Below are 56791 nucleotides of genomic sequence, written 5' to 3'. Positions count from 1 at the left end.
TACTACGATTCACCGCGGACTGCATCACAGGACGATATCGCCGCTGAACTCGAGATTACGCGACAGGCAGTTGCATCCAGATTGCAACGCGGAACGCGGAACTTGATTGCAAGTACACTCATTGGCGCGACGGACTGAGGGGGTATCGTCGCCTCCCAGCGCCCTTGAAACCGGGCCTTCAGCGCTGTCTCTTGGTTTGTCAGCGAGAAACAATACACTCCGACGATACCCCCGATGACGTATAGTGAGGTTACGTATGCAAAAGTCAGCCATAGATGTTCGACGTGATTAGAGAGAGTGTGCGCGACATCGAGCACTCGAGAGACGTTCTCACTCTGTCCGACAGTAAACCGGAGCCATATGCGCATCGACTCCTCGAGCCTACAGTGACGGCCATCGAGAGCACAGACGAAACAGCGAGGTCGACTGCGAATGGATGAGACAACCGATCTCCCCAGTTCCGGCGCGGATACCGTCGTTGAACGGGGGGAAACGTACGACCACGACCAGTACGGAACAGTCGAGGTCTCAGCAATCTGGAAAGGTGTCAACGGCGTCGATACGACGCGCGAAGCTGTCGAGACGGACACGTATATCGTCCGCTACTCGGCCGACGATGATGGCGATCCTGTCGATGAATTGACCGATACGTTGGACGAATTTCTCGAGGCTATCGAGTAACTGCTCGAGCAGTCACAGTTCGATTCTTCTGTCTGCCTACGCCGTGGGAACGAGAGCGGGCTTTAACTCACTTCGAAGTGACGTCTCAGATGATGGGACGGCTAGCTACACTCTTCGATCCCGAGACTGTCGGCGTGGTCGGTGCAACCGACCGTGACGGCGCAGTTGGCCGGGCGATCCTCGAGAATCTACAGTCGGATTTCGACGGTGAGATCGTCCCGGTAAACCCCTCTCGCGAGGAGGTTCTTGGGCTCGAGTGCTATGAAGACGTGTCGAGTGCGCCGCCGATAGAGCTGGGTGTCGTCGTCGTTCCCCCGCCAATCGTTCTCGAGGCGGTTCGGGAACTCGGCGAGACGGGGACGGAAAACGTCGTCGTCATCACAGCCGGCTTTGCGGAGACCGGCGGCGACGGGGCCACGCGCGAGCGACGGCTCCGAGAAATCGCCACTGAATACGATCTGAACGTTGTCGGCCCGAATAGCCTCGGCGTTATGTCGACGCCGAGTGGCATGAACGCCACGTTCGGCCCCGAAAACGCCCGCGAAGGCTCGATTTCGTTTATGAGCCAGTCGGGTGCGTTCATCACCGCTGTACTCGACTGGGCGAACGAACAGCGAATCGGATTCAAAGACGTCGTCTCACTGGGCAACAAGTCCGTCCTCGACGAAACGGACTTCATCGAGGAGTGGGGCGAAGACCCTGAGACGGACGTGATCATCGGCTATCTCGAGGATATCGATGATGGCCAGCGATTCATCGAGACAGCCCGTGAGGTGACTAACGACACGCCAATCGTCCTCGTGAAATCAGGGCGAACTGACGCGGGGGCACAGGCTGCGTCCTCACATACGGGTGCAATTGCGGGCAGTGAACGCGCCTATCAGGCCGGCTTAGAGCAGGCAGGCGTAATTCGCGCCGAGTCCGTCCAGGAACTGTTCGACTACGCGCGGGCACTGTCAGGACTGCCCGAACCCGACGCCGACGGCGTCGCCGTCGTGACTAACGCCGGTGGCCCCGGCGTCCTGACAACCGATGCCGTCGGTGACTCGACGCTCGACATGGCGAACTTCACCGACGAAACCATCGACCGACTCGGCGCGGCGATGCCCGACGAGGCGAACATCTACAACCCAATCGATGCCATCGGCGACGCCGACACCGAGCGCTTTGGCGAGGCCTTAGAGATCGCACTCGAGGACCCGAACGTCGGCAGTGCCGTCGTCGTCGCCGCGCCAACGGCCGTCCTCACCTACGACAACCTCGCCGAGACGGTGATCGAAAAACGCGAGGCCTACGACAAACCGGTCGTCACCTGCCTGATGGGCGGGAGCCGCGCTCGAGCGGCCGACGAAGTGCTCCGGGAGTTTGGCATCCCGAACTACTTCGATCCCTCGCGGGCGATTGCGGGTCTTGACGGACTGACGCGTTATCGTGACGTTCGCGCGCAGGTTCGAGACGACCCCATCGCGTTCGATGTCGACCGCGAGCGTGCCCGCGAGATCATCGCGCGAGCAACGGATCGTGAGGACAACCGACTCGGCGTCGAGTCGATGGACCTCCTCGAGGCGTACGGGATTCCCACACCGACGGGCGAAATCGTCGACGACCCGGCGCGGGCACACGAGGTCGCCGAGTCAATCGAGGGCGACGTCGTGATGAAGATTGTTAGCCCGGATATCTCACACAAGTCCGACATCGGCGGCGTGAAAGTCGGCGTGAGCGACGACAACGTCTACGACGCCTACGAGGATGTCGTCTCACGGGCGCGTAACTATCAGCCCGACGCGACCATCATCGGCGTGCAGGTCCAGGAGATGCTCGATCTCGAGGCCTCGACCGAAACCATCGTCGGGATGAACCGTGACCCGCAGTTCGGCCCGCTGTTGTTGTTCGGCCTCGGCGGGATCTTCGTCGAAATTCTCGAGGATACGTCGGTCAGAGTCGCCCCAATCGGTGAGGACGAAGCCCGCGCGATGGTCGACGAGATTCAGGCTGCGCCGCTGTTGCGCGGCGCGCGTGGCCGCGAACCGGCGGACGTCAACGCGGTTGTCGAGACGATCCAGCGACTCTCACAGCTCGTGACGGACTTCCCGTCGATCCTCGAGTTGGACGTGAACCCGCTCGTGGCCGGCCCCGAAGGCGTACAGGCGATTGACCTGCGACTGACTGTCGATACGGAGGCGTTCACCGATGACTGACACAGATACCGATACTGACACCGACACCGATCAACAGACCGAACCGACACGCAGCCCCGACTCGAGCGCCGGCGAGACCGAGACAATCCTCGTCAGTTCGCTCGCCGAAAGCGTCGGCAAGACTGCGATCACGCTTGCGCTGGCCGAACTCGCCCACGAAGACGGCGACAGCGTCGGCTACATGAAGCCAAAGGGCACGCGCCTGCAGAGTAACGTCGGCAAGACCGTCGACGAAGACCCGATGCTCGCACGCGAACTGCTCGGTCTCGAGGCCGAGATGCACGACTTAGAGCCCGTGGTCTACTCGCCGACGTTCATCGAGCAGGCGATCCGCGGGCGCGAAGACCCAGCAAAACTGCGCGAACGCATTACGGAGGCGTTCGACGACCTCGCTGCAGGCCACGACCGAATGTTCGTCGAAGGCGGCGGCGAGTACGCCGTTGGTGGCATCGTCGACCTTACTGATGTTGACGTCGCGGAACTGCTCGAGGCTCGCGTCGTACTGGTCGCGCCCTATCAACAGCCCGGCGACGTCGACGACGTCCTCGCCGCGGCCGACGCCTTCGGTGACCACTTTGCTGGCGTCATCTTCAACAACGTGCCCGACGCGGCCTACGACCAACTCGAGACCGACGTGGTTCCCTTCCTCGAGGGCCGAGACGTGTCGGTTTACGGCGTGCTTCCGAGCGAACAGACGCTCGCAGGTGTCACCGTCGCCGAACTCGCGGACGAACTCGGCGCGTCGGTGCTCGTCGACGAGGGCGAAGACAGCTATGTCGAACGCTTCGCCGTCGGCGCAATGGGTGCCGACAGCGCACTCCGGCACTTCCGCCGGACGAAAGACGCGGCCGTCATCACCGGTGGCGACCGCGCCGAGATTCACACCGCCGCGCTCGAGGCCCCCGGAATCCGCTGTTTAATTCTCACTGGTGGCCACCGACCATCCGGTGCGATACTGGGCCAGGCCGCTGAGAAGGGCGTTCCCGTCCTTTCGGTCCAGACGGATACCGTGACGACCGTCGAGCGCGCAGAAGATGTCGTCCGAAGCGGACGCACTCGAGACGCCGACACCGTCGCACAGATGCAGGCGTTACTGTCGGACCACGCCGCACTCGAGGACGTTCTCGGACTCGAGAGGTAGTCGCCGGAACCATCGCGGGGCTGTCGTGGGACGAAACGGTGGCTATGGCTCGATTTCAGCCCGTTTCTGTATTTTTGGTCCGTCCATCGGTGGGTGAGGTGACTGCACTGTCTGACCAACAATTAAGAGTCCGCCGCGCATGAGCCAAGACATGGGAGACATGGACGACACCCCGCAGGAAATCACCTCAATCGTCGGCCGCGAGGTTTACTCGAACAGCGGCGTTTTCGTCGGCGAAATCGAGGACCTCCAGTTGAATATCGACGGCCAGGTCGTCACTGGCCTCGCACTCGGCAATCTGAATCGCGAACTGTTTTCACAGGAAGCCCAGTCCGGCCAGGGCGTCATCGTCCCATACCGGTGGGTTCGCTCCGTTGGCGACGTGGTTCTGGTCAACGAAGTTGTCGAACGCGTTCGCGACCCCGACGACGAAGAAGACGAAATTCTCGCCTGATACGGATTGCGGTACCGATTTGCCGGCGGTGAGTCGAACCGTGTGAGACGAGTCTCGGTGGGGGAGTGCAGCGAGTCCACCGCTGTAACCGCCACCGAATCGCGGTTACGACGGAAATGACGGACAGTAACCCGTATGAATCTGCGCGCTGTTCTCGAGGCACTTTGAAACAGGGGAGCGATGCCTACTGTGACCAAGTCATTGATTTCTTCGGGCTGGGGCGAGACGATCTGAGACTGCAGAATCGACACGCGAGACACGCACGTCTTCGCGCTGGATGTGAGCATTAGGACCCGTTCGAACCTTCCGTGCCGTCGACGCCCATCGTATCGAACAGCGTCCGCGTGACTGCCTCTTCGGTCAACTCGAGGAGCGTATTCCGGTTGTCGTCGGATATTTCGATGCCGGTGAAGATGCCGAGCGGGATCTCTGCGCTGGCCTGCGTGGAGTGGCCGGCGGTTTCGCCCATCTCGCCGTAGGCGTCATCGAGCACTTTGCCGATGTTGATACGGATATCCTTCGACCGGCCGGCGAGGAAGATGGTCTCGTCGGCGATTCCGAAGACCGCAGTCGTGGTGACACCCTCGAGATCGAGGAGGTGACTCGCGGCCTGCGTGAGTGCCTCGCGGTCGCGGACGAACCCGGCGTTCGAGACGAGATGGCTGCCTTGGACGTCGCGGTTGGTGATCGCTTCGGCGAGCACGTCGAGCGTTTCCGGCGACATCGACGGTGATTCGACCTGCTCTAGGGTATCGTGGTTCGCGAACGGATAGAGATACGCCGCAGCGGTGAGGTCTGCGGGGGTTGTGTCGCGTTTGAAATCCAGCGTCTCCGCGCGGATTCCGTACAGAAGCGCAGTCGCGACTTCCTCCGAGACGTTCATGTCGAATTCCTGAATGTACTTCGTGATGATCGTCGACGTCGAGGACATGTTCGGCCGAATATCGACGAATTCAGGTTCGTAATCGGCCTCGAGTTCGTGATGGTCGATCACCGCATCAACCGAGAGGTCCATTTCCGCGCTGGTCGCGTGATCGACCAGTGCAACGGTGTCATAGACCGACCGATCCTCGAGTTCGTCCCACTGGAGGAGTTCGATTCCTAGAAGATTGACGAACGCACGATTTTCCTGGTGACCCATATCGCCTAAATAGACGATATCCGAGTCGATGCCGAGATGGTCCGCAATCGCCTGGAGTGCGGCCGCAGACGCAATCGAATCCGGATCGGGACTGTCCTGCGTGATGATCGCCAGTCGAGAGGACGTCTCCTCGAGTAAGTCCGCAAGCTTGCTGGCGTTGTACTCGAGTTCACCCGACTCGAGCGCTCGCAGTGCGGATTCGGCGATGACTGAGGAGGGGTTGATAACGACGTCAGCGCCCAACTCCTCGAGTTCGTCGCCCGAGACTGGATCGCTCGCGCGCGCGACGATGAATTGGCCGTCGTTTTGGTCGCGGATGTGTTTGACTGCCTCTTTGTTCGATTCGACATCGGACGCGAGGATGAGGACAACGCCGCGTTCGCTGACGAGATCGGCAACCTCGGGTTCGCTGATGTCGGCGGTGCGAGCGTCTAGGTCCTGGTCGCGCAGCGATTCGACGCGGCTCTCATCGCGGTCGATGATGAGGACGTCTTTGCCCTGCTGGACCAATTCTTCAGCGACGGCGTAGCCCACGCTGCCACAGCCCAAGATCGCGTAGTCAGAGATCGACGAAATCGTAACCCCCGTACTCATTGCACGTGTGGTCGGACCGGCCACACTTAACGGTCCCGAAGATTGTTACGTTTCGATAGTGTCATCGGATCCAGTACTCGATACCTCTCGAGGACGCCTCCGTGCGTGTCCCGGTCTGTCACGACAGTCTTCAAGGGAAACGTATTTGAACGACCGCCGGAAACTCGAGGGTATAGGGCCGGTAGCTCAGTTCGGCAGAGCGTCTGACTCTTAATCAGACGGTCGCGTGTTCAAATCGCGCCCGGCCCGTATTCTCGCCGCGAACAAACTCGTGAGCGGCGAGCATCGGAACCGGCGTGATTTGAAGTAGACGAGTCGCAGCCAGCGAGGGATCTTCGATCCCTCGAGCAGTCGGCGCTCTGCGCCGACGACCGCGCAACGAAGTGAGCAGGAACGTCTCGGCGTAGTTCATAATCGCGCCCGGCCCCACACCGTTTACAACCGCATTTCGTTCGCACAGTTCATACTCGAGGCTGGGGATGACGCGGACGTCCAGACTGACGGCGAATACTCTGATCATTTTTCTTCGAGTGCATCTTGTATCTGGGGTCCGAATGCGATCCATGACTTCACACTCCCCGTTCCGTGTCGTTTGCCTTGCTGGTCCGAGTGATTCGGGCAAGACGACGCTCGTCGAGGAACTCATCCCGCGGCTCATAGACGACGACACCAGCGTTGGGACCGTCAAATCGATTCATCACGATATCGAGATCGATACGCCCGGGACAGACACCCACCGCCATCGCACGGCCGGTGCCGAAACCGTCGTCGGGATTACGCCCGAACTCACGTTCGACATCTCGAGCCAGGGCAAACGGAATCCGCCGGAGCCACCTGCATCGTTCGCGTCGCTGCTCGAGGATGACCCTGAACAACAAGCACTCGCTGCCACGCTTGCACGCCTCGAGCGCCGCGGCTACGATATCGTTCTCGTTGAGGGCTTTACCGAGGCTCCGCTGCCGACGATTCTCGTCGGAGATCGGTCGCCGGACGCCGTCGGCGGGCCGGTGATCGGCCGACGTGAGGACGGACTCGAGGCGCTGATCACGAGCGTTCAGGCACTCGAGGATGTTCGTGACACCAGCTGAAATCGCAAGGAATGCCGTTTTACTGTTGTGGCACTGCCATGATGCTATAGCGCAGTAGTCACTCGTACGACAGCACTACCGGTGGTGCTATACATCAATTTTCATTAGTGTGTGTTTGGCCATGAATGAAGCGATAGGAGATGATGAAAGTCGGTTTGAGCGCGTCTAATTGCTTTGGAAGTGAGACTATTGCAGTCCCGGTTGTACTGAGAGACGAACTTATGACATCGATCGCAGACATCGAAATTCCGGCCGCAGGTACCGGACTGGGCGACCTCTTCGAGGACGTTCCCTCGCTGAGTTGTGAGATGGAACGCGTCATCGCCTCGAGCGGGCACTGCCTGTGGCTTTCGGGGGCGACACAGGACGAAATCGAACGGGCGCTTGCGACCTCGAGCGAAATCGAAGCGTATGCGCTGGTCAGTGAGGATACCGATCGCTGGCTCTACGACATCGAATTCGACCCCGAAACGGTCGACCCGTTCACGGTCGTCCTCGAGGAAGGTGGGACAGTGCTGTCCGCGTCGGCCTCGAATAACACGTGGCTACTCAGCGTTCGCGTTGTCGACCGCGAGAACGTGAGCACGCTGTACGACCGCCTCGTCGACAACGACGTCGGACCGACGATTGTCCGACTGTTCGACATGGCCGAGGAGACGCATTCGCAGTGTGGGCTAACCTCTCGACAGTACGAAACGCTGGTCGCAGCAATCGATCACGGCTACTTCGAGATTCCGCGTGAAGTCTCGATGCAGGAACTCTCGGACGAACTCGGCATCTCCCATCAGGCCCTGTCGGAGCGTCTGCGCCGAGCCTACCGCGCGCTTGTCACCTCAGAACTCAACGTCGCCGAAGAGGAGACGACTGCGCCGCCGATGCCCTCTGACTAAGACGGACTACTGTACCTGTGATCGATTCGGCGAAACAGCGGCACCACTCCATTCCTCGCTGTTTCTGCTCGCAGTATTAAGGGCCTCGAGACGCAGCGTTAGGTATGCACGTCGAGTCTACCGATGGCATTCTCGAGTTGACGTTCGACCGACCTGGCGTCCGAAACGCGATTTCGAAAGCCGTCGCCGAACAACTCGTCGAGCAGGTGACCAACGCCACGCCCGAGGAGTACGACGCAATTGTCCTCACCGGCGAGGGCGAGGCGTTCAGCGCCGGCGGTGACCTCGAGGCGATGACTGCGGGGCCTGATGAGCCACGCGCCGAGTACGAGGCGATCACCGAGAGCTTCGGCCGGGTCGTCGAAGCACTGCTCGAGTGTCCGGTCCCAATCGTCGCGAAGATCAACGGCGATGCCGTCGGCGCGGGGCTGGCGATTGCCGCCCTCTCGGATATCGCGTACGCATCGACAGATGCCACGTTCTCCTGTGCGTTCGTCCGCGTTGGCCTGATTCCGGACACCGGTGGGACGGTCATGCTTCCGCGACTCGTCGGCTTGCGGACGGCGAAGAAACTCGCGTTCACCGGCGAATTTTTCGACGCCGAGTACGCCGCCGAGATCGACCTGATCAACGAGGCAGTGCCACCAGCTGACCTCGAGGATCGGGTCACGGAAACCGTCGAGCGACTTGCCCGCCGACCAACCGACGTTCTCGGCATGACGAAACAGGCACTCCACGAGAACATGGGCCGGCCCTGGGACGACGCCCTCGAGTACGAAACCCTGTTGCAGGTCCAAGCACGCCACACTGACGCTCACGAGGAAGGCGTTACTGCGTTTCTCGAGGGTCGTCAGCCGGAGTTCGATGTCTAGGCTCGAGATACAGGTGGGTCACTTGTCATTCGCTCGCAAGCTACCGCAAGCACCACCATCATGGACGACTCCGTTGACACTCACATCGTAATGAGTCCAGAGTTTACCGACGACGACATCGGCAAGACGGTTATCAATGCAAATGGCGAGGACGTCGGCATCGTTGCAGATGTCGACCACGGGACCGCACACGTCGAACCGGACCCCGGCATTACGGATACGATCAAGGCCAAACTCGGCTGGGGTGGCACCGATGACGACGCGTATCCGCTGCAGCACGAAGCCGTTTCGCAGGTGACCGACGACGAAGTTCACCTCGAGAGTGACCTGCAGGGAAGTGGGAGTGATGCTGGGGCAAGTGCTGGTGCCGGCGCTGGTGCGGGTGCTGGCTCAATGGGTGACGAAACGGCGGACACAGGGATGGGAGCGACTGATTCGGCGATGGATACCGATACGGACACGGATACCGACATGAGCCGCGAAAGCGGGGCCGAAACCACCGGTGCAGGTGCAGGCGCTGGAACGGATACGGGCCGTGGAGCCGGGATCGCGGACGACGATGACGATCTGATGGGCGACGATGATAGCGAGATGCGCCGCGATGACGATACAGGGATGATGGACGATGATGACGACGATGGATTGCTTGGTGACGACGATGACGATGATGGCCTGATCGGTGATGATGACGACGGTGGGATGATGGACGACGATGGCGACGATGATGGATTGCTTGGTGACGACGATGACGATGGCGGGCTAATGGACGACGACGATAACCGTGGGACGCGACACGATGACGATGATGGCCTGATCGGAGACGATGACGACAGCGGGCTGATGGACGACGACGATAACCGTGGGACGCGACACGATGACGATGATGGCCTGATCGGAGACGATGACGACAGCGGGCTGATGGACGACGACGATGATGACGATGAGTTACTCGGTGATGATGACGACGATGATGACGACCTCATCGGCGACGATACCCGATAACCACCGCTTGCCATCGTACACACTCGTCGAAGAGATTTTCAGCTCTCAGTTTCTTCAGAATTTCCGGTCCGCGGCGACACGATTGAGCCTTTTGTGAGACCACTCGAGTTGCTACTTAGCTCCCTGCTCCCGAACCCGGCTCACCGAACGACTCGCCGTCGCGGTCGTCAGCCCGGCGTCGACGCAACGCCGCCCGCGCGTTCGAGGCGTCGTAGCCGAAGAACACATCGTTTCCGTACGCGTCTGCCACCTCGAGTGCGTGGAGCAGATTTTCGATGTCGACGTTGACCGCGTACAGTTCGATACTAAACGGCGTCTCGAGGGCACTCTCGAAGCCCTTGGCAATCGTCTCGAGCCAGTAGGTCGTCTCGTAGGCCGTATCGTACAGCGGGACGACGAACTCATCGACGAAGGGTTCGAGTGCCTCGAGGTCGATACCGGCGCGTTCGTAGAGGTGGCCGGGATACGGATCGGGATAAAGCGTCATGTACACCCGGCCGGGGATATGCTCGACGGCCTCCTCGAGAAAATCAGTGATAACGGCTGCACGCCACTCGAGGCGGTCGTCGTACTCGCTCTTCGCAAAGCGCTGTTCGCAGACTCCACAGCGGCAGTACTCCGCTCGAGGGAAGCCGATGTCGTCGAGGCGAACGTCTCCATTTTCGGCGGCGCAGTCGTCGATAATCTCGAGCAGACCCTCGCGGTAGTCTTCGCGACTCGGACAGATGTAGGCCCAGTCGAAATAGGGCTGTTCTCTGTCTGCGGGTCGACCCATGTCGTCGACGGGGACGAGCGATGGGTCTGCGTCGGCAGCGGCATTATCGCCGAAACACGACACCATATTTACTGCGTTCTCGAGTGGTTCGGCGGACCGGCCGGTCACGTCTTTGACCTCGTAGAATCCGCGGTCGAACTCCGGCCAGTCGACTTCCTCGGCGTTTCGGGTGACGACGCCGTACATAGTGGAGGGTACGACGCCGACCCCGTAAGCCGTTCGGTTCGGGATGTTCCGTGTTATTCTGCTGGTTCGAATTCGACGTCGTCGACCTCGATATCTTCGGAGCCGCCGGCGAAGACTTTCCAGAGGACAGCGATGACGAACAGGGCGACCACAATCTTGAGTGTGCGCGACATGTACACGTCATACTTCGGTCGTCACACACTTAGATATTCTGGATGGTCTGCTAGAAATGAAGAACGGTCACAAATACAGATCGGTACCACAATCCGTCTCAGGCAGTGTCGATCAACGCGGCAATTTCCTCGCGAACAATCGTCTCACAGTATGAACACCGAACTGCACCCTCGAGCACATCGAAGCGAGACGTGACAGGTTCGTTGCCGGTCGTGATACAGCCGTCGTTCGGACAAGAGAGCACGCCCACGACGACGTCCGGCCGTTCGACGCGGTGTTTTTCGACGACTTCGTAATCGCGAACGATGTTGATCGTTGCGTCGGGTGCGATCAGCGTGAGGACGTCGACTTCGTCCTGACTCAACTCTCGGCCCTCGACCTTGACGATGTCTTTGCGCGCAAAGCGATCCGAGGGGACGTTCATCCCGACGGAGACCTCCTCGCCCTTGCTGCCATCGATTCCCAGAATTGCGAGGACGTTCAGCGCCTGTCCGCCGCGAACGTGGTCGATGACAGTGCCGTCCCGAATCTTGCTAACGCGAAGTTCGTGGTCTGTGTTCCCGTCGTGATGTTCGTGGTCGTCACTCATCGGCGCCACCTCCGTTCTTGCTCAAGAGGAGATCCAGCAGCGCCATCCGCACCGGGACGCCGTTGTGTGCCTGCTCGAAGTACGCCGCGTGTTCAGTCTCGTCTATTTCGGGCGCGATTTCGTCGACTCGAGGAAGCGGGTGCATGATCGTCAAGTCGTCGCGTGCGGCCTCGAGTATTCTCTTATCGATCTGATACTCGCCGGCGACTTTCTGGTACTCGTCTTTGTCCGGGAAGCGCTCTTGCTGGATTCGCGTCACGTAGAGCACGTCGAGCGAGGGGAGAATGTCCTCGAGCGTCTCGTGTTCGCGGACCTGTGCGTCCTGTGCTTGATGCAGGTCGTAGATAACCTCTCGCGGAAGTTGCAGACTCTCAGGGCTGATGAAGTGTTGGCGTGTGTCGAAGTTTGTCAGTGCGTGTGCCAGTGAGTGGACTGTGCGACCGTACTTTAGGTCGCCCATGATACCAATTGTGAGGTCATCCAGCCCCGCGTTCTCCCGGATCGTATAGAGATCAAGCATCGTCTGTGTCGGATGGTGGCCGGCCCCGTCGCCGGCGTTCAACAGCGGCACGTCGACGTACTCGCTTGCCATCTTCGCTGCCCCCTGTTTGGGATGGCGCAGTACGAGCGCGTCGGCGTAGCCCTCGATGACGCGGACGGTATCCGCGAGCGTCTCGCCCTTTTTGACGCTCGAGGATTCGACAGAGCCCATGTCGACGACGTCGCCGCCGAGGCGTTTCATTGCGGTTTCGAAGCTCATCTTCGTTCGCGTACTCGGTTCGAAAAAGAGCAAGCCGAGTAGCGATCCCGCGTGGCGGTCGGCGACGGCAGCGCGGTCAGCGTCGATTTCGGCCGCCCGGTCGAGGATGGCCTCGATATCCGCCCGCGAGAGTTGTTTACTCGTGATGAGGTGATCGTGACGCATTCGTTCGTGTACGCTCTCGGAACCCCCTTGAATCCCTCCATTCGACATCGCCGCGACGGTCGATAGCCCTGATCGCGTGACCTACCGACGAAGGCAAAGAATTATACAGACTCTGTGGCAACACGCCCTCGTATGGAGAGTCGGCTGGAAACCGGAATCGACGTCCTCGACCGGAAACTCGACGGTGGCTTGCCACCGGGCTGTGTTATCTCGTATACGGCGATACCGGCCAGTCAATCCGAACTGCTGTTGTACGAACTCACCGCCGCGCGCGGGACGCTGTACATCACAACCGAACGCTCCAAGCCAGCCGTCAAACGAGCCCTCGAGAATTCACCGTCCTCCATCGGCACCCCAACGATTCGTCACATCAGCGGTGAGGACCCACTTGAGGAGGCACGCCAACTCGTCGAGGCACTCCCCGAGGGTGCAAACCTGATTATCGACACGGTAGACGTCTTAGAGCGTGCGCCGATGGACGAGTACATCTCCTTTCTGAATGATCTCAAAACGCGAATGATCGAAACCGGCTCGGTTGCCGTCCTCCACTGTCTCGAGAGCGAGTCTCAACCCGAGAACCGGGCGCGGACCCACCACGCCGCTGACGCCGTCTTCGCCCTCGAAACCACAGTCACCGGCACCGAACTCGAGAACCGCCTGACGATTCCGAAGTTCCGCAACGGCGGCCAGCCAACCGAATCGATCAAACTCGAGTTGACGGAAGAAGTCCAGATCGACACGAGTCGAGATATCGCCTGACTCGAGGCTTCTCGCTCGTTCAGATTGATCACGTGTAAACTCACGTCTAGCACTGCTTGTTTTTTCGCTGGCAGCGCTCTCGAGTGTGTAAGAGATGGTCCGATAGACGGACCGAAAATCGTCGTTGTGCGTTCGGTTGTGGTCGGTTTCGAGCGAGTCGAGTGTCTTACTCGTCTGCGCCTTCGAGTTCTTCGACGATCTCGTCAGCATCGACGTCGGCGTCCTCGAGGGCTTCCTCGATGTCCTCGCCGCCCATACCGCCCATGCCGCCCATCATACCGCCCATGCCCATGCCACCCATGCCGTCGATGACTTCCTGGACGATGACGCGGTCGACATCGACTTTCTCCATAATCTGCTGGGCGATCTGCTGTTTGCCCATCATCCACTGCTGGTTCATCGTCATCTGGGGCGTGGCCTCGAGATAGAGCGTCTCTTTCTCGACGAGTTCGGTTTCGAACTCGGGTTCGGCGTCCTCGTCGTCGTCTTCGTCGGGTTCGACTGGAACTTCCTCTTCGACCTCGTCCGTCTCGATCCAGAGGTCGGGTTCCATCCCGAGGAACATCTCGAACAGTCCGGCGGCTTTCTGCTCGCGGTCGTCAACTTCGCCGAGGATTTCGTACTCGTACTCGACGTCCTCACCGGCGAGTGGGTGGTTGAAGTCAACGCGTGCGCGACCGCCGATGATCGTGCTGATGTAGCCCTGCTCACCGTCGATCTGGATGTTTGCACCAGGGTAGCGGTCGTCTTCGTCGATCTTCTCGGCGCTGACGGTCTGGACGTTGTCAGCATCGTACTCGCCGAATGCGTCTTCGGCGGCAACCGTCACGGTGCCCTCGTCGCCGGCTTCGGAGCCGGTGATGGCTTCTTCGACGTCTTCGAAGATGTGGCCCTCTCCGAGAACGATTGTTCGGGGCTTGAACTCCTGGCCCTGATCGTCGACGCCTTCTTCCTCGGCGACGTCTGGGTCGGTCGTGTCGACCAACTGGTCGCCGTCGCTCGTGTACGCGGTGTACTCCAGTTCGACGAAATCGCCGTTCTGGAGTCCGTCTGCGTCTTCATCGACATCCTCTGCAACGTCATCGGCCTGTTCTGCAGGCTCGGCTTCCTGTTCCTCGGTCATACCTTGTACGTCCCGCCGTCCACATTTAAGTACGACGCTTTGGCCCGAGAACGACCGTTACTTACTCGCCCTCGCCGTCCACTCGAGTAGTCTATGTACGAGGTTGAAGTCAAGGTGCCAGCCGATCTCGAGGCCGTTCGCGAGCGTCTCGAGGCACTCGGTGCCGAACACGAGAATACAGTCGTACAGGCGGATACGTACTACGACGCGCCGCATCGATCCTTCCCCGACACCGACGAGGCGCTTCGCATTCGGCGGGAGTCGACGTCCGAAACGGACGAGTCCGAGAGCCGCGTGACGTACAAAGGGCCGCTACTCGACGACGAATCGAAGAGCCGCGAGGAGCACGAGACCGGCGTTGCGGACGGCGAGACGATGGACGCCGTCCTGACGAATCTGGGCTTCGAGCCGGCCGCAACGGTTCGAAAGGAACGCGAGCATTTTCACCTCACACTCGAGGCCCACGACTTCGCCTACACGATCACCCTCGACAGCGTCGACGACGTCGGCGAGTTCGTCGAGGTCGAAACCGATGTCGAACACGAGGGCGCACTCGAGCCCGCTCGCGAGGGCGCATATGCTGTCCTCGAGCGACTCGATCTCGAGCCGGACGACCAGCTTCGAACGTCATATCTGGGGCTCTTGCTCGAGTCCTGATCGGTTGGCCGACGAGTGAAATTACTGCGGCGCATTTTCAGAGCGGAATCTGTTTCCGCAAGTTATAGAACCACGGTCTGCCAAGACTCGATAATGAGCGAGCGGAACATTCGGGTCGAGCCAATCGACCGTCAGGCAGTCGAAGATCAAGAAGTCGAAATCGTTGAGCGAAAAGGAATCGGGCATCCCGACTCGATCTGTGACGGCGTCGCAGAGAGCGTCGCTAGCGCGCTGGCACGCGAGTATCTGGATCGGATCGGCAAGGTGCTTCACTTCAATACGGACGAAACGCAACTCGTCGCTGGCGAGGCCGCACCCGCCTTCGGCGGCGGCGAAGTCGTCGATCCCATCTATCTGCTGATCGTCGGCCGCGCCACCAAACGCTACGAGGGCGAGATGTTTCCTGCCGAGACCATCGCACTCCGGGCCGCCCGCGAATACCTCGAGGAGACGATCCCGCACCTGACCATCGGTGAGGACATCGTCGTCGACGTGAAACTTGGCGAGGGGAGTGGTGACCTGCAGGATGTCTTCGGCGAGGACGAAGTCACCGTTCCGATGGCAAACGACACGAGTTTCGGCGTCGGTCATGCGCCGCTGACGGAGACGGAGCAGATTGTCTCGGAAGCCGAGGCACGACTCAACGGCGAGTTCTCCGATGAGAACCCGTATCTCGGTCAGGACGTGAAACTGATGGGCAAACGCGAAGGTGACACGATTGACGTCACCGTCGCCGCAGCCATGGTCGATCAGCACATCGCCGATATCGACGAGTACGCTGACGCTGTCGAATCGGTTCGGGAGTTCGTCGCCGAGGTTGCCGCCGAACACACCGACCGCGAGGTCCACGTTCACGTCAACACCGCCGACGACTACGAGGAGGGATCGATCTACCTCACCGTCACCGGCACGTCCGCCGAGCAGGGCGACGACGGCTCCGTCGGTCGGGGGAACCGTGCAAACGGCCTCATCACCCCGAACCGCTCGATGTCGATGGAAGCCACGAGCGGCAAGAATCCGGTCAACCACATCGGGAAGATCTACAACCTGCTCTCGACCGAAATCGCCGAGGAAGTCGTCAGCGAGGTCGACGGCATCCGTGACCTTCGCGTGCGTCTCCTCTCTCAGATCGGTCGTCCAATCGACCAGCCCCACGTCGCTGACGTCCACCTCGTCACCGCAGACGGTGTTTCCCTCGAGGATGTCCAGAGCGACGTCGAAACAATCGTCGACGAGGAACTCGCCGACGTGACGGGCATTACGCGCCGCGTCATCGACGGCGAACTCTCGACGTTCTAATCCGATTTTCGCACTGTTTCTGATTTATACTGGCAGTCCCATAAGGTTCCAGTAGCGAAACACCCAGAGCAACACGGCGAGTGCGAGGACGACTGCCGTGTAGTGGATGCGACCGGCGACTCCCCAGTAGGACTCTCGCCACGCCTGAACGGCATACCATGCTGCGACAATTGTTGCAATCGCTGCGAGTATCGGGACTGTGAACGAAAGCGACAAGCCTGGTGGCGGAGCGTTGACCAGCGATCCCCAGCCAAGAACCGAAAGCACGACCTCGAGGGCAAACAGCGCGATCACGAACCCGACGAGCAGCGCGCCTGCGCCTCCGGCTGTGAGTCGAGCGCGGTGAGAGCCTCTCGAGCCGGTCGGTGACGCGCCCTCACCGCGAACCCGGCGAACTGCGGCGGCGAGCGGCCACCCGAGGACCCCAGAGAGGACGACGAGTGCGGAGCCCAGGCCGAGCCCGACCTGAGTATATAGGTCATCGTACCACGAGGTACGCGTGTACGTCCACACCGCGCTATCGGACGTGAAGTCCGTAATCTCGCCGTCGGTTTCGTGGAACACGAGTGTCGCTTGGCCGTCGACGCGACGGAACACCAGTGGTTCGAGTTCGACCCAGCGTGACTGGCTGCTCCCGTCTACAACTAGCGTGCCGTCATCGTCGATCCAGATGTCTACGCCCGGACTCGTTCCCGAGAACAGGGTCTTCTCGTATGTTGTGAGTTCGTGGGTCATAAACGCCCGATAGCTCCCCTCGAGGTCGTCGGCACGGTGGGGTCGCCCGTCGGGAGTCAATTCTGCATCAGTCGTCGGGACATACCGGTCGAGAAACTCGTCTTCGAACTCCGAGACGGCCGGTCCGGGCGTAGCGCCCTGAAACGAGACGAACAGTCCGAGATCGAGTTCAGGGATGAGGAGGAACTGGCTGTGATATCCCATTCCCCCGCCGCCGTGGTAGAGCAGGCGGATATCGTCGCGCGTTCGCACGAAGAGTCCGAACGCCATCCGCTCGAGTTCTTCGTGTGGGGTAAACCACTGTTCGTGCATCGCCGTCGTGGCGTCTTCGGAAAGCATTCGTCCAGTGTCGGTCGCGCCGCCCTCGAGGTGAGCGAGCAGGAACTGGGCCATATCGCTCCCGGTCGACCACATCCCCGATGCGGGCGGAACGTTCGAGTGAAACTGAAGGTCTCGTCGAATCCCTTCGCGAGTTTCATCATCGACGTGGTTTGGGATGACATCGAACGTCGTTCGGTCCATGCCGAGCGGGTCGAAAATCGCGTCATTGACGTAGTCGGCGAATCGCATGCCGGCAACGTCAGTGATCACCTGACCGGTCAGTGCTGGTGCATAGTTCGTATACCCCATCACTTCACCGGGTGGTCGAAGGCGACTCGGCTGATAGGTGCCAACCGATTCCGCGAGGGGCTGGCGGGCATCGGGATCCGCGACGGTGTCGTTTCGCATCCGCGGCTCGAAGCCGGCGGTGTGTGTCGCCAGATGCGTGAGCGTGATCGACTCGTCGAACGTCTCCGGCACTGACACCGACTCGAGGTACTGATTCACGTCCACGTCGGGATCAATCGCATCGTCATCGATGAGGCGCATCGCCGCGGTGTACGTGGCAGCCTTCGAGACCGACCCCGTGTGGACCGGTGTTTCGTCCGGGGTGACTGCTCGACCGTCGAACGACGTTTCGCCGTAGCCGCTCTCGAGCGCGACAGCACCGTCGTGGACGACGGAGACGACGGCACCCGACACGTTGTGCGCCTGGAGTGTCGAGTCGATGGCATCGTCGACGAACGACTCGAGGTCGTCCCCGTCAGGATCAGGCGGTTCGTCGGGGGTCGCCTGCGCGGCGGTCGGAACGCGACCGGCTGCGGCCGTCACGCCCACTGCGGTGGCTCCTGCAAGGACGCCCCGCCGTGAGTAGGAGGTGGGCATAGCACGTCGAACTACTTACTACGGAAACATATTCTGACTGAAACACCGATAACTGTCCGCTAGCCGAAATGATTTTGAGAGTCCAGCCGAAGTTCTAGCACACGGTTCAACTAACTGATCATTGCTACCACATGACAGAGGGTAGCAACTGTTCCATTTGGCTACCCCTGCCAATCAGCGACTCCTATGCCGATGGGATCGAACGAGTACCCTGATTGACCCGCTATAGTAACAACTGCAACTATGTACACACTGATCGCCGAGCCGTCTGTCGATCAGGTGTGTATTGACTTGCAGTGGCTACTATACAGTCACCGTTCGCGATGGTGATCTGAATACGAACACGGCAGGCTACGCCACACGGACTGCACCTCGAGCATCTCGAGGTGCCTTCGCACTGTTTCTCGAGGCCTAAACGAGCCAGTCGTACCCGTTAGCGACGGCTGTCTTCCCGTCGCTGTCGATGATCTCGCCGTGGCCGGGGATGACGCGGTCGAAGTCCCAGGCGAGGATATCCTGGATCGACCGCCTGAACGTCTCCTCGTTGACGATTGTCGCCCGGACCTCGAGTGGCGGGCTAATCCGCTTGTAAATTTGAAACGCGCGAGCGATCAACCGCGTTTTCAGCGGGCTGCTGTCGCCGATGTGGTAGCCCATATCGCCGAGGATGACCGTCCGACTCGGCCGGTGGAAAAAGGCGATTTCGGTGAGCCACCGGTGACCGGCGACGGCTACCTGATCGATGTCGGTTCCCCACCGCGGATCGGGCGCATCGCCCAGCAGGTGATCGAATCGGAGATCGGTCCGTCGCGCAGCGAGTCCGGGGGCAGCTAACAGTTCGGCGTTCGGATACGCCGCTCGGTACTGCTCCATGTACATGTGGCCGTGGAGTTTGCTCGTCGCTGCGACGAACCGGACCTCGCCGAGTTGGTCTAACTGCGCTTTCAGTTCGGGGGTCAACTCGGCTGGTGACTGGACGAACAGCCCGCCGCTCGAGAGTTTCATCACGGACATGATCCGGCCGATCTCGAGGCCGAAAAACCGGAGCGGTTCCTCGTAGGTCCAGCACCGCTCTCCGCGTTGTGTGAACATTGGTTCTTGTATTGACGAATGAGACTATATAGCTCACTCTCGACCCCGAGTAGAATCCTATCAGTTCCCACCGGACAGGAATATGGCTCTCCGTTCAAGGGTGTATCCGCCCTCGTTTGAAATAGAAGGAGTTGACTGACTATGTCCACAACAACCCGAAACCGACTCGAAAGCCGCTATGCAGGAATCTCACTCGAGGGCCAGCCACACGCCCTGTCAGCGTGGTTTGTCGTTGCGCTCCGATTCCTGCTGGGCGGAATGATACTGTTTGCCGGCCTTGGCAAATTGGCGATTGTCAGCGGCGAGGCATTCGATGCGAGTGGCTTCTTGGTCCACGGTGTCGACCCGGCAAGCCCCGTTAGCGGCCTCTTTGGGGCAATGGCGGGCAACGCTGCGTTGCTTGAGATCATCAACGTCGTCGTCCCGGCCACACAGATCCTGATCGGCATCGGGCTGATCGTCGGGGGTCTCCTACGCCTGGCTGCGCTGGGTGGGGCCATCCAAATGATGATGTTCTACCTCGGCGGCTGGGAGGGAGACATTCTGGCGCTGTTCGACTCGACGCTGATCTACGCCGTCCTGTTCCTGGCCCTGGCAGCCTTCGGGGCCGGACGGATCCTCGGTGCGGACCGCTACATCGAGACCATCCAGGTTGGAAGCCAGACACTGGTCGAGAAGTACCCGAAACTCCGATACATCCTCGGATAACCGCATAGTACTGGCTTTCGACTCGGATTCGGGCCGTTACCTCATTTTTACACTGTTTCCCGTTCCAGTGAGACGACCCGCCACCTCGTAACCCCCTTATAGCTACAGTCATCTATCCATGGCTATGCACCCGCCGGGAGCCGACACCGTCCTCGTTCGCCATGGCGACCTGAACACGAAGAGCAACAGGGTCAAGCGCCAGATGGAAGGACTCCTCATCGAGAATCTCGAGGCGCTGCTCGAGGACCGGTCGATCCCCGGCGAGGTCGAACGCCGCTGGAACCGGCCGTTGATTCACACGGACGAAGACGCCATTGACGCGGCGACCAAGGCTGCGGCGGACGCTTTTGGCGTCGTCTCGGTGAGTCCCTGCGTGACGACGAGTATCGAGAAAGCGCGGATTCTCGAGGCACTCGAGTCGATGGCCGAGGCGTGCTACGAGGGCGGCACGTTCGCGGTCGACGCCCGGCGAGCGGACAAGACGCTTCCCTACAGCAGCGAGGACCTGGCGCGTGAGGGCGGGACGGCCATCTGGGAGGCCGTCGAAGACGAGTTCGAGCCAGAAGTGGACCTCGACGATCCGGATCTCACGTTCGGGATCGAGGTTCGCGAGGACATCGCGTTTCTGTACCTCGAGACAGTCGACGGACCCGGTGGCCTTCCCCTTGGTGCGCAAGAACCCGTTATTTCGCTGATCAGCGGCGGGATCGACTCGCCGGTTGCAGCCTACGAGATGATGTGCCGTGGCAGCCCGATTGTCCCGGTGTACGTCGATCTCGGGGCCTACGGCGGCATCGATCACGAGGCACGCGCGATGGAGACGGTGGGTACGCTCTCGCGGTACGCACCGAATTTCGATATGCCGGTGTACAAGGTTCCCGGCGGCGAGATCGTCGACCTGCTCGTCACCGAGATGGAACAGGGGCGGATGCTCTCGCTGCGGCGATTCTTCTACCGCACTGCCGAGGTACTCGCCGGGCGCGTCGACGCCCCCGGCATCGTCACGGGCGAAGCCGTCGGCCAGAAATCGAGCCAGACGATGCAGAACCTCGCGGTGACCAGCCGCGCCACCACGCTTCCGATTCACCGGCCGCTGCTCACTCGAGACAAACAGGAAATCGTCGCACAGGCGCGCGAGATCGATACCTACACGCAGTCGACGATCAACGCTGGCTGTAATCGCGTCGCCCCCGATCAGGTCGAGACCAACGCCCGACTTGCACAGTTGCTCGAGCACGAACCCGATGACCTGCTCGAGCGCGCTGAAGCCGTCGCGGCCGATGCGGAACTCGTCGAACCGTAAGTCGACGGGCACCCGAATGTCCTTCACGATGCCGGGTGTAAGTAGGTATCATGGAGACGGCATTCGCCACTGCAGGTGCTGCGGACGGCGTCGGCGCTCGAGGACGGGCCACGGCGTCAGTACGTAATGACTTCGTAGCCGTCGGCGACGAGCGAGCGGATGCTCGGATGGCCCTCGTACTCGTCGAGTTGGTCGGCCGCACTGGCTTCGATTTCGTCGGCAACGTCGTAGGCGTTCGCACAGTAGTGACACGCCGACATGAGGTCGGTCAGCCCGTCGTAGAGGTCGTGATAGTCGTGGTCGTCGTCTTTGAGTTCGGGGACCCACTGCGTTCCCGCTCCGTCGAAGATTATTTCGACGTTGTCGCCTGCTTCGTCGAACTCCTGGGCGGTCTGGAGCGCGTTGACGACGCGGCCAAGTTCGGCAGGCGAGTCAGTACCGGCGAGCACGACGATAGCTGCGTCTGGCATACAACAGCCAGTTACGACGCCATCCGCCTCACTCTTGTGCGCTCGTGTGCCTGTTGTCTCAGACCGACTTACTCGAGCACCGCTGCTCCACGGCGAGCCATCCGGGGTGGCCGCCGATGACCGTCGTTCTCGACGGCGAAACGCTCACGCCGGAGGATGTCGCCGCAGTCGCTCGAGGCGACAAGCGCGTCGAAATCGCTGACGATGCGCGCGAGCGCGTTCGGACGTCCCGAAAGCGCGTCGAGGACGTTATCGAAAGCGACGAAGCCGTCTACGGGATCAACACCGGCTTTGGCGAACTGGTCGATGAGCGGATTCCGCCGGAAAAGCGCGAGCAACTGCAGGTCAACCTGTTGAGAAGCCACGCGGCCGGCGCGGGTCGAGAACTCGCCCGCGAGGAGGTCCGTGCGATGCTTGTCGCGCGGATTAACTCCCTCGTCACGGGTTATTCGGGGATCCGCGAACGCGTCGTCGATCACCTCCTCGAGTTGTGTAACGAGGGCGTTCACCCGGTCGTCTACGCTCGTGGTAGCCTCGGTGCCAGTGGCGACCTCGCGCCGCTTGCCCACCTCTCGCTAGTGCTCATCGGCGAGGGCGAAGCCGACCTCGATGCAGCCGACTCGGACACACCGCGGCGCATCTCCGGCGAACGGGCGCTCGAGGAGATCGGCCTCGAACCCCTGACGCTCGAGCCAAAGGAAGGGCTGGCGCTGATCAACGGGACGCAATTAACGACCGGGCTCGCGGCACTTGCGGTGGTCGACGCCGAGCGACTCGTCACCGCGGCTGATACAGCAGGTGCGCTGACGACGGAGACGACGCTCGGGACGACAGCAACGTCGGAGCCGGCGATTCACGAGGTTCGTCCACACACCGGCCAACAAGCGAGCGCGGCGAACGTCCGCGCGCTTACTGCAGGGAGCGAGGTCGTCGAGGCACATCGAAACTGCGACCGCGTGCAGGACGCCTACTCGCTGCGTTGTCTCCCGCAGGTTCACGGCGCGGTTCGCGACGCGATTTCGCACCTTCGAGCCGCCGTCGAAGTTGAACTCAACAGCGCGACTGACAACCCGCTCGTCTTTGCCGCCGACCGCGTCGACGACCGGGCATCGGGTACCGACCGCGCTGCCGTGCTCTCGGGCGGCAACTTCCACGGCACGCCGCTTGCCCTCCGCCTCGAGTACGTGCGACTCGCACTTGCGGATCTCGCAGCGATCAGTGAGCGCCGCATCGACCGACTTCTCAATCCGAATCTGCAGGAGCCACACCTCCCGCCGTTTCTTGCGGCCGACAGCGGCCTCGAGTCGGGCTACATGATCGCCCAGTACACGGCTGCGGCACAGTGTACCGACATTCGCTCGCTCGGGCCTACATCGACGGATACCGTGCCAGTCAGCGGCGGACAGGAAGATCACGTGAGCATGAGCGCGCACTCGGCACTCAATGTCCGACATGCTCTCGAGTCGGCACGCTGGGTCGTCGCCGCCGAACTGGTCTGTGCGACCGAGGCTGCCGACTATCTCGACGATGCGTTCGAGAGTGATGAGGCACTCTCGCTCGGCGCTGGCACGGCGGCCGCCCGCGAACTGGTTCGCGAGGTCGTCCCGCCGCTCGCAGCGACCGGTGATCGGCCAGTGCGGCCCGATATCGAGGCCGTCGTCGCACTCCTCGAGGATGGGATTGTGACTGCGGCGCTCGAGGAGGACGGTGCCATCTCTATTCAGTGAGAATCGACAGGCCGCGAAATTGGACGTGGATGCTTACTCAGTCGTGCCGCCGCCTTCCTCGAAGAACTCGCCGAGAATCGATTTGAGTCCCTTGCGGAGATGCTGGTGCATCGTCGGTGGTGAGACGTCCATCGCATCAGCGATGTCTTCGCCGGTACTTTCGCGGGGCCAATCGAAGAACCCGCCGTAGTACGCCAGTCGCAGCGTCGTCAACTGTCGATCCGTGAGTTCGTCGAGAATCCGATTTCGCCGCTCTGCGGCGGTTCGTACCGGGCGGTCGACTTCGCGGCGTGCAACGAGTTCCGTGTCCTCGTAGATCATCGCCAGCGCGTCGGCAACCTCTCGAATATCTGCATGTTGTGGCACGTCGACGAGACAGGTTCCGACGCCGTCTTCGACCGTAATATCGCGAATCGTTGCCCCGTGATTCGTCAGCGTCCTGACGCCTGATTCTGCGAGTCGCATCTCGACTGTACAGTGCTGAATGCCGTCGTGGATCAGCCGACACTCCTCGACGGAGTCGTGTTGTTGTGCCGCCTCGAGGACGGTCTCTCCCTCGAGTCCGTCGATGGTGACGTACTGGTACGTTCGGCCGCTTGCGGTCGCCCCGGCCCACTCGAGCGAACACGTACAGTCGTAGTTTCTCGAGAGATCGAACGAGAACGAGTCGCCGCCGTCGATCCGAAACTCGAGTTCGACGACGGTGTCGGCGAGCAGTAGCTGCCGGTTTTTGACGGCCATAATCGTAAAGCCAATCGTCTCACCGAGCAGCTCGAACTCGGCTGTTTCGCTGGTCGTAAACGCATCCTTTCGGCTCGCGAGCACGGTGAGAACGCCGTAGGTAACGTCCTCGTAGGTGATCGGCACCGCAATCGCAGCGCGGACATTGTTTTTTTGTGCGGCAGTCTGGAGGGGGTCGGGCAACGGCTCGGTCTCGAGAATGTGATTGACCATCTGCACCTCGCCGGTCCGTGCGGCCCGTTCGACGGGGCGCTCGTGGTCGACCTCAATGTTACGTGCACACTCGAGATACAACTGTGCATCGCCGGCTTCGATCCGGTGTGAGAGGCCGTCGTTGCCGGTTCGTTCGACGATCCAAGCGCCACTGTATAGTTCGGAGTCGACGAGTTGCTCACAGACCTCGCGCTCGATGGTCTCCCGTGCTGGCGCTTCGACGAGTGTTTCGATGATCTGACGAACGATTGCGTTGATCCGGTTGAGTGTCTCGAGTTCGGACTGGCGCGCCCGGAGTTGGCGCTCGCGTTGGGCGCGTTCTGTGATGTCTCGAGCGAGCCAGACGACTGCGCGGTGGCCATCGAGTCGCTCGTCGGTTGGAACGACTCGGGCTTCGAATCGCTGGCTGCCGTTGGTTGTCTCGCCATCGTACTCGACGGTTTGAATCTCGTCCGTCTGAATCGCCTCGTCGATACAGTGTTGGAGGTCCGTTGCAATGTCATCGGAGAAGACATCGGTGAGATGTGCCCCAATCAACTCTGTCGATCCCATTGAGTACTGTTCGGCGGATTCGGGTCTGAGTTGGGCCTCGAGATAGGTGCCATTCTCGCTGATGACGAACGCCTCATCCGGGAGTTCGTCGGCCAGAATCCGGTGGTAGTCGTGGTCGACCGCCGATTCGGTCGTGGATGGTGCACTCGAGGCTGTCTCGAGAATCCGCTCTATCGCCTCGTCGCTGTCGGCGGGGATGTACTCGTCAGCGTCCGTCCGAACTGCGATTGTCGCCAATGTTTCACTCCCCGATGGCGGTGCCACAACGGTTGGAATCGAGGATGTTCGCTCCTCGACTGCTCGCAACATCGCACGAAGTCGCTCGGGTGTAGTGAGTTCGAAGACGAGCGCTGCCGGCGACTGCGCAAGTGGGGTCAGGTCCGTGGCGCTGTTGGGCGTGAGAAACTGCCGGAGGCCGTCGTTGGATTCCACTGTTGATTGCGTCTCGATACCACTCGTGTCGTGGCCTGCACCGCCGGTCGTGGCATCGAAGTCGGTCTCCCGGTGCTGTGGCCCGTCGGAATTGACGTCGTCCTCGAGGTCGAGTGCAGTGAGTGGAATCGAGTGAACCGTCCGGTCGGTTGCACGCTCGAGTGATTCGCCCAGACGACTCTCACGGTCGTGTGACCTCGTGACGAGCACGATTGGTCCGCTGTTAGGTTTTGTTGTCATACCCACCGGTGGTCCTCACCCACACCTGTTCGTGACGCCACTCCCCTTTCTGCTCAAGACACCGCGTTGGAATAAAAAGGTAGTGGTTCACTACCTGACTCAGTGACCGTGGTTCGATCCCGCGTGATCGTACTCCAGTCGAGACGCTCCAGTGGGCTCGTGTTCGCGGGCGGACCTTAGAGTTCGTTCTGATCTTTCAGGTCCTGTATAATGTCGTCGACGAGTGGCTCCGGTTCATCGTACGGGAAGTCCCCGCCGGATGTCTTCGTGTTCAGCTCCATTGCCGTCATCGAGAAGTCGCCTGTCTCGAATTTCGTTCCGGGGCCATCCGGCAGCGCAGGGACGAGATCCATCGGACTCGAGACGGGGTAGCTAGCGCCTTTGAAGGCGTCGATCATCTGTTCGCGGAGGTCATCTTCAGCAGACATTGTACTCCACCGTTACACACGATAAATAATAAATTTGTGGGTAGTTGGTGTCCCCAGTCCCGTCTCCGAGTAACACGCTCGAGTTCACTCGCTATCAGTATGAGCGGACTAATCCTGTTGACCTGTCAACTACTGTTCGAAACAGTAATTAATCAGCGGTGTGGATTGTCAGGACATGGCTAAAGATACCGTCAGGTACCCCGACGCAGTCGTCGATGAAATCGACGCACTCGTCGACGACGGTATGTTCGAGAGTAAATCCGAGTTCTATCGTTTCTCCGCAGAGTACGTCTTGACGCTTGTCAACGCTGAACACGAAGTCGAGACGTTCAATTTCGACGAGATCAAATCTGAACTCGATATCTCTCGAGCGGACCACGCAAAAGCACTCGGCACCGACGGCGGCACCTTCTTCCTCGATGCCGTCATCACCGTCCGGAAACACGGCCTTCGAGGCGATTACGAGGCGGCCGAGCGCTACATCGATACCCACTACGACTCCACCGATCAGGAGTGTATTATCCTCGAGGAACTACTCGGGACCTATCGAGGCGCCTCAACGTAAACGGAATTTGTTTCCTGCGATATCGCTCTGACTTCCACTCAGCGTGTCGCTCGCCGACCGAAGACGAACACCAAGATGGCGAGCAAGATCACACCTGAGGCGGTTTCCGCGACTGCCAGTACCTGTCCACCGCGAGTTGTCGGTCTGAAATCACCATACCCGAGCGTCGTGAACGTGAGCGCGCTAAAGTAGAGTCCATCGAACAGCGAGATCGACCCGCTCTCGCCGCCGATCTGCTCGATGAGGTCGAACGCCCAGTACGCCAGCCCACAGAGGACGACCGTGAGCGTCCCCGTTCCGAGTACGCGCCATGGGCTCTCACCGTACCGGGCGACGACACTCGGCACAATCGACCGGCATACCATTTGCCAGTTGGCTTCCCGTCGATACTTCCGGAGTTGGATGTCCTTGCGGCCGAGAAAGCACTGACTCGCCAGCCGAGACAGACTGTTCTCGCGGGCGACCGACTCGAGGGTACCGTACGTCTCGGCAGCCTTCTCTACGGCGTCGGCCTCGCTCGTCACGGCGCAGTCCGACGCGACGTCCTCGTTCGAGTGAGGATATCGAGGGTCGTACACACAGTATGGCAACGTTCCACCGCGAGCGCCCGTCTTGAGGCGCTGGAGGGAACTGCGTCGAAGCACCGGTTCCGTGGGGGAACAGAGGAGTTGCCGCCAGCCGTTCGTCTCGGTTTCGGGCCAGAACTGTGTTTTACGATTAATCCGCGCATCCCCGAGTAACGCGCCGTACAGGGCGGTACCAACGAGGTTTGCATCCAGCAGGTGTGCCCTGCTGAGTCGCGCACCTTCGAACGAGGCCCCCACGAGAACCGCTCTCGACAGATTGGCTCCCGACAGGTCCGCTCTCTCGAACGAGGCTTGCGATGCGTCCTCGTCGCCCGTGAAATCCGAATTGACGAAGTCCGCACTCGAGAGATCTGCACGATCAAACGAGGCGTCCGCGGGCAGTATCGCATCGCTCAAATCCACGCCAGCGAGGAACGTCGTGTCGCGACAATCGACTCGCTCGCCGAAGACAGGCGTTCGCTCGCTGTTTGTAAATTCCGTCGAACGGCCGTTTGGCTCCCCCAGGAAGTCCGGTTTGCGGCGAAAGGTCGCCCCGCTGAAGTCGAACTGGCCCTGCGTCCAGTCGGCTGCAGTAAACGCGAACGACGACTCCATCCGTCCACCGGCGAACGAGAGATCCGTTGTCCCATCACACCGTTGGTTGCGAAACGACGTTTCCGAACGGAAGATACTGTCTGCAAACGAGACCCGGCCGTACCAACTGGTCTCGTCGAATCGCACGTGACCGGTACCCGAAGCGGCGAACCTCGAGTCGGCGAACGTTACCGTGCCCTCGGCATCGGTGACGACGTCCGTATCGACGAACGACACGTGTCCATCGCCGTCAGCCCTGAACCGCGCGGCGGCGAAGGTCACGTCGCCGTCGTCCGCGCGCAGGTCCACGCCATCGAACGAGACGCTCTGGGGGCCGGTCGCGGTAACCGTCGTCTTCTCGAAGGAGATGCACCCACCGGCGGCGATGATCTCTGCGTCGTCGAAAAACAACCGTTTCGACGCCTCGAGCGTCGCCTCCTCGAACGAGAGGTCTGTCCCGTCCGATGCGACGAACGTTGCGTCGCTGAACGAGATTTTGCCGCCGACGAGAAACACTGACTCGTCGAACGAGAGGGCTCCCGGTCCGTCGGACTCGAACGTGGCGTCGTAGAACGAGACGTTCGCTGTGCCCTCGGTGTGAAACGTCGCCTCGTTGAACCGGAGATCTCCCTCGCCGTGGGTCTCAAATGTCGCGCGGACGAACCGGACGTTCCCGCTTCCGGTGGTCGTAAACGCCGCCTCGTCGAACGAAAGGTTGCCTGCGCCCTCGGTGCGGAACGTCGCGTCGTCGAACGCGACGGCCCCGTTGCCCGCGGTGGCAAACGCCGTATCGTGAAACGAGACTATCCCGCTCGAGCCGGGAGCGAATGTTGAATCGACGAACGAGACAGGACCGGCCGTCGCGCGGAATGTCAGGTCGTGGAAGAAGACGTTGCCCTCGTCGGCAGTCGAAAACGTTGTATCCTCAAACGAGATGCCCGCGTCCCCTTTGGCCACGAAGTCGGTATCGTAGAACCAGACCTGACCCGACCCGTCCGTGGTGACTATCAGGCCATCGAAAGAGAGCCCCGCCTCAGCAGTGAACGTCGCGTTCCGCGCCGATATCGTGCCATCCGCAGCGGTCATCAACGTGGCGTCGTCGAACCGAACGTTCCCGTCATCTCCGGCGCGAAAGCGTGCACCGTCGAAGACGATGTCTCCGTCGCCGTCGGTTCTGACCGTTGCTCCCTCAAACGAAACGTCGCCATCCTCAGCGATGAACGTCGCACCGGCGAACGAAACCGGCTGCTCTCCGGTCGTCCGTATTGTTGCCCCCTCGAACGAGACGCCGTCCTCGCCACCGCGAAAGACGGCGTGATCGAACCGAATATCCCGATTCTCGTCCGCGACGAACTCGAGATCGGTTGCCTCGACCGACTCGAACGTCGCCCCGACGAACTGTCCGCGGTGTTCTGGCTGATCGGTTCGCGTCCCCTCTCCGGCTGCATCAATCGCGTCCAGCAGTTCAGCCCGCTCGTCGATGTCGGTGGGCCGGTCGTCCGGTGGTGTATGAAAGACGCAGTATCGGTCGCCCTCGAGCTGTCCCTCGTCGTCGCCAACATCGGTGCCACCGGCATCAGCATCACCGCCAGCCGTCATCGGTGGGTGCGGGCACGCCCAGGCCGTTGCGTCGAGGCCCCCTCGATCCACCCGCTGGTCGAGCGTCCACTGCGCTGGCTCGTCCCCATGCCACGTTTCCGGTTCATCCTTTCGAGCCACGTACTCACAGACGGTGTCGCTGTCGCACACGACCGGTCGGTACGCAGGACCATCGCATAACAGTTATCGCCACTCGTCCGGCGATCTACGGATCGAAATCCGGGCCGACCCCGAGCGCCTCGAGATCAATGTTGTCCCGGACGAGCGCTGCAGCGCGGTCATACGGGGTTGTGCCTGAGTCTGTCTCCCCATCTGTGTCCGCTGCAGGCGGCCACTCGATACCCGCAGCGACTGCGACAGCCTCGAGAAATGCGGTTCGCACAGCCGCGGTATCGAACAGACCGTGGAGATACGTCCCGAGGACGGCCCCCCGGGCAGCGCTTGCCTCCTCGAGTGGCACTGAAACCTCCTCGAGCGGGCGGGTGCGACCAGCGTGAATCTCGTAGCCGGTTGCTCGCTCGCCATCTGCCCCAGCGAGCAACGGAGTGGCCGTTCCGTCGACCGTCACCGTCGTCTGCTCGAGGTGCTTGGTCTCCTCGAACCGGGTTTCGACCGGGAGCAGCCCCAGACCGGGAACGGTGTCAGTGTCGTCGGTGCTCTCGAGTGTGGCATTCGTGATCCGCTCGCCGAGCAGTTGATAGCCCCCACAGAGACCGACGATTGGGCCGTCGAACGCCCTGATCGCATCGCCAACTGGCGACTCGCGAAGGCCGCGGAGGTCGTCGACCGTGTTCTTCGTCCCCGGGAGAACGACTGCGTCGGCCGCGACGGCCTCGAGTGGGTCCATCTCTGTGGCGTGGCTGTCCTCAGCGACGGGAACGAACACCACCGACACGCCAGGTTCGGCCGCGAGCGCCTCGAGATCGGTCGCATTCGAGAGTCGGGGAAGTCGCGGCACCGCAATTCGGAGTCGGTTGTCGGCGGGCACGCCATCGTCGTCGCCGAGGACGCCCACCTCGTCTCGAGCGGGCAGTGAAAGGCTGTCCTCTTCGGGGAGTCCGGGGTCGTCGTAGGGGAGGATACCGAGTATCGGAACGTCCGTTCGGGACTCGATTTCCGTGATGCCGTCCTCAAGCAGCGACGGGTCGCCGCGGAATTTGGTGATGACCGCACCGACGACCTGCTCGCGCAACGCGGCGGGCATGAGTTCGAGGGTACCATAGAGACTGGCGAACGCGCCACCGCGTTCGATATCGACGAGCAGGAGGATGTCGGCGTCGGCAAATCGGGCTGTTTCGACGTTTGCAAGATCGCGGTCGTGAAGATTGATTTCGGCGATACTCCCCGCGCCTTCGGCGATGATCACGTCGTTCTCGGCTGCGAGTCGCTCGTAGGACTCGAGGGCGCGCTCGCATGCATCGTCCCAAAAATTGTCGTAGTACTGGGACGCAGGGACGTGTTCGCGGGCGTGACCCTGCACGACGAGTTGGCTCTCGCCATCGCCTCGAGGCTTCAACAGAACGGGGTTGCAGTCAGTCGTCGCTGTCATCCGCGCTGCTCGCGCCTGAACGAACTGTGAGACGCCGATTTCGCCCCACTGCGTGTTCGAGTCGTCCGCGAGTCCGTCACTCGAGGGCGGACTGGGAACGACTCGAGCGTTGTTACTCATGTTCTGTGCTTTGTATGGGGCGACATCGATGCCCTGGTCGGCAAGCACGCGACAGAGACCGGCGGCGACGGTCGATTTGCCGACGTGGCTTGCGGTACCAGCAACCAGCAGGGTGTGAGTCATCCGCGTACGACACGCCACGCGAGTCGGGCGTATCGGCCTATCGGTTTTCGGTGTCGACGGCGCTATTCGTCCTCGTCGTTGCCCGGAACCGGCTTCTCACCATCTTCGAAGACGACTTCCTCACCACTGTGCGGTTCGATATGGCTCAGGATTTCGTGGGGGACGTAGCCGATGTTGTATCCCTCCTCGTTGTGGGGGACAATGCCTTGTTCGTACTCGCGGAAGTCGACGCAGTTGATCTCCTCGTCGGCGTTACCGGGTTTGAAGATGACCTTCATGCCCCAGCCGACCACGGACACCCGGTTCGGGCTACGCCTTGCAGATGAAAGTCACTTTCAGGATCGGCGATACTTTTCCCCTCACTCGAGCAACACTGCCAGTCCAGGCGTTCGCGTGGCACTCGTGGGGCGTCGGTTTGTTCCCACTGTCGAATGGGATCGAGAATTGATCAGCTAGCGGACTCATTTCCCTCGCGATATCGCCGCTCCCAGCGTGGGCCTGCGCGACTCGAGAGGATGTAGCCGAGTGCACCACAGACGAGTCCCGCACCAGCGAGGCCGACGGCGAGTATGGGCGTCGGTGAGGGAGTGACGAAGCCAGCCACGAGCGCTGGGACGAGTGGAATGGCAATGCCGACGGTAAAGCCGGTAAAGCGGACCGAATCGAACAGGAACTCGTTGGGATCGAAGCCGGCGACGGCGACCGTGAGCCCATAGTAGTACAGGCCATAGCCCGCAAGCAGCACCGCGCCGACGGCGGCGTCGAGGGGCGTTGCGCCGTACCAGAGCACTGCTGCGAGATACGGTACTGCGACCGCTGGCGCACCGACCAGGACGAATGCGATTCGCTTTGCGCGAAAGACATCCGTGACTGAAACCGGGTAGATTCGATACGCCTCGAGCGAGTCGAACTGGGTGAGCCAGTTGTAGGTGGTAAACGCCGAGAGGCCGAGGACGCCGCCGAAGAGAATCCCCGGCGCGGGTTCGATGCCGGTGATCGATTCGACGACGCCGACGAGGCCGACCACGAGCGCGAACAGGATGCCTGCCGAGACAAAGGGTTTCCAGACGCCGCCAGCCGACCGCGTGAGGTCGAGTAAGCTCTTCGCGACGAGCGCGTCAGTCCTCGTACCGGTCGGGAGACGCTCACGTAGCTGGCCGAACCGTGCGCTTGTTGCCTCGCGCTGGGCGGGGCGGCCGTCTGTCGGATCGAACGCCGCAACTGCTGTGACACTGGCGATGGCCGTCGCGAGTGCGAGCCCACCCGCCGTTGCCAGCGACCCCGAAACAGGGACGAGCAGGCCTCGAGCGGGCTCGAGCAGACCGGTCGTCCACAGCCCAAGTGCAAGAATCACGACCGAGAGTCCGATGATCCACACCGGCACGCTCCGACTGCGCGCGGCGATCAGTGCGACAGTCACCGTCATCCCGGCGGCAAAGACGAGGCCCAACGAGAGCCACAATGCGGGAATCTCGAGCAGCGCACGGAACGACAGGTCGCCCGCTGCTGCGAGTGGAACAGCAGCGAGCGCCATCGGGGCCACGACAACGAGGCCGTAAAACAGCAGATCCTTCAGGAGAAAGAGCCCGAGCAGCCGCCGTCGCGACAGTGGCAACGTCTCCGCCGTCGAGAGGACGAGTGAGAGTCGGCCGAAGACGTTCTCGAGCATCGACGAGCCTGCGAAGGCGGCCGTGCCGCTGTAGAGACCGAATCCAAGCGCAAGGACGTGGAGTCCGGTGACAATCGTCGTTGCGTCGGTCCCAGTCGTCTCGAGTGCGACGACGCCACCGATGGCCAATGCGGCGATGACGAGCGGAAAGCCGGCAAATCGCCAGCCACCGAACAGTCGCACGTGGAGTCGCCACTCCTCGCGGACCAGCGTCGTGAACAGCCGCCAGGTTGTCGTTTGCCCGCCGGCTAAGCGAGTCACCGCGCTCATGGCTGTGCGTGTGGGTCGTCGCTCTCGAGTGCTGAGACTGGCATATCTCGCGTCGCGGCATCGCCGACGTGCTCGAGGAAGACCTCGAGCAAGGGAGTATCTGTAGCTGAGCTACTGTCGCTCTCCGCGCTGGCATCTTCGTCGCCTGTCGCGGTGAGCGTTCGCTCGGTGACGAGTTTGCCGTCGGCGACGATGCCCACGCGCGTACAGATTTCCTCGGCGACATCGATGTTGTGCGTTGAGACGAACACGGCGTTATCGTCGGCCGCGTACGCGGTGAGAAACCGCTTGACCTGCTCTTGGACCAGCGGATCGAGGTTCGCAAGTGGCTCGTCGATCAGGACGACGTCGGGTTCGTGGATGAACGCCTGTGCGATCATCACTTTCTGTTGCTGACCGCGCGAGAGATCGGTATGCAGCGTCTCGAGTTTGCCCCGAAAGCCGAGTCGGTCTGCCCAGTGGTCGATCCGATCAGCGACAGTGTCGGCCTCGAGATCGCGAACGTCGCCGACGAACTCGAGGTACTCACGCGGCGTAAGAAAGCTCGGTGGCGAGCCACGTTCGGGGACGATACCGACACGCCGGCGTGTTTCGAGTGGCTCGACTGTCGGATCGGTGTCGAGGACGCGAATCGTTCCCGAATCCGGCTCGAGTTGGCCAGTCAGCGCCTGGAGTGTCGTTGTCTTCCCGGCACCGTTTGGGCCGAGAAAGCCAAACACCTCGCCACGGTCGACGTGAAAGTCCATGCCGTCGACCGCCTGTACTGTGCCGTAGGACTTGCAGAGTCTGTCCACCCGTATGATGCCCATTCAGCGACACTTATCAATGATCGGTAATAACTATGCTGGCATCGGCAGTCGACTCATCGATACTCTTGTGACTGGTTACCAACCTATCGCGGTGATCGCTGGTAAGCGACTCCTCTCAGAACTCCGTTCCCTGACGGGCGCGCTGGCCGTCCTCGATTGGATGGCGGTCTTTCCGAACGTTCGTGAGCAAGTCGACGTGGTCCTCGAGATACGTCGGCTTCTCATGACTACCAGAGAGTACCAACTCGAGGTCGTCGGGTTTGGTGTCGATCAACTCGAGTACGTCGGCTTCGTCGATTAGCCCGCGGTCGGCAGCGTACAGCACTTCGTCGAGGATCAGCATGTGCACTCCTTCCTCGGGGTCGGCCTCGAGGTCGATAGGTTCCGAGAGGTCGGCACTCGCAGCCGCCTCGAGTAGCTCCGTTGCGCGCTCGAGTCCGGCCTGTGCCTCGGCTTCGTGGCCCGCATCGTCGCTGCCGTCGGCCATGCCGTGCCAGCCGTAGTGGCCGAGATTTTCGTAGCTGATCCCCGGAAGCGCTTCGATTGCGTTGTACTCGCCGCGGACGGCGTCGACGCTCGAGGCCCCGCCTTTCATGAACTGCAAGAGGTGCACGCGATAGCCGTGACCGGCAGCGCGGACGCCCATTCCGAGCGTTGCGGTGGTTTTGCCTTTGCCATCGCCCCACCAGGCCTGGACAAGGCCAAACTCCTCGGGTGCGGCTGGTTCGATCCGTGTCGCTTCCGGCGTCTTGCCGCCGCCGGGTGTGTTCTCGAGTGGGGACTCGCCACGTTGCTGTTCGCTCATACTGGCGTCGTCGGGTCGATGGCACATGTAGGCACCGACTGGCGCAGTGCATCTCTCACTATCCTGTTGGAGTGGGGTGGGCCTCTGTGCGGACGACTGCGCCAAGGTAGACGGCAATCGCGACGATTACGATTGTGCCGCCGGGGCGAAGACTGAACTGCCAGGAGAGGGCGAGACCAGTCAGGACGGCGAGTTCGCCGATCACAATCGACGTATACAGCGTCTCTCGAAAACTGCTGGCGAGCAACGAGGCGGCTGCGACGGGGACGACGAGCATCGCTGCGACGAGGATGACGCCGAGGATCTGCATCGAACCGACGACGACCAGCGCGGTGAGCACGATGAGGAGTCCGTTGTACGCAGAGACAGGGACTCGAGCGACGCGGGCTGCCTGCTCGTCGAACGTGATAAACAGGAGTTGGTTGTACGCGAGGGCAACGACGCCGACGACGACGAGACTCAACAGCGCCATCAGCGCGACGCTCTGTTCGTCTGTGACCGAGATGTTCCCGAACAGGTAGCTGTTGATATCGACGAACGCGAAGCCGCCGCCGACGTCGATAAACAGCGTTCCGAGGGCGAAACTCCCGGTGAGCATGATCGCAATGGGGACATCGCCGTAGGCACCGGTTCGGGTCGCAAGCAGTTGGACGCCGAGTGCGCCGACGATTGCGGCTGCGAGCGCAACGAGCAGCAATCGCGCGTCCCAGCCCGACGCAGCAAAGAGGAGCGTCCCGAACGCGACGCCAGCAAACGCCGTGTGCGCGAGCGTTTCGCCGATCAGTGCCATCTCACGGTGGACGAGGAACGTTCCGATGACCGGCCCGACGATGCCAATGAAGACGCCGACGGTGATCGTATTCCACATGAACCGGTAACAGGCCAGTTCCGTGCCGAGTGCCCGTCCTGTGCGACAGCCAGCATCGAAGAACCGCTCGGGCAGGAGTCCGAACGCAAGCGGGAGGAAAACGGCCACGACAGCGACCCCGATGACGCCAAGCAATGCGTGGACGGCGCGTTCGAATCCGCGTCTCATCTATTCATAGTCGGATGCATCGTGTCCTTAGTCCCCGTTCTCTGCCCCGAGTGCGCGTTCGAACGCAGGGAGATTGATTTCGTCCATCTGCCCGATGTAGCCGCCGTGACCATCTTCGACCCACTCCTCGACGACGCTCTCTGCGGGTGAGACCATCACCGTCTCGACCGCGCCCTCGGCTTCCGCCGCAATCGTCTCGGCGGTATCCGGCCCGTCGAAGTAGTCCCAGAGGACGTACTCGAGGCCGTGTTCCTCGACGAACTCGACGGCAGCGGCGATCTCTCTCCCGCTTGGCTCGTCATCCGGCGAGAGGCCAACTGGCGTGTGAATCTCGAAGCCGTAGCGTTCGGCAAGATACTGAAACGAGTCGTGGCCAGCGAGGACGACGTGATCGTGGTCGCGGTCCTCGAGCGTGGCCTGAAATCGGCTATGAAGCGCCTCGAGATCCTCGATGTAGCTGGCGGCGTTGTCCTCGTAGCGCGTGGCGTTGTCGGGGTCGAGGTCGATCAATGCGTCGCGGATGTTCCTGACGCCGTCTTGGGCGAGGACGGGGTCGGCGAAGAACTTCGCGTCGTAGTCGCCGTGGGTGTGGTCGTGATCGTGTCCATGGCCACCATCGTCCGCGTGCGCGTGGTCTCTGCCATCGCCAACCTGTACCTCGAGCGGCGGGGCCTCCCACCCACTGGTTCCATCCTCGAGCACCCGCAGGACGACCGTTGCATTGCCATCCTCCTGCCCGTCGATCTCGAGTCTCTCGCCACTGGTCTCGACGGTCAGGGTGTTGGTGTCTCCCTCGAGAGCGGACTCGAGCGTATAGTCGTCGTCTGCAAGGGAGAGCGCCTCTCCATCGTCGGTCTCGAGATGCACCGTGAACTCGACGGTCTCATCGACTGGGACCTCGAGCGGAACGTCGTGCCAGTGGTCGCCGTGCGCGTCGGCGACGACGTGTCCGTGGTCGTCCTCGAGTGCGATCACATGAATTGAGAGCGAGTCATCGTGGCCGTGTTCGTGACTGTGCCCGTGTGTATGGTCGTCATCGTACTCGCGCAGTTCGATTCCGGCAGCGGCGTCGATCAGGGCGACATCGTCTGCGTGGTCGGCTTCGATCCGCTCGCGGGCGGTATCAACCCACGGCTGGAAGCCCTCGACGTCGAAATAGACGAACGCATCGGATTCGACCACGTTCGGGAGCATGTCCGTCGTTGGCTCCCATTCGTGGCCGTGTTGGCCGGTTGGGACAGCGTTCTCGGTCGTCCCCGCATCACCGACGACGGAGCGTGTAAACTCAGCAAGCGTAAAAAACGAGGCGTACACATCGGTAGTCTCGGCCCCACTGCCGCCGCCATCAGCACGGTCACCGAGACAGCCAGCGAGGAACCCCACACCGACTGCGCCGGCACCGAGTAAAACGTTCCGTCGCGTCCGAGTCATTGATAGGTTTGTCGACGCTCGGGAACCTTATGTACACTGTTTGGCTTCCCCAGTCACGTTCTGGAAGTCTTCAAGAAAACCGAGACGCAATGTCCGCTTCTGTGATAATCCCGACCGTCTCGCCCGCTTCCGTGATCATCACGGCTTTGTAGTGCTCGAGCAGGTTGCTGATCTCGTCGAGCGTGGCATCTTTCGAGACGGTTGGAAAACTCTCGCTCATGTGTTCCTCGATGGGTTCGTCACGGGCTTCAGAATCGAGATGGACGAGATCACTCTGACTGATCGAGCCGACTGGGATTCCGTCTTGAATCACCGCAAGTTGGGAGTAGGCTTCCTCTTCCATCTTTTGTGCGGCGACCTTGACCGCATCCGTCGGCGCGACGTTGACAACGGCTTCGTTCATCAGGTCCTTCGCGCGGACGACGTCACTTTCTGCTTTCTCTAAGGCGTTGACAATTCGACGTAGCGTCGAGAGTCGTGGATCGACATCGCCGCCTTCGATCCGAGCGATCAAGGGCTGGGAAACCTCTGCTTTCTCGGCGAGTTCACTCTGCGTCAGCCCGAGTTCGGTTCGGCGCTGGCGAAGATCAGCAGGCGTCGGGAGTTCCATACGAGCCAATAACTACGGGTTATCAAAAGTACTTTGGGTCGGTGGCAGTTGTAGCCACTCTCGAGGACACTCGAGCGTCTGTGCTGGAACGGCCGACAGCGCCACCGCTTTTGGAGTTATACTGTCTAAAAACGTATAAAACGCTTTTCACTTGTGTCGCCGGAAAGCGACAGTCAGTTCGCTATTAGTTGCGGACGACGTTCGTCGCGCGTGGGCCCTTTGGGGCCTGTTCGATATCGAATTCGATCTCGGTCCCTTCCGTCAGATCCTCACCGCCAACGTCCTCCATGTGGAAGAATACGTCGTCGTCAGCATCCTCTGTGTCGATGAAACCGTAGCCGCCTGTGTCGTTGAAGAAATCAACTTTACCGTTTGCCATTACAACTCTACAAATGCCCACCACACGGTTAAGGCTTCTGTATTCGTCCGGAAATAGTCGATACCAGCTCAAATTCATTTTCTGAAAAGCCATTCTAGGAGTCATTCGTCTACCAGCGGTCGCTAATTTTTGTCTCCGTGTTCGATCCAGACAGTTTACAGCCAATTCCTGCGGAATCCGTTGTTCTCGCCTGCGCTCTCGAGTGCTCTCCCAACGGCACACTCCAAGAGGTTTTACGTCTCTCTCGAGAATACTGGATATGAATTCTAACGATGTTCGGCGCCAGTGGGCCGACCGTTCCGGAGAATACTCACCGGAATACTACGCCTACTACGGGCCGGACGACACGAGCGACGGAATTTGCCGGACGCTCGAGCAGTTCGTCGACCGAACTGCGCCCGTCCTCGAACTCGGGTGTAGCTCCGGCCGGCATCTCGCACACTTGTACGAGCATGGCTTCGAGAACGTGACCGGCATCGAACTCAACGGTGATGCACTCGAGGTGATGGAAGAGGCCTATCCCGACCTCGCAGCCGACGGCGAGTTCCATATCGACGCAATCGAAGGTGTGGTCAGTGACTTTGCTGATGATGAGTTTAGCGTCGTCTACTCCGTTGAGACGCTGCAACACCTCCACCCAGACGCAACGTGGGTGTTTGATGAACTCTCGAGAATTACGAGTGACGTACTCATTACGGCTGAGATCGAACACGATGACCTCGAGCAGACAGCCGAGACCGCCCCGAGCGTCCAGTACATCGATGACGAGTTCCCGCTCTATCATCGAGACTGGAACGAGATTTTCACCAGTCGCGGCTTCGACGAGGTCGACGTCTCGAGCGGCGAACGAGAGACGATTCGGACGTTTCGACCGCCGTCGTCGGACGCTCAGTAATAGTTCCGGACAGTCGCGTCGCTCTGTGTCTATTTTGTCACCGTCTCGAAAGCCTCGAGACGGAAGAAACGAACGTCAATTCAGCGCCATCACAGCGGCTGAACGCAGTCGTTATTCGTCGTCTTCTTCGGTTTCGATAACTTCGAGGACCGACAGCGGCACGTCTCGAAGCGCGCCACCGATCTCGCTCTTCGCGATCCGTGAGGCGTGTTCCTCGCCCTCGGCGTTGAAGACCTCCATCTCGAGGCCGAGGCCGACGAGTGCGGTTCCCGCGGCGACGAACGCGGAGTCGAACGGTTCGCCGCAGGCGGGACACCCCGTCGCGCCGACTTCGACTTCGACGTAGTCCATGTTCTCACTGTTAAGTCGCTTTCCGGCTTCGCTGACAGCGACACCGATTGCATCATCAATTGCATCAACGTCACGGACGAGCCATGCGGCTTCCATCGCGACGAGATAGTTTCCCATACATGGATGTAGGGCCGAAGGGTTTCGTTCTTTGCGGTTCATCCCCGCCAGCATCGTCCTCTGTCATGCGCAACCGTGCCATAGCGGCCTCGAGAGCGCGCACGAACGAGGGATAATGCGCATAAGTTACGAGAATTGCTCAGGTCAACTCCCACCACCATAGCCGGATCCAGATTTGAATACAGGTGCAGTTGTGTCTGCAGCAACTCGAGTTGAATCGCAAGACTGCGTCGACCCTATACCGACTCGACAATCGGTATACGTCCCGCGGTTCAGGAAAGCTTATATACAACCCTGGTCTCAGCCTCGCCTGAACGCTGATGATATCCCGCGTGTACCACGCAACCCTGTTCGCCCTGTATCAACTGTGCATCGTGGTCGGCATCACGATGATGCCCCTCGCCATTGCCGCTCGACAGGCTGGCGTCACCCTGCCAATCCACCGCCTCCTCGAGAACCTCGAGGACGCATACACCGCCACCCAGCCCTAATCACAAGCTCGCGTTTTCTCCCGTCGGTTGTTCCGTTTTGGTTTCACCCGCGTTGAGTCGTCGGCTCCCCAGACATGATGGGTAGCGGAAACGACGGTGGTGAACGCCGGTCTTTTATATTATTCCGGTCGTAAGGTACGGTCAATGCGTACACCTCAGCATAACACGGACTTCTACGGGACGGTCGACCAGTTGGCCGATGACACGGATCCCTACGCGCCGGAAGTCGGTCCGATGCCCCAGAACGACCTCTCGATGAACGATCTGGACAACGTCAACAAGACCGGAACGACGACGATTGGTATCACAACGACCGACGGCGTCGTCATCGCGACGGACATGCGCGCCAGCCTCGGCGGCCGATTCGTCTCGAACAAGAACGTCCAGAAGGTCGAGCAGATTCACCCAACCGCTGCGCTCACCCTCGTCGGCAGCGTCGGTGGCGCACAGTCGTTCATCTCGACGCTGCGCGCGGAAGTCAATCTCTATGAATCCCGACGCGGCGAGGGAATGAGCATCGACGCACTCGCGACGCTCGCAGGCAACTTCGCCCGCGGCGGCCCGTTCTTCGCCATCCACCCAATTCTGGGCGGCGTCGACGACGAGGGCAGCCACGTGTACAGCATCGACCCAGCCGGCGGTGTCATGAAAGACGACTACACGGTCACTGGCTCCGGGATGCAACTTGCCTACGGTCACTTAGAGCAGGCCTACGAAGACGGCCTCTCGAACGACGAAGCGACGACTATCGCCGCTCGCTCGATCAAATCCGCCGCCGAGCGTGACACTGGCTCCGGCAACGGTGTCTTCCTCTGTGAGATCACCGAGGATGGCGTCGACATCCACGGTCACCACGACTTCGACGAAGTCGTCTAAAACGACTCACTGCCGTCTTTCGTTTCGGAGTGCCATTTCACCGCGAGTTACAGCACCGCGACGTCGCAACTCGAGTCGACGCACTCACGTCTCGAGTCCACACAGTAACTCTCGCTCGACTTGAATGCAAAAAAACGTAGACCGGAACCATCCTAACGTCGCGTTCGATTACTCGAGGCGCGTCGTTGCTTCGGTCTCGGATTGGGCCTCGGATTCGCTTTCCGTCTCGCTCGCGAGGTCCGTCTCCGATGCTCGCTCCAACTCCGGCATCTCGATGGCTTCTGCCTGGCCGCTCTCGCTCGAGCGATAGATCGCGTCGATAACGCGCTGGACGAGCAGCGCCTCTTCGATTGTGTTCGTCTCCGGTTGTCGGCCTGCTGCAATTGCGTCGAGGAACTGTTCGTCTTGCTGGGCGTAGCCAGTGATCGAGGCGTCACCGGTCAACTGAATGTCCGCGTAGTGTTCGACGCCAGCCGTGCCGGCCTCGAGCAACTCGATGTCCGTATCGCCGATATCGAACTGCGCGCCGCCTTCGGTGCCACGAATCCGGAAGTCCATGCTCTCTTCGCGGTTGGTCGCCCAGGCGGCCTCGAGTGAGATTGTTTGGCCGTCGGCCGTGCGGATGAAGGCGCTGACGGAGTCGTCGACTTCGTAGGTTTCGGCTTCTGCATCCCAGTTGTCGCCGAAGCCCTCGGGGTCGGCGTACTCCTCGCGGGTGCCGAAGGTCGTTCGGGTGACACCCGAGACTTCGGTGATCTCGGGGAACTCGAGCGTATAGAGGGCGAGGTCGAGCGCGTGGACGCCGATATCGAGCAGCGCGCCGCCGCCGGCGAGGTCGGGATCGGTAAACCAGGAGCCGGGACCGGGAACGCCGCGTCGGCGGACGTAGTTCGCTTCGATGTGGGTCAACTCGCCGAAGCGCCCGCGTGCGTGCTGTTCGTTGAACATCGCCATCGAACCGGCGTGTCGGTTGTGGAAGCCGACCATGCAGATAGCATCGCTCTGTTCAGCAGCGGCTGCGATGCGCTCGGCGCTCTCGAGGGTATGTGCAAGCGGCTTTTCGACCAGGACGTGACAGCCTGCCTCGAGTGCAGCAACCGTGATTGGTTCGTGGAATCGGTTTGGCGTCGTCACGATGACGGCATCGACGGCGTCGTCGACGACGAGGTCCTCGTGGGTTTCGTACGTCGCAGCGTCGAACTCACTGCCAAAGCGGTCGCGTTGTTCAGGAACCAGATCCGCGCCGGCAACGATATCAGCGCCGAGGTCTTCGATACTTCGGGCGTGGAGATGCCCCATGCCGCCGAGTCCAACGATACCGACACCGATTCCGGTGCCAATCACCGTGAAACACCTCGCTTCTGGGTTCGGAAGACGCACTGTCGTGGAGAACACTGTCGTTTTGATCCCAAATACGGACGGTCCCAGTTCATACAGACACGCAGGCAGCCACCGAAATAAGGGTTGTGACCGCTCTCGGCTACTATCGCCTCAACGGACAGTATAGATTCTCTAACACTCATTCTCGAGATAGTGTCTCCGTTTCTGAAACGGCTATTCTCTACGCCACGCTGTCAGTGACTGCGCTGTGTCTCGACCAGTTCGACGATCACCTCGAGCGAGGTGCCGGTTGCTGTCTCGAGGCGCTCGCGGACGTCATCGGCGAAGTTGTCGGGAAGTTCTGTCCCGGGCGGGCGCTCGACGAGAACGGTGGCGACCGGCTGTTGGCCGGTGTAGACATCGAGCAGTTCGTATTCGAACGCGACTTCCTGGAACGCGACGCCCTCGAGCGGTGGATCCGCGCTCATGGCCTCGAGTTCGGTCTGGACGTCGTGTTCGACGGCGGCGGTCTGGTACGTGCCGTAGGTGACGCCGCCGAGGACGGCCGTCAGGAGCACGATTGCAACGCCGAGAACGAGCACTCGCGACCGCAGGCGGCCGTAGGCTCGCTCGAGATCTGTGTCCTGGGCGGGCCGGTAGCCTGCCAGCCAGAGCAAGAGCAAGGCGGTGAGGTTGATCGAGAGCATGTTGACGAGGACGAGCGTGCCGGCGGTGATGACGACCGTTGGATCGCCCCATGCGATTCCGAGGCCGGCGGTTGCTGCGGGCGGAATGAGCGCGACTGCAATCGCGACGCCAACCAGCACGGAGCCGACGTCGCGAACGAGACTGATGACGCCAGCAACGCCGGAGCCGAGTGCGAGAAACAGTGCGAGAAGTGTTGGACTGATTCGTTCGGCGACCTGTGGAATCGTCGTGATATCGAGACCGGGTGGCAATAGGACGGTTCCCCGGAGAACCCATCCGAGGACGGCCGCCGTCACGACGGCGAGAACGAGTCCGCTTATCTGGAGCGTTACACCACGCTGTGCGAGATTCTCGTCGTCGACAACGACGCCGACGCTTGCAGCCAGCGCGGGTCCCATAAGCGGTGCAACGACCATCGCACCGATGATCGTCGCCGCCGAATCCAGCAACAAGCCAGCGGTCGCGATTATCGTACTCACGACGAGCAACGCGTAGTACGTCGACGCTGCCGGCGCGAGATCTGCCGCTCGAGCCTGTAACTCCTCCCGAGAGATGCGCGTCCCGCTAAACTGGCCGTGGAGGTCATCGGCTCGACTCGAGACAACGGTTTCTGCGGCGGTAACGACCGTATAGGCTTGCTCGTCGAGGCCAGCGCGTCGCAATGCCTCGAGTAGTGGCTCGACGCCAGGTGGCGGTGTTGGGATGGAGACGATTGCTTCGAACTCATCGTGGCTCGTCTCCGCGGCGACGCCGTAGTCGAGGCCGGTCGATTCGACCGTCTCGAGGACGAGGTCCAGTTCCCCCCGTGGAACGAACACCTGTACCAGACGCATACCACGTAGACGACGGCTACGGGGATAATCTGTGTGCCATGCTCACACGGCGATGACTATCACAGGAACGAGTGAAAAAACGTCTTAGAACGTCTCTCGGCCGTCGTCAGTGATGACGCTCTCGAGCAACTCGACCGGCGTTGCGTCGTAGTTTGGATTTGCGACGGCAAATCCCTCTGCGGGTTCGGGCATAACTTCACTGCCCGGCCGGTACTCGTTCTCGAAGACGAACCCTTCGGTGACGATCTTCGAGGCGGCCCCGAGGACGGTCACCGGCACCTCGAGGTGGGCTGCCGTCGCCGCGATTGGGAACGTCCCAACACGATTGTAGAGCGTGTCGTCGACGATGCAGTCCATACCGACGATGACCTGATCGCACTCCGGCAGGTAGTGGCCGTGTGCGCTGTCGGTGATCAGCGTTGGCTCGACACCATCGAGACCAGCGAGCGTGCGGGTGGTCTTCCGGCCAATGTAGCGCGGGCGCGCTTCGGTAACGTAGACGTCAAACGTCTTGCCCGCATCAACGGCTTGCTCGAGGGCCTCGATAATTGTCGAGGAGTAATCGTGCGTGAGCAACGTTGCGCCGTCCTCGAGATAGTCGACGGCGTTTTCGGCGGCTCGTTGCTTGGCCGATTCGACCCGTGAGATGACGGTATCGATACGCTGCTGTGTCAGTTCTTTTGCCTCCTCGACAGTGTCTGGGTCAGCCTCTGCGACCGCCTCGACGACTGCTCGAACCGCATTCTGTAGTGACGCGTGCGAGGGATTTGCCCGCCGTAACACCGAGCCGTTGCGCTCGAGGTCGCGAACGTACTCCTCGACGGTGGCGAACTCTCGCTCGAGCAACTCCTCGAGTGCTCGGGTGGCCCGTACGGCGACTACCGAGGAGCTGTGTGTCTGCATTTCCTGGATCTCCTCGACCGTCTCGTCGATCATACTGCAACGGATTCCCGTCAGCGGCAAAGGTGTTCCGGGTATTGTCAGCCACAGTCGAGTCGTTCGCGCTCCGGAACGGACTACGCGTCAGTCTCGAGGCCGAAAATCCGCTGTAGCTCTCGCTCAATTCCTGCACAGAGTTCCTCGAGAACAGGCTCAAACTGCTCGTGGTCGGCCACGGGGCCGACGCGGTCCTCGAGGTCGTCCGGCAGGTCGACGCGAAACTCGCCGTCGCCGGTGTAGACCGGCTCGCTTTCGGCCAAGACCTTCCGGTCGATTGCCTTGAGCACCCGCGAGTCGTAGTGGCCGTGGAGTTGGTTGTACGCACTCGAGTACGCCGCCTGTAGTTCGTCGAAGTAGTGGACGTATTTGTCCTCGAACTTGTCGGGGTCGAACTCGGTCGTGCCGTCGCTCATGGCTGACTCTGTGGCCGCGAGCGGGTAAACGTACCCGGTTCGAGAGCATCGAATGGGCGACCGCAGGCTTACGGTCTCCACGCGCGTAGAAGCGTTCATGTCCGTCACCGTTCGATACACCTGTCCCCACTGCGACGCCGTCGTCAGCGTCGAGCGCGCACTCGAGCTCGCGGATCGGTCGGTCACCACGAGTCCCCAGCCCGGCTGGGAGTACGCCGAGCCGACCGACGACGACCTCGAATCGGCCGACGGGATCGAGTTTCGCTGCGGTGAGGACGGCCCCGTCACTGATCTCGAGGGTGAGCCAGTCGCGGGCTGTGGGCGACTCTTCTACCTGAATTTCGTCCGCTACGAGCAGGGCGTCGAACTCGACCCGGATCCGCCGACGTACGGCGGGCCGCGATTCGATTTCAACGCATAGCGTTGCATCCGCGGGCGTCCTCGAGAGGGAGCGGTGTTATCGATCTATAGGATACTCCCCCTGTACGAGGCCTCGGGGTTGGATATGCACAGATGTACTTACTTGTAGCCTCACTGAGTACATTCAGTCAATGGCCCAATTCGGTTTAGAAGAGCCACTACTTCTGTTGCATGTCGGCGTCTTCACTATTACTGGGCTTGTCTGTCTCGTGAGTCTTCGCGGTCTGGCACGCATTGAAGACGCAGACACTCGACGTGGATTGGGTGCGTTACTCGTTCTCTCCTGCGGGTGGACGTTCGCCCACGTCGCGTACCTTCTCGCACCGACCCCAACACTTCAGTATATAGCCTTCCTCGGAGGCCTCATCATCGGAATCGCGTCAGTTGGACCGTGGCTGTACTTTTGTTCGGCTTACACCGGTCGGACTCTTCACCGAATGCGTACAGTCCGGTGGGCAGCACTCGCCACATTCCTTGCGGTCGTCTTGGTGAAGGTTACAAATCCAATTCACGGTCAGTATTTTTCTGCTGAGGTTGACACCACTCCCTTCCGACATCTGGCCATCCATCACGAACCGCTTCACTGGATTATCATGGGACTGGCGTACGCACTCGCCAGCATTGGTCTGTTCATGCTTTTTGAACTCTTCACAAAGGTCAGTTACGAGACGACGCCGCTGGTAGTCGTAGTTGGCCTTACGGGTGTGCCCGTCGTCTTCGATTTTCTGGGAAACGTTACGCCATATCTTCTTGAAGTTACGTACTCGCCGTTGGGAGTTGCAGCCTTTGCCGTCGGCATCCTCTACGTGTACGTCGAACGGTTCCAAACCGTCCAACTGACCGGCGAATCAGACAATCCCGTCATTCTACTGGACCAGGCTGACTGCGTCCACGAATGGAATCACACCGCTGAAACCCTCTTTCCTGGGCTGGAACACGCCGAGCAGGAACCAGTAGACGCTGTCGATTCTGCGCTTGCGGATGCGTTGGACGGTCCAGATCAGATTATTCCCATCACGCAGTTCAACCCCACGCGCTACTATCGAGTCACCACAAATCCGTTTTCGGCCGATAGCACGCGGATCGGACGGATGATCACGTTGACCGACGTGAGCGAACGTGAGCAGTACCGGCGGAAGATCGAACGTCAGAACGAACGCTTGGAGCAGTTCGCCAGTATTGTGTCACACGATCTCCGCAATCCACTCACCGTTGCCAAAGGAGGACTTGAACTGGCGTCGGAAACCGGCGAACTGGACCATCTAGCGTACGTCGAGGAGGCTCACCAACGAATGGAAGCCCTCATCGAGGATCTGCTCTCACTCGCCCGGTCTGGGATAGACATCGACGAAACCGAATCGGTCGAACTCGGGACCGTGGCTCGAGAGAGTTGGGAGATGGTCGACAGTGCCGAGGCAACTCTTGCGGTTGCTGATTCACTGACGGTTCAGGCTGACCGCGAACGATTACGACAAGCCCTCGAGAATCTCTATCGGAACGCCATCGAGCACGGTGGCGAGGACGTGACTATCACAATCGGGACTCTGTCGGATGATGCGGGATTCTTCGTCGAAGATGATGGGGTTGGGATTCCATCGGAACACCGGGATGAGTTGTTTGAGCCGGGATTTACGACCCAGCAAGGGGGGACAGGGTTTGGTCTCGCTATCGTAGCCGAGATTGTTACCGCACATCAGTGGGAAATCTCGGTCACAGAGAGTGCAGCTGGCGGTGCGAGATTTGAGATTCGCGGTATCGAGTCCAGTTCAGAGTAGCTGTTCTCTACTTTTGCACGCGGATTGATCGATTCGCGGATCGGATCCTAACAAGAGTGACGGACGAACGCGAACAGTGTACTCCTGTACACCGTGAGCGAGACCCACAACACAAACCAGTGGGAACACAACTCTTTTCGACGCTGCGACGGACGATTCTGTATGGACGAAGCCGCTGTTCGCGACCGCCTCCGGACGGTCGAAGATCCGGAACTCGGCGACGATATTGTCTCGCTCGGACTCGTCAACGACATCAGCGTCGAGGACGGCGAGGACGGCCTCGAGATTGCCATCGACCTCGCACTCGGTGCGCCCTACTCGCCGACCGAATCCGACATCGCCGGGGAAATTCGTGAGTTGTTCCTCGAGGAGGGTATCGACCCCGACCTCTCGGCGAGCATTCCCGACCGCGATGACGTGGTGACGGACGAGCAGGTGCTGCCGGGCGTCAAGAACGTCATCGCCGTCTCCTCGGGCAAGGGGGGCGTCGGGAAGTCGACCGTCGCGGTCAACCTCGCGGCAGGACTCTCCCAACTCGGCGCGCGCGTCGGCCTCTTCGATGCGGACGTGTACGGCCCGAACGTGCCGCGGATGGTCGACGCCGACGAGCCGCCGGGTGCAACCGAGGACGAGACGCTCGTTCCGCCCGAAAAGTACGGCGTGAAACTGATGAGCATGGCCTTCCTGACCGGCGAGGACGACCCTGTCATCTGGCGCGGGCCGATGGTCCACAAGGTCATCACCCAACTCACCGAGGACGTCGAGTGGGGCGCACTCGACTACCTCGTCGTCGACCTCCCGCCGGGCACCGGCGACACCCAACTGACGATGCTCCAGACGATGCCCGTCACCGGCGCAGTGATCGTCACGACGCCCCAGGACGTTGCCCTGGACGACGCGCGCAAGGGCCTCGAGATGTTCGCCAAACACGACACCGTCGTGCTGGGGATCGCCGAGAACATGTCCTCTTTTGCCTGCCCCGACTGTGGCGGCCAGCACGACATCTTCGGCTCCGGCGGTGGCAAGGAGTTCGCCGACGCCCACGAGATGCCGTTCCTTGGCTCGATTCCGCTCGATCCGTCCATCCGCGAGGGCGGCGACGGCGGGACGCCGACCGTGCTCGAGGACGACAGCGAGGCGGGCGACGCGTTCCGGATGCTCACCGAAAACGTCGCGAACAACACGGGGATCGTACACCGGCGCGGAGCGTCCCAGTCCCGTCACAACGAGACTGCCTCTCGCTCTCCGGAGCAATGACGAGCGACGAGGTCGACGAGTCGTTCGACACCGACCCGGACCCCGAACGGGTTGCACTCCTCCGAGCGGTCGCAGACGACGTTCGCGGCGAGACGAGCGAGAGCAAGCAACTCGCGAACATCCTCTATCGCACCAGCGACCTCTACGACGAGGACGAGGAGACCACGCCCGAGGAAATCGTCCGCAACGTGAAGTTCATTCTCGAGGTCAACGAGCGCGGCGGACTGGGTCGCTGACTGGGAGATATAGATCGCTACTTGGCTGGTTACTCGGGTTGCACTGCCAGTCGCGTCGTTTTTACTTGCGCCGCTCGAGACTCGAGTGTGGACGCGAATCAGCAAACCTGGGCGAACCCGTTCAACATGGACGAGGCGTGTCAGAACTGTCCCGACCTCTGTGAGCCGCGCACGCAGGTCGTCCACGGCTACGGCGACGTGGGTGCGGATTTCCTGTTCGTCGGCGAACGCCCCTCGCCGGCGGCCGACGAGACGGGCATTCCGTTCGTCGCGAGTCCAGACAACGCGGATGGCGACGCCGAGGATGGCGACGGTTCAGGCGATGGCGGCCTTCGACGCATCCTCGAGCGACTCGCACTCTGTGATGCAACGTCGCCGGCCGAGCGGCCGGAACTCGAGAACGTGTACGTGACGAATCTCACGCGGTGTCGCGACCCCGAGCGCCCGCCGACGGACGAGGAAATCGGCACCTGCGAGCCGTACCTCAACGCCGAAGTTCGGATGATCAACCCTGAGATTCTGATTCCGGTCGGCCAGCGCGCGCTCGCGGAACTGGGCGCAGAGTACACGACGACGCCGGTCGACGAACTTGAACTGCCCGACGCCCACGCGACGACGATCCGCGGGCGTGGGTTCGAACTCGTCCCGATGCTCGAGCCTGCAGTGCAGACTGACGACCAGACCCAGGCGTGGCTCGAGCACTTCGCGTCGCTGATGGCGTCGGATTATCGCCAGACGAAGGGGCGCAGAGAACGATAGCGAACGGAACCGTGTTTCGGTTTCGATGTTGATGGCGCACCCCGATTGTGACGCGCGAATGGGTGCTCTATACGAGCACTGGAACGTTCTGTCGTGCCGGATTAGTCTCCGAGCAGGCCACACAGCGTGCAGGGCAAACGTCTACACGGCTGGGTGTGATCCGACCTGTATGCTAATGAACCACATCCGTCGTGGATCGGGCGAGCCGCTCGTGCTCGTTCACGGACTCGGCGGGAGTTGGCGGACGTGGCGGCCCGTCCTCGATGACCTGGCAGCCGAACGCGAGGTAGTCGCCGTGGATCTGCCCGGTCACGGGGAGACGCCGCCGTTGTCCGGCGAGGTTTCTATCGACACGCTCGCCGACGCCGTCACGTCGTTTCTCGAGGCGAACGACCTCGAGGGAGTCGACATCGTCGGGAACTCGATGGGTGGGCGGCTCGTTCTCGAACTCGCCCGTCGGGGCGACGTTGGCGCAACCGTCGCGCTTGCACCCGGTGGCTTCTGGACGGGGTGGGAACGATACTTCTTCTATGCGACGCTCGCTCCGTCTATCCGTCTCGTTCGCGCGCTCCAGCCGGTGTTGACGCCGCTTACCGCCAGTGCCGTGGGCCGAACCCTGTTGTTGGCCCAGCTCTCGGCGCGCCCCTGGGACCTGCCAGCCGACGTTGCCCGTGAAGAACTGCGCACGTTCGCCGCCTCGCCGTCATTCGACGAACTGCTGCGTCGATTAGCGTTCGGTCCTGGCCAGCGGGGGACGGACGCCACACCAGGCCCGGTCGTCATCGGCTGGGGCCGCAAGGACCGCGTCACGCTTCCGCGACAGGCACCCCGAGCGATGGAGCAGTTTCCCGACGCACGACTCTACTGGTTCGATGAGTGCGGCCACTATCCACACTGGGACGCCCCCGACGCGGCAGCCGATCTGATCCTTACGAGCACCGTGGTACAGTAACGGGAACTGCAGCGAGACGCTTCCGGCTACCAGTAGCTCGTTTCCAGTTGCCGTCCGGCCTGCGTTCCCAGAACGGTCAACCCACCGACCACGAGAAGTACCACGGCGAGGGCCCCGACCGACGGTGCAAACAATTCGCCGGGCGACTCGAGCAGGTAGCCGTCGACAGCGCCGTAGCTCCCGATCAGGACCAGCCCGACGACAGTGAGAACGCCGGCAAATGCAGTCACCGTGCGCGTACGCTCGTTCATATCGCCGTGAACACGCTCGAGTGACGTAATCGTACGGGCGCTCGATGATCGTCGCCGCGACTCGAGCGGCTCGTCTCGTTTAGCTCGATATGCAAGACGGTGGAATCAACGGTTGGTAAAACGCCGCGTTCAAGGACGACGCCGTCGGAGATGACAGTATGATTGTGGTCGTTCCTGTTTCCCCGCCTCGAGCGGGTCACGTCCTGTCCGCACTCGTCGAGTCGACGCCGATAAGCGCCGGCGAAGCCGCGTCGCTGTACGAAGCCGCGGCCAGCGATGTCCTGCGCGCCGTAGCAGCGAGCGGTGGCACGCTGCTGGTAAACTACCGTGACGAGGAGACGCTTCCCGAGTCGGTCGTCTCGGAGCTGGAGACGGATGCTGAAACCATCGTTCGTGACCTGGCTGCGTCGGCGCTCGAGAATATCGAGGACGTGCGCTTCGAGCGCCAGGTCGGCTCGACGCACGCGGCGCGCATTGGGAACACCGTTACGCACCTGCTCGAGCGCGAGGAGGCCGACACCGTGGGCGTGCTCGAGCCGACGGCCCCGCTGGTGGAGCGCTCGCAGGTCGACGGCGCGGCGATGTCCCTGCGGCGCAACGATGTCGTGCTCGGGCCGTCCTCTGGCGGGCGGACGTATCTCGCGGCGTTTACCGCACCGATTGATTTCACGGATGCATACGCGCCGCCGTCGCTGTCGACGCTTGCCGGGCGGACGAAAACGGCCGGGCTGGGCCTTGGCTTCGCACCGATGGTGCCGACGATTGCGACCGAGTCCGGCCTCTGTGCGACGGTCGCCGCGCTCGAGGCGCGTGCGGAGACGGATCGGCCGGGGGCACCGGCGACTGCGGCAGCGCTCGAGAAAATCGGGATGGAAGTAGGTGGGGACGAGTCGCTCGAGCGGCGAGAGACCGACAACTCTTTTTAACCAGCCGAGATAGTCACAGATGCGGTGGGGTAGCGAAGCGGCCCAACGCGCCTGCCTTGAGAGCAGGTGGCTGTATAGCCTCAGGGGTTCAAATCCCCTCCCCACCGTTTTTCGCGAGAGACAACGACGAACGGAGTGAGGAGTCTCTCGAGTGGAAAACGACATGGAGGGATTTGAACGAGGCCAGTCGCGCGCAGCGAACGGCGCAGCCGTGAGCGAGCACGTCTGGACGTTGTTCACATCCCCTCCCCACCATTTCTGGAACAAACGATTTCCCGAGTAGAAGGGACAGCACGTTTCTCGAGTGGAAGTACGACCGCTCGTTGTTTGACTCCTATAATAACGCCCAGAAAGCCCTCGACGCGCTCGAGCTGTCCGCGACTCGCTGTGCGCGCTCGCACCGCTCGCGTGCTTACGTCGTCGGGGACACTCGACCACGCCGACCCCTTTCAGTCCCACCCGATCCCACGCCTCCCCAGCCGACTCGTTCGCTCGCACACTCGCTCACTCGCCCCTCGCGCGGATCGCGGCGGCTCTCGCTCGAGTCGGCTCGAGCCGCCGCCAGCACGCGCCATGGGTGGACTGTGTTTGGAGGGGCGACTCGAGGATGCACCCTCTTGAATCAAGTTCCTGAGTGGCATCTGTACGGTATGGCGTCGACTGGGACTCGAGACCGGCGAGGTGGCCACGGATAGTGTCGGAAGCGATGCTTGCAGCGCCTCTTGACGGCGTCCTTGCGGTGCTCGCCGCGCTGTACGCGCTTTGTCTCGCGGCCGTGCATGTGTTCGTCGGACGACTCTCGTTTATCGACGCGGTGCCGCGCAGTCGGTGGCTGTCGCTCGCGGGCGGCGTGTCGGTCGCGTACGTCTTCGTCCACATCCTGCCGGAGGTCGGCGAGGCGGCGGAGACCGTCGACGAGAGCGGGACGATTCTGGCGGCCATCGACTACCACATCTACCTCGTCACGCTCGCGGGATTCGTCGTCTTCTACGGCCTCGAGCGCTTCGCCGTGATCGGTATTGGTCCTGGGGAGGGCCTCGAGTCGGACGACGCCGACCACTCGGCGTCGGCTCCGGACGGCGGCGTCGCGAGCGGGAGCAGCGAGCGTTCGGATCGATTCCCGGACGGCGTGTTCTGGATTCATGCGGGTTCGTTCGGGGCGTACAACGCTCTGATTGGCTATCTGCTGGTTCATCAGGAAGAGCCGGGGGTGACGAGCGTCACCTTCTTTTTCGTCGCGATGGCGCTGCACTTCATGGTGAACGACGTCGGCCTTCGCGAGCATCACGGCCGGGTCTATCACCGGTACGGCCGGTGGTTGCTCGCCGGGGCGGTGCTGTTCGGCTTTGTCGTCGGTGCCGTCACGGCGATCAGCGAGTTCGCTCTCGCATTGTTGTTCGCGTTTCTCTCGGGCGGCGTTATCTTGAACGTCATCAAAGAGGAGTTGCCATCCGAACGTCAAAGTCGATTCTGGGCGTTCGCCGCCGGTGCGGCGGCGTATTCGCTCATCCTATTGACTGTCTAAATACTCCGTGGGAAACGAAACGCAAACAGCCGGACTCGAGCATCAACTCGACCAATGGTTTCATATCATGACAATTCCAGGGTTGGAGTATCATGAGTCAGGCGACGCTGTCGGATCGGCCATACGCAAATTCGAATCTCTTCTCTGGACACTATCTCGACGAGCGCGTACAGGAGCGCGATGAGTGGGACTGTGACGAGGCTGCGCGGGCAGCGATGGAGCAGTTGCAGTCGCTGTCCGACCTCGAGTCCGGACTGGTGGATGGGTACAAGGAAGATGCGCTGATCGACAACTGGATCGACGAGGTGCTCGACGTGCTCGGGTTCGGGACGAACGTCGAGACGACGCTGCCGGAGGGTGGTGGCTACGTCGACGAACTGCTCTTCGAGGATTCGACAAGTCGGCGAGACGCCGCCGAAGTGTACCTCAGTACCGAGGACACGACTGATCTATTCGAACGCGCAGTTGGGTTGCTGGAAGCAAAACAGTGGGATGCCGACTTCACGACTCGGTTTAGTGAGCAGCGGCCGTATCGAAACGCCTCCCACCAGATCAAACACTATCTCGAGCGGACGCCCGAGACGATTCAGTGGGGCGTGCTCACGAACGGGCGCAAGTGGCGACTCTACGGGACGAACGACTACGAGACGCAGACGTACTACGAGGTCGATCTCCCTGCATTGCTCGAGCGCGGCAACCTTGAGGCGTTCAAATATTTCTACGTCTTCTTTCGACCGGAGGCGTTTCAGGAGTCTTCGGGATCGACGTTTCTCGATTCGGTCTGGTCGGAAAGCGAGACCGTCGCCCAGGAGTTAGGAGAGGATCTGCAAGATAACGTCTTCACCGCGTTGCGGGTGCTCGGGCGTGGGTTCGCCGAAACGAACGATCTCGATATCGATCCGGACGATGCGGCTGCACTCGGGGCGCTGAAAGAGCAGTCGCTGGTGTTGCTGTACCGGCTGATGTTCGTCCTCTACGCCGAGTCGCGAGGGCTTATTCACCCGGAGGGTGGCGACGCTGTCACGGAGTACGAGGAGAACTTCAGCCTGAACGAACTGCGACTCGAGATTCACGAGGAAATCGGCGAGGTTGACGACGGCTTCGACACCTACAGCGAGCACTCGACGACAATGTGGAGTCGGCTCGAGGATCTGTTTCGGCTGGTCGACGAAGGCGAGGAGTCGCTGGGGATTCCGCCGTACAACGGCGGGCTGTTCAATCAGGAGAACCACGAGTTCCTGACGAACCATCAGGTGAGCAACCGCTATCTCGCGGAGGTTATCTACCGGATTTCGACGACCGAAAACGACGAGGGGCGGTACGTGCTGGCCGACTACGCGGATTTGGATACACGGCATCTGGGCAGCGTCTACGAGGGACTGCTCGAGCATCAGTTCCGAATCGCGCCGGAGGACTACGCGGCGGTGTCGGAAGATGGCGGGCAGGTCTGGGAACCCGCAACGGAGGTGTCGGTTGCGGACGCGGTCGAGACCGTCGATTCGGGTGGGCTGTATGTCGTCAACGACGAGGGCGAGCGCAAGGCCACGGGGGCGTACTACACGCCGGACTACGTGGTGACGTACATCGTCGAGGAAACGGTCGACCCGCTGATTGACGAGATTCGGGCGGACCTCCAGGAGCAGGGCTTCGAGACGGGAACGCACGAGTATCTCGGGGCGTTTTACCGTCGGGTGCTGGATCTGACGATTCTCGATCCGGCGATGGGCAGCGGGCACTTCCTGACGCGGGCGACGGAGTATCTTGCTCAGCAGGTGATGGAAGAGGTGCGCGAGATCGAGGAGGCGACGGCGTTCGACGAGCAGCGAGTGCGCCGGGACGTGGCGAAGGAGTGCATCTACGGCGTGGACTTGAACGGGATGGCGGTCGAACTCGCGAAGCTCTCGATGTGGCTCGAGACGCTCGCGGCGGATCAGCCGCTGGCGTTTCTGGACCACCACTTGAAGGCGGGCAACTCGCTGGTTGGGTCGGACGTGACGGCGGTGCTGTCGAACGGTGCGGACGCCGAGGACGACGGTGGGCAACTGACGCTCCAGCAGTCGTTTGCCCGTGTTCGTGAGCGGACGCTCGATCACGTCATGGACCGCGTGCAGGAGTTGCTCGAGATCGATAACGAGACGCTCGAGGACATCAAGTCGATGGAGGAGTTGTACGACGAGGTGCGAAGCGATCCGTTCTACCAGCGGTTGTTCGAGTTGACGAACGTCCACACGGCGGAGCGATTCGATCTGGACGTGCCCGAGGGGGCCTACGAGCGGATGGCGGGTGCAATCGACGACGAAGACAAGTGGGCCGACGTGCGCGAGGAAGGCTGGTTCCAATCAGCGCAGGCGATGGCTGAGGGCGAGGCGTTTTTCCACTGGGAACTCGAGTTTCCGGAGGTTTTCTTTGATCAGGATGGGGAGAAGCGAGCGGATGCTGGGTTTGATGCGGTGATTGGGAATCCGCCTTGGGGAGCAAACTTGGGAGAGGAGACCATTGAATACGCATCTAATGTTTATTCTATTTCAAAGTCGACTACTGACACATTTGCGCTATTCACCAAACTGTCTCCCGATATCTGCACTCAGAACGGCTACATAGGATTTATTCTCCCAAGTGGGTGGCAAACCTCCGACAATTATAGTAAATTCAGATCATGGTTGGTTCATGATGTCGGATTAAATAGTATAGTGAATCTTCCATATGATGTCTTCGAAGATGCATATGTAGACTCATCTGTATTCATTTTATACCCTCGATCTAACCAAGTAAGCACTGCACCAGATATCACAGATTCTCTGTCTGTAATAAACTATGGCCGGAAAGAGAACATCTCATCTATCGACCATGATTCCGAGAAATCCTCGGATGTGAATTACTCTAGATGGTTCTCTTCTCATCTTGATTCGGATAACGAATATGGCTTCTTATCATATATGAATAAGAGCGAGTTGGATATAAGTGAGAAAATAGCTAGAAACGGAATAGATCTGTCTGTAATTGCAGATGTTCAGCGTGGAATAACTCCATTTGATCTCACTGATGATGGGGGAGAGGACTATGCTACTGGATTAGATGGCCAACTTCGCCGTTATAAATATTCTGTGAGTGGCAACCAATATGTAGAATACCATGATGGAATTGCTGAATATAAGCCAGAGAAATACTTTACTGGTGAGCGACTCATTCTACGGGAATTGATCAGTAGGCAATTTAGACTTCAGCTA

Annotated in this window: 56 protein-coding genes and 2 tRNA genes (2 of these 58 only partly in view); 31 read left to right on the top strand and 27 right to left on the bottom strand. The window is 60.9% G+C overall.

The features are described 5' to 3' along the window. The 5 genes from B2G88_RS05400 to B2G88_RS05380 form a co-directional block, all read left to right on the top strand. A protein-coding gene (locus tag B2G88_RS05400) for a helix-turn-helix domain-containing protein (RefSeq protein ID WP_054863133.1) crosses the window boundary here: on the top strand, positions 1–138 show its 3' end. 513 nt of this gene lie to the left of the window's left edge; only the last 138 of its 651 coding nucleotides appear in the window; the start codon falls outside the window, past its left edge; its stop codon occupies positions 136–138. Positions 139–432: 294 nt separating this feature from the next. After that, on the top strand, positions 433–681 hold the full coding sequence (locus B2G88_RS05395; protein ID WP_054863134.1) for a hypothetical protein: 249 nt from the start codon (positions 433–435) through the stop codon (positions 679–681). 92 nt (positions 682–773) lie between these two features. Continuing rightward, complete coding sequence (locus B2G88_RS05390; RefSeq protein ID WP_087714178.1) at positions 774–2879, top strand: acetate--CoA ligase family protein; 2106 nt, start codon at positions 774–776, stop codon at positions 2877–2879. After that, positions 2872–4020 carry a phosphotransacetylase family protein gene (locus tag B2G88_RS05385; protein WP_054863135.1) on the top strand — a complete coding sequence of 383 codons (1149 nt, stop codon included), beginning with the start codon at positions 2872–2874 and terminating at the stop codon, positions 4018–4020. The genes B2G88_RS05390 and B2G88_RS05385 overlap by 8 nt, the downstream gene beginning before the upstream one ends. A gap of 160 nt (positions 4021–4180) precedes the next feature. Next, a complete protein-coding gene (locus tag B2G88_RS05380) occupies positions 4181–4474 on the top strand; it encodes a PRC-barrel domain-containing protein (RefSeq protein ID WP_054863139.1) in 294 nt (97 codons plus the stop codon). A 286-nt stretch (positions 4475–4760) separates the two neighbouring features. Here B2G88_RS05380 and B2G88_RS05375 read toward each other — a convergent pair whose 3' ends face one another. After that, complete coding sequence (locus B2G88_RS05375; RefSeq protein ID WP_087714177.1) at positions 4761–6209, bottom strand: DHH family phosphoesterase; 1449 nt, start codon at positions 6207–6209, stop codon at positions 4761–4763. Between the two features lie 175 nt (positions 6210–6384). On the opposite strand from B2G88_RS05375, the gene B2G88_RS05370 reads away from it, so the two are divergent. Then, positions 6385–6458: transfer RNA gene (locus tag B2G88_RS05370), tRNA-Lys, on the top strand. Here the strand turns inward: B2G88_RS05370 and B2G88_RS05365 are convergent. Continuing rightward, positions 6424–6729, bottom strand: a complete 306-nt coding sequence (locus B2G88_RS05365) for a hypothetical protein (RefSeq protein ID WP_087714176.1) — start codon at positions 6727–6729, stop codon at positions 6424–6426. The two genes, B2G88_RS05370 and B2G88_RS05365, sit on opposite strands and share 35 nt — an antisense overlap. A 43-nt stretch (positions 6730–6772) precedes the next feature. Between B2G88_RS05365 and mobB the strand changes: the two genes are divergently transcribed. From mobB to B2G88_RS05345, 4 genes are all read left to right on the top strand, one after another. Then, complete coding sequence (gene mobB / locus B2G88_RS05360) at positions 6773–7297, top strand: molybdopterin-guanine dinucleotide biosynthesis protein B (protein ID WP_054864203.1); 525 nt, start codon at positions 6773–6775, stop codon at positions 7295–7297. Between the two features lie 221 nt (positions 7298–7518). Next, positions 7519–8187, top strand: coding sequence for a helix-turn-helix domain-containing protein (locus tag B2G88_RS05355; protein WP_054864204.1), 669 nt, complete (start codon positions 7519–7521; stop codon positions 8185–8187). A gap of 104 nt (positions 8188–8291) precedes the next feature. Further along, positions 8292–9059, top strand: a complete 768-nt coding sequence (locus tag B2G88_RS05350; protein WP_054864205.1) for an enoyl-CoA hydratase/isomerase family protein — start codon at positions 8292–8294, stop codon at positions 9057–9059. A gap of 90 nt (positions 9060–9149) precedes the next feature. Beyond that, on the top strand, positions 9150–10061 hold the full coding sequence (locus B2G88_RS05345; protein WP_087714300.1) for a hypothetical protein: 912 nt from the start codon (positions 9150–9152) through the stop codon (positions 10059–10061). 115 nt (positions 10062–10176) lie between these two features. On the opposite strand, the gene B2G88_RS05340 is transcribed toward B2G88_RS05345, so the two are convergent. From B2G88_RS05340 to pyrB, 3 genes are all read right to left on the bottom strand, one after another. Then, the gene (locus B2G88_RS05340; protein ID WP_087714174.1) at positions 10177–11022 is read right to left on the bottom strand and encodes a hypothetical protein; all 846 of its coding nucleotides are present in this window, start codon (positions 11020–11022) and stop codon (positions 10177–10179) included. Between the two features lie 271 nt (positions 11023–11293). After that, positions 11294–11785: an aspartate carbamoyltransferase regulatory subunit gene (gene pyrI, locus B2G88_RS05335; protein WP_087714173.1), complete on the bottom strand. Its 492-nt coding sequence runs from the start codon at positions 11783–11785 to the stop codon at positions 11294–11296. Further along, complete coding sequence (gene pyrB / locus B2G88_RS05330; RefSeq protein WP_087714172.1) at positions 11778–12710, bottom strand: aspartate carbamoyltransferase; 933 nt, start codon at positions 12708–12710, stop codon at positions 11778–11780. The genes pyrI and pyrB overlap by 8 nt, the downstream gene beginning before the upstream one ends. A 132-nt stretch (positions 12711–12842) precedes the next feature. Between pyrB and B2G88_RS05325 the strand changes: the two genes are divergently transcribed. Then, on the top strand, positions 12843–13469 hold the full coding sequence (locus tag B2G88_RS05325; RefSeq protein WP_054864144.1) for an RAD55 family ATPase: 627 nt from the start codon (positions 12843–12845) through the stop codon (positions 13467–13469). A gap of 166 nt (positions 13470–13635) precedes the next feature. Here B2G88_RS05325 and B2G88_RS05320 read toward each other — a convergent pair whose 3' ends face one another. Then, positions 13636–14592, bottom strand: coding sequence for an FKBP-type peptidyl-prolyl cis-trans isomerase (locus tag B2G88_RS05320; protein ID WP_087714171.1), 957 nt, complete (start codon positions 14590–14592; stop codon positions 13636–13638). A gap of 93 nt (positions 14593–14685) precedes the next feature. Between B2G88_RS05320 and cyaB the strand changes: the two genes are divergently transcribed. Together cyaB and B2G88_RS05310 are read left to right on the top strand one after the other, a co-directional pair. After that, a complete protein-coding gene (gene cyaB / locus B2G88_RS05315; protein WP_054864143.1) occupies positions 14686–15249 on the top strand; it encodes a class IV adenylate cyclase in 564 nt (187 codons plus the stop codon). A 93-nt stretch (positions 15250–15342) separates the two neighbouring features. Next, positions 15343–16548 carry a methionine adenosyltransferase gene (locus B2G88_RS05310; protein WP_054864142.1) on the top strand — a complete coding sequence of 402 codons (1206 nt, stop codon included), beginning with the start codon at positions 15343–15345 and terminating at the stop codon, positions 16546–16548. Positions 16549–16572: 24 nt separating this feature from the next. On the opposite strand, the gene B2G88_RS05305 is transcribed toward B2G88_RS05310, so the two are convergent. Both B2G88_RS05305 and B2G88_RS05300 read right to left on the bottom strand, forming a co-directional pair. Beyond that, entirely contained in the window at positions 16573–18489 is a 1917-nt protein-coding gene (locus tag B2G88_RS05305) for a serine hydrolase domain-containing protein (RefSeq protein ID WP_087714170.1), read from the bottom strand. 411 nt (positions 18490–18900) lie between these two features. Next, positions 18901–19581: a DUF4336 domain-containing protein gene (locus B2G88_RS05300; protein WP_087714169.1), complete on the bottom strand. Its 681-nt coding sequence runs from the start codon at positions 19579–19581 to the stop codon at positions 18901–18903. A 141-nt stretch (positions 19582–19722) separates the two neighbouring features. On the opposite strand from B2G88_RS05300, the gene B2G88_RS05295 reads away from it, so the two are divergent. Together B2G88_RS05295 and B2G88_RS05290 are read left to right on the top strand one after the other, a co-directional pair. Next, positions 19723–20289, top strand: a complete 567-nt coding sequence (locus B2G88_RS05295; protein ID WP_087714168.1) for a DoxX family protein — start codon at positions 19723–19725, stop codon at positions 20287–20289. Between the two features lie 124 nt (positions 20290–20413). Next, positions 20414–21592, top strand: coding sequence for a tRNA sulfurtransferase (locus B2G88_RS05290; RefSeq protein ID WP_087714167.1), 1179 nt, complete (start codon positions 20414–20416; stop codon positions 21590–21592). A gap of 116 nt (positions 21593–21708) precedes the next feature. On the opposite strand, the gene B2G88_RS05285 is transcribed toward B2G88_RS05290, so the two are convergent. After that, entirely contained in the window at positions 21709–22062 is a 354-nt protein-coding gene (locus B2G88_RS05285) for a DsrE family protein (protein ID WP_054863529.1), read from the bottom strand. Positions 22063–22178: 116 nt separating this feature from the next. Here B2G88_RS05285 and hutH point away from each other — a divergent pair, with 116 nt between their 5' ends. After that, positions 22179–23789 (top strand): histidine ammonia-lyase, encoded by a 1611-nt coding sequence (gene hutH / locus B2G88_RS05280; RefSeq protein ID WP_087714166.1) that lies wholly within the window; start codon positions 22179–22181, stop codon positions 23787–23789. A gap of 33 nt (positions 23790–23822) precedes the next feature. Here hutH and B2G88_RS05275 read toward each other — a convergent pair whose 3' ends face one another. Both B2G88_RS05275 and B2G88_RS05270 read right to left on the bottom strand, forming a co-directional pair. Further along, positions 23823–25967, bottom strand: coding sequence for a bacterio-opsin activator domain-containing protein (locus tag B2G88_RS05275; protein WP_087714165.1), 2145 nt, complete (start codon positions 25965–25967; stop codon positions 23823–23825). 176 nt (positions 25968–26143) lie between these two features. Then, positions 26144–26395 carry an MTH865 family protein gene (locus tag B2G88_RS05270; protein WP_087714164.1) on the bottom strand — a complete coding sequence of 84 codons (252 nt, stop codon included), beginning with the start codon at positions 26393–26395 and terminating at the stop codon, positions 26144–26146. Between the two features lie 175 nt (positions 26396–26570). Here B2G88_RS05270 and B2G88_RS05265 point away from each other — a divergent pair, with 175 nt between their 5' ends. Beyond that, on the top strand, positions 26571–26960 hold the full coding sequence (locus B2G88_RS05265; RefSeq protein WP_087714163.1) for a CopG family transcriptional regulator: 390 nt from the start codon (positions 26571–26573) through the stop codon (positions 26958–26960). Positions 26961–26998: 38 nt separating this feature from the next. Here B2G88_RS05265 and B2G88_RS05260 read toward each other — a convergent pair whose 3' ends face one another. The 10 genes from B2G88_RS05260 to B2G88_RS05215 all read right to left on the bottom strand — a co-directional run bounded on the left by B2G88_RS05260 (position 26999) and on the right by B2G88_RS05215 (position 38520). Further along, positions 26999–29869: a pentapeptide repeat-containing protein gene (locus B2G88_RS05260; protein WP_087714162.1), complete on the bottom strand. Its 2871-nt coding sequence runs from the start codon at positions 29867–29869 to the stop codon at positions 26999–27001. Between the two features lie 55 nt (positions 29870–29924). After that, positions 29925–31511, bottom strand: a complete 1587-nt coding sequence (locus B2G88_RS05255) for a cobyric acid synthase (RefSeq protein WP_087714161.1) — start codon at positions 31509–31511, stop codon at positions 29925–29927. Between the two features lie 62 nt (positions 31512–31573). Then, entirely contained in the window at positions 31574–31789 is a 216-nt protein-coding gene (locus tag B2G88_RS05250) for a hypothetical protein (RefSeq protein WP_054863546.1), read from the bottom strand. A gap of 170 nt (positions 31790–31959) precedes the next feature. Then, entirely contained in the window at positions 31960–33450 is a 1491-nt protein-coding gene (locus tag B2G88_RS05245; protein WP_054863533.1) for a hypothetical protein, read from the bottom strand. Beyond that, the gene (locus B2G88_RS05240) at positions 33447–34259 is read right to left on the bottom strand and encodes an ABC transporter ATP-binding protein (protein ID WP_087714160.1); all 813 of its coding nucleotides are present in this window, start codon (positions 34257–34259) and stop codon (positions 33447–33449) included. Before B2G88_RS05240 ends, B2G88_RS05245 begins: the two co-directional genes overlap by 4 nt. Before the next feature lie 115 nt (positions 34260–34374). Continuing rightward, positions 34375–35091: a cob(I)yrinic acid a,c-diamide adenosyltransferase gene (locus tag B2G88_RS05235; protein WP_087714159.1), complete on the bottom strand. Its 717-nt coding sequence runs from the start codon at positions 35089–35091 to the stop codon at positions 34375–34377. Between the two features lie 31 nt (positions 35092–35122). Then, positions 35123–36100 (bottom strand): metal ABC transporter permease, encoded by a 978-nt coding sequence (locus tag B2G88_RS05230; RefSeq protein WP_054863535.1) that lies wholly within the window; start codon positions 36098–36100, stop codon positions 35123–35125. A 27-nt stretch (positions 36101–36127) separates the two neighbouring features. Beyond that, positions 36128–37531 carry a metal ABC transporter solute-binding protein, Zn/Mn family gene (locus tag B2G88_RS05225; RefSeq protein ID WP_087714158.1) on the bottom strand — a complete coding sequence of 468 codons (1404 nt, stop codon included), beginning with the start codon at positions 37529–37531 and terminating at the stop codon, positions 36128–36130. 70 nt (positions 37532–37601) lie between these two features. Continuing rightward, entirely contained in the window at positions 37602–38141 is a 540-nt protein-coding gene (locus B2G88_RS05220) for a CBS domain-containing protein (protein ID WP_054863536.1), read from the bottom strand. Positions 38142–38325: 184 nt separating this feature from the next. Continuing rightward, a complete protein-coding gene (locus B2G88_RS05215) occupies positions 38326–38520 on the bottom strand; it encodes a cold-shock protein (protein WP_054863537.1) in 195 nt (64 codons plus the stop codon). A 259-nt stretch (positions 38521–38779) separates the two neighbouring features. Between B2G88_RS05215 and B2G88_RS05210 the strand changes: the two genes are divergently transcribed. Then, positions 38780–39415, top strand: coding sequence for a class I SAM-dependent methyltransferase (locus B2G88_RS05210; RefSeq protein WP_054863538.1), 636 nt, complete (start codon positions 38780–38782; stop codon positions 39413–39415). A gap of 111 nt (positions 39416–39526) precedes the next feature. Here the strand turns inward: B2G88_RS05210 and B2G88_RS05205 are convergent, their stop codons facing one another. Then, positions 39527–39883: a DUF555 domain-containing protein gene (locus B2G88_RS05205; protein ID WP_054863539.1), complete on the bottom strand. Its 357-nt coding sequence runs from the start codon at positions 39881–39883 to the stop codon at positions 39527–39529. Between the two features lie 320 nt (positions 39884–40203). On the opposite strand from B2G88_RS05205, the gene B2G88_RS19465 reads away from it, so the two are divergent. Both B2G88_RS19465 and psmB read left to right on the top strand, forming a co-directional pair. Beyond that, positions 40204–40374, top strand: coding sequence for a hypothetical protein (locus B2G88_RS19465; protein ID WP_176393180.1), 171 nt, complete (start codon positions 40204–40206; stop codon positions 40372–40374). 144 nt (positions 40375–40518) lie between these two features. Then, the gene (psmB, locus tag B2G88_RS05200) at positions 40519–41250 is read left to right on the top strand and encodes an archaeal proteasome endopeptidase complex subunit beta (protein WP_054863540.1); all 732 of its coding nucleotides are present in this window, start codon (positions 40519–40521) and stop codon (positions 41248–41250) included. A gap of 168 nt (positions 41251–41418) precedes the next feature. Here psmB and B2G88_RS05195 read toward each other — a convergent pair whose 3' ends face one another. From B2G88_RS05195 to B2G88_RS05180, 4 genes are all read right to left on the bottom strand, one after another. After that, a complete protein-coding gene (locus B2G88_RS05195; protein WP_087714157.1) occupies positions 41419–42594 on the bottom strand; it encodes a Gfo/Idh/MocA family protein in 1176 nt (391 codons plus the stop codon). A 230-nt stretch (positions 42595–42824) separates the two neighbouring features. Then, on the bottom strand, positions 42825–44111 hold the full coding sequence (locus B2G88_RS05190) for a TIGR00341 family protein (protein ID WP_087714156.1): 1287 nt from the start codon (positions 44109–44111) through the stop codon (positions 42825–42827). A gap of 84 nt (positions 44112–44195) precedes the next feature. Further along, on the bottom strand, positions 44196–45047 hold the full coding sequence (locus tag B2G88_RS05185) for a translation initiation factor eIF-2B (protein WP_054863541.1): 852 nt from the start codon (positions 45045–45047) through the stop codon (positions 44196–44198). Positions 45048–45127: 80 nt separating this feature from the next. After that, positions 45128–45463, bottom strand: coding sequence for a DUF5783 family protein (locus B2G88_RS05180; RefSeq protein ID WP_054863542.1), 336 nt, complete (start codon positions 45461–45463; stop codon positions 45128–45130). A 97-nt stretch (positions 45464–45560) separates the two neighbouring features. Here B2G88_RS05180 and B2G88_RS05175 point away from each other — a divergent pair, with 97 nt between their 5' ends. From B2G88_RS05175 to B2G88_RS05150, 6 genes are all read left to right on the top strand, one after another. Then, the gene (locus B2G88_RS05175) at positions 45561–45884 is read left to right on the top strand and encodes a hypothetical protein (protein ID WP_054863547.1); all 324 of its coding nucleotides are present in this window, start codon (positions 45561–45563) and stop codon (positions 45882–45884) included. A gap of 130 nt (positions 45885–46014) precedes the next feature. Continuing rightward, entirely contained in the window at positions 46015–47658 is a 1644-nt protein-coding gene (locus B2G88_RS05170) for a sensor histidine kinase (RefSeq protein ID WP_087714155.1), read from the top strand. Positions 47659–47820: 162 nt separating this feature from the next. Continuing rightward, the gene (locus B2G88_RS05165) at positions 47821–48915 is read left to right on the top strand and encodes an Mrp/NBP35 family ATP-binding protein (RefSeq protein ID WP_087714154.1); all 1095 of its coding nucleotides are present in this window, start codon (positions 47821–47823) and stop codon (positions 48913–48915) included. Next, entirely contained in the window at positions 48912–49151 is a 240-nt protein-coding gene (locus tag B2G88_RS05160; protein ID WP_054863543.1) for a hypothetical protein, read from the top strand. The genes B2G88_RS05165 and B2G88_RS05160 overlap by 4 nt, the downstream gene beginning before the upstream one ends. Positions 49152–49238: 87 nt before the next feature. Beyond that, a complete protein-coding gene (locus B2G88_RS05155; protein ID WP_245835293.1) occupies positions 49239–49910 on the top strand; it encodes a uracil-DNA glycosylase in 672 nt (223 codons plus the stop codon). 169 nt (positions 49911–50079) lie between these two features. Next, positions 50080–50862, top strand: coding sequence for an alpha/beta fold hydrolase (locus tag B2G88_RS05150; protein ID WP_087714153.1), 783 nt, complete (start codon positions 50080–50082; stop codon positions 50860–50862). Positions 50863–50888: 26 nt separating this feature from the next. On the opposite strand, the gene B2G88_RS05145 is transcribed toward B2G88_RS05150, so the two are convergent. Beyond that, positions 50889–51113 carry a hypothetical protein gene (locus B2G88_RS05145; protein WP_054863544.1) on the bottom strand — a complete coding sequence of 75 codons (225 nt, stop codon included), beginning with the start codon at positions 51111–51113 and terminating at the stop codon, positions 50889–50891. 158 nt (positions 51114–51271) lie between these two features. On the opposite strand from B2G88_RS05145, the gene B2G88_RS05140 reads away from it, so the two are divergent. The 5 genes from B2G88_RS05140 to B2G88_RS05125 all read left to right on the top strand — a co-directional run. Then, positions 51272–52039, top strand: a complete 768-nt coding sequence (locus tag B2G88_RS05140) for a hypothetical protein (protein WP_087714152.1) — start codon at positions 51272–51274, stop codon at positions 52037–52039. Positions 52040–52062: 23 nt separating this feature from the next. Next, a tRNA-Ser gene (locus tag B2G88_RS05135) sits at positions 52063–52146 on the top strand. Between the two features lie 280 nt (positions 52147–52426). Then, the gene (locus tag B2G88_RS19030) at positions 52427–52660 is read left to right on the top strand and encodes a hypothetical protein (protein ID WP_140408821.1); all 234 of its coding nucleotides are present in this window, start codon (positions 52427–52429) and stop codon (positions 52658–52660) included. A gap of 85 nt (positions 52661–52745) precedes the next feature. Then, positions 52746–53564: a hypothetical protein gene (locus B2G88_RS05130; RefSeq protein WP_087714151.1), complete on the top strand. Its 819-nt coding sequence runs from the start codon at positions 52746–52748 to the stop codon at positions 53562–53564. A gap of 92 nt (positions 53565–53656) precedes the next feature. Continuing rightward, a protein-coding gene (locus tag B2G88_RS05125) for an Eco57I restriction-modification methylase domain-containing protein (protein ID WP_087714150.1) crosses the window boundary here: on the top strand, positions 53657–56791 show its 5' portion. Its footprint extends 969 nt past the window's final position; 3135 of the gene's 4104 nt are visible here — the first part of the coding sequence; it begins with the start codon at positions 53657–53659; its stop codon lies beyond the right edge, outside the window.

This window comes from Natronolimnobius baerhuensis, from assembly GCF_002177135.1.
GTDB lineage: Archaea > Halobacteriota > Halobacteria > Halobacteriales > Natrialbaceae > Natronolimnobius > Natronolimnobius baerhuensis.
This window is presented reverse-complemented; position numbering and strand designations above follow the sequence as displayed.

Coding starts and splice junctions, on each gene's coding strand:
- B2G88_RS05170 (WP_087714155.1), top strand. CDS start 46,015: ATGGCCCAATTCGGTTTAGAAGAGCCACTACTTCTGTTGCATGTCGGC.
- B2G88_RS05160 (WP_054863543.1), top strand. CDS start 48,912: ATGACGAGCGACGAGGTCGACGAGTCGTTCGACACCGACCCGGACCCC.
- B2G88_RS05230 (WP_054863535.1), bottom strand. CDS start 36,100: ATGAGACGCGGATTCGAACGCGCCGTCCACGCATTGCTTGGCGTCATC.
- B2G88_RS05365 (WP_087714176.1), bottom strand. CDS start 6,729: ATGATCAGAGTATTCGCCGTCAGTCTGGACGTCCGCGTCATCCCCAGC.
- B2G88_RS19465 (WP_176393180.1), top strand. CDS start 40,204: ATGATATCCCGCGTGTACCACGCAACCCTGTTCGCCCTGTATCAACTG.
- B2G88_RS05270 (WP_087714164.1), bottom strand. CDS start 26,395: ATGTCTGCTGAAGATGACCTCCGCGAACAGATGATCGACGCCTTCAAA.
- B2G88_RS05175 (WP_054863547.1), top strand. CDS start 45,561: ATGTCCGTCACCGTTCGATACACCTGTCCCCACTGCGACGCCGTCGTC.
- B2G88_RS05210 (WP_054863538.1), top strand. CDS start 38,780: ATGAATTCTAACGATGTTCGGCGCCAGTGGGCCGACCGTTCCGGAGAA.
- B2G88_RS05265 (WP_087714163.1), top strand. CDS start 26,571: ATGGCTAAAGATACCGTCAGGTACCCCGACGCAGTCGTCGATGAAATC.
- B2G88_RS05190 (WP_087714156.1), bottom strand. CDS start 44,111: ATGCGTCTGGTACAGGTGTTCGTTCCACGGGGGGAACTGGACCTCGTC.
- B2G88_RS05180 (WP_054863542.1), bottom strand. CDS start 45,463: ATGAGCGACGGCACGACCGAGTTCGACCCCGACAAGTTCGAGGACAAA.
- B2G88_RS05185 (WP_054863541.1), bottom strand. CDS start 45,047: ATGATCGACGAGACGGTCGAGGAGATCCAGGAAATGCAGACACACAGC.
- B2G88_RS05340 (WP_087714174.1), bottom strand. CDS start 11,022: ATGTACGGCGTCGTCACCCGAAACGCCGAGGAAGTCGACTGGCCGGAG.
- B2G88_RS05345 (WP_087714300.1), top strand. CDS start 9,150: ATGAGTCCAGAGTTTACCGACGACGACATCGGCAAGACGGTTATCAAT.
- B2G88_RS05290 (WP_087714167.1), top strand. CDS start 20,414: ATGCACCCGCCGGGAGCCGACACCGTCCTCGTTCGCCATGGCGACCTG.
- B2G88_RS05385 (WP_054863135.1), top strand. CDS start 2,872: ATGACTGACACAGATACCGATACTGACACCGACACCGATCAACAGACC.
- cyaB (WP_054864143.1), top strand. CDS start 14,686: ATGTACGAGGTTGAAGTCAAGGTGCCAGCCGATCTCGAGGCCGTTCGC.
- B2G88_RS05205 (WP_054863539.1), bottom strand. CDS start 39,883: ATGGGAAACTATCTCGTCGCGATGGAAGCCGCATGGCTCGTCCGTGAC.
- B2G88_RS05240 (WP_087714160.1), bottom strand. CDS start 34,259: ATGGGCATCATACGGGTGGACAGACTCTGCAAGTCCTACGGCACAGTA.
- B2G88_RS05300 (WP_087714169.1), bottom strand. CDS start 19,581: ATGTTCACACAACGCGGAGAGCGGTGCTGGACCTACGAGGAACCGCTC.
- B2G88_RS05145 (WP_054863544.1), bottom strand. CDS start 51,113: ATGAACGAGCGTACGCGCACGGTGACTGCATTTGCCGGCGTTCTCACT.
- B2G88_RS05295 (WP_087714168.1), top strand. CDS start 19,723: ATGTCCACAACAACCCGAAACCGACTCGAAAGCCGCTATGCAGGAATC.
- mobB (WP_054864203.1), top strand. CDS start 6,773: ATGACTTCACACTCCCCGTTCCGTGTCGTTTGCCTTGCTGGTCCGAGT.
- pyrB (WP_087714172.1), bottom strand. CDS start 12,710: ATGCGTCACGATCACCTCATCACGAGTAAACAACTCTCGCGGGCGGAT.
- B2G88_RS05395 (WP_054863134.1), top strand. CDS start 433: ATGGATGAGACAACCGATCTCCCCAGTTCCGGCGCGGATACCGTCGTT.
- psmB (WP_054863540.1), top strand. CDS start 40,519: ATGCGTACACCTCAGCATAACACGGACTTCTACGGGACGGTCGACCAG.
- B2G88_RS05310 (WP_054864142.1), top strand. CDS start 15,343: ATGAGCGAGCGGAACATTCGGGTCGAGCCAATCGACCGTCAGGCAGTC.
- hutH (WP_087714166.1), top strand. CDS start 22,179: ATGACCGTCGTTCTCGACGGCGAAACGCTCACGCCGGAGGATGTCGCC.
- B2G88_RS05355 (WP_054864204.1), top strand. CDS start 7,519: ATGACATCGATCGCAGACATCGAAATTCCGGCCGCAGGTACCGGACTG.
- B2G88_RS05380 (WP_054863139.1), top strand. CDS start 4,181: ATGGACGACACCCCGCAGGAAATCACCTCAATCGTCGGCCGCGAGGTT.
- B2G88_RS05150 (WP_087714153.1), top strand. CDS start 50,080: ATGCTAATGAACCACATCCGTCGTGGATCGGGCGAGCCGCTCGTGCTC.
- B2G88_RS05325 (WP_054864144.1), top strand. CDS start 12,843: ATGGAGAGTCGGCTGGAAACCGGAATCGACGTCCTCGACCGGAAACTC.
- B2G88_RS05165 (WP_087714154.1), top strand. CDS start 47,821: ATGGACGAAGCCGCTGTTCGCGACCGCCTCCGGACGGTCGAAGATCCG.
- B2G88_RS05130 (WP_087714151.1), top strand. CDS start 52,746: ATGCTTGCAGCGCCTCTTGACGGCGTCCTTGCGGTGCTCGCCGCGCTG.
- B2G88_RS05140 (WP_087714152.1), top strand. CDS start 51,272: ATGATTGTGGTCGTTCCTGTTTCCCCGCCTCGAGCGGGTCACGTCCTG.
- B2G88_RS05245 (WP_054863533.1), bottom strand. CDS start 33,450: ATGAGCGCGGTGACTCGCTTAGCCGGCGGGCAAACGACAACCTGGCGG.
- B2G88_RS05305 (WP_087714170.1), bottom strand. CDS start 18,489: ATGCCCACCTCCTACTCACGGCGGGGCGTCCTTGCAGGAGCCACCGCA.
- B2G88_RS05235 (WP_087714159.1), bottom strand. CDS start 35,091: ATGTGCCATCGACCCGACGACGCCAGTATGAGCGAACAGCAACGTGGC.
- B2G88_RS05375 (WP_087714177.1), bottom strand. CDS start 6,209: ATGAGTACGGGGGTTACGATTTCGTCGATCTCTGACTACGCGATCTTG.
- B2G88_RS05285 (WP_054863529.1), bottom strand. CDS start 22,062: ATGCCAGACGCAGCTATCGTCGTGCTCGCCGGTACTGACTCGCCTGCC.
- B2G88_RS05250 (WP_054863546.1), bottom strand. CDS start 31,789: ATGAAGGTCATCTTCAAACCCGGTAACGCCGACGAGGAGATCAACTGC.
- B2G88_RS05255 (WP_087714161.1), bottom strand. CDS start 31,511: ATGACTCACACCCTGCTGGTTGCTGGTACCGCAAGCCACGTCGGCAAA.
- pyrI (WP_087714173.1), bottom strand. CDS start 11,785: ATGAGTGACGACCACGAACATCACGACGGGAACACAGACCACGAACTT.
- B2G88_RS05350 (WP_054864205.1), top strand. CDS start 8,292: ATGCACGTCGAGTCTACCGATGGCATTCTCGAGTTGACGTTCGACCGA.
- B2G88_RS05320 (WP_087714171.1), bottom strand. CDS start 14,592: ATGACCGAGGAACAGGAAGCCGAGCCTGCAGAACAGGCCGATGACGTT.
- B2G88_RS05390 (WP_087714178.1), top strand. CDS start 774: ATGGGACGGCTAGCTACACTCTTCGATCCCGAGACTGTCGGCGTGGTC.
- B2G88_RS05275 (WP_087714165.1), bottom strand. CDS start 25,967: ATGACAACAAAACCTAACAGCGGACCAATCGTGCTCGTCACGAGGTCA.
- B2G88_RS05220 (WP_054863536.1), bottom strand. CDS start 38,141: ATGGAACTCCCGACGCCTGCTGATCTTCGCCAGCGCCGAACCGAACTC.
- B2G88_RS05215 (WP_054863537.1), bottom strand. CDS start 38,520: ATGGCAAACGGTAAAGTTGATTTCTTCAACGACACAGGCGGCTACGGT.
- B2G88_RS05225 (WP_087714158.1), bottom strand. CDS start 37,531: ATGACTCGGACGCGACGGAACGTTTTACTCGGTGCCGGCGCAGTCGGT.